Source organism: Aquipuribacter hungaricus (assembly GCF_037860755.1).
GTDB lineage: Bacteria > Actinomycetota > Actinomycetes > Actinomycetales > JBBAYJ01 > Aquipuribacter > Aquipuribacter hungaricus.
Genome location: NZ_JBBEOI010000009.1, coordinates 1 through 43,984, shown reverse-complemented (window position 1 = coordinate 43,984; position 43,984 = coordinate 1). Strand labels below are relative to the sequence as shown.

General features: G+C 74.9%; 38 protein-coding genes and 1 tRNA gene. 10 read left to right on the top strand and 29 right to left on the bottom strand.

The window, feature by feature from the left end; all coding sequences use genetic code 11:
* The 12 genes from WCS02_RS03135 to WCS02_RS03080 all read right to left on the bottom strand — a co-directional run.
* On the bottom strand, positions 1–804 hold an 804-nt coding region (locus WCS02_RS03135), incomplete at its 3' end, for a helix-turn-helix transcriptional regulator (protein ID WP_340289614.1).
* Between the two features lie 55 nt (positions 805–859).
* The gene (locus WCS02_RS03130) at positions 860–1,918 is read right to left on the bottom strand and encodes an FKBP-type peptidyl-prolyl cis-trans isomerase (protein WP_340289611.1); all 1,059 of its coding nucleotides are present in this window, start codon (positions 1,916–1,918) and stop codon (positions 860–862) included.
* Between the two features lie 59 nt (positions 1,919–1,977).
* Entirely contained in the window at positions 1,978–3,357 is a 1,380-nt protein-coding gene (gene pafA, locus WCS02_RS03125) for a Pup--protein ligase (RefSeq protein WP_340289608.1), read from the bottom strand.
* Positions 3,358–3,398: 41 nt separating this feature from the next.
* Positions 3,399–4,100, bottom strand: a complete 702-nt coding sequence (gene prcA / locus WCS02_RS03120) for a proteasome subunit alpha (RefSeq protein ID WP_340289605.1) — start codon at positions 4,098–4,100, stop codon at positions 3,399–3,401.
* Positions 4,097–4,957 carry a proteasome subunit beta gene (prcB, locus tag WCS02_RS03115; RefSeq protein WP_340289602.1) on the bottom strand — a complete coding sequence of 287 codons (861 nt, stop codon included), beginning with the start codon at positions 4,955–4,957 and terminating at the stop codon, positions 4,097–4,099. Before prcB ends, prcA begins: the two co-directional genes overlap by 4 nt.
* On the bottom strand, positions 4,954–5,151 hold the full coding sequence (locus WCS02_RS03110) for a ubiquitin-like protein Pup (protein ID WP_340289599.1): 198 nt from the start codon (positions 5,149–5,151) through the stop codon (positions 4,954–4,956). The genes prcB and WCS02_RS03110 overlap by 4 nt, the downstream gene beginning before the upstream one ends.
* Before the next feature lie 88 nt (positions 5,152–5,239).
* Positions 5,240–6,805, bottom strand: a complete 1,566-nt coding sequence (gene dop, locus WCS02_RS03105) for a depupylase/deamidase Dop (RefSeq protein WP_340289596.1) — start codon at positions 6,803–6,805, stop codon at positions 5,240–5,242.
* Positions 6,806–6,900: 95 nt separating this feature from the next.
* Positions 6,901–8,478 (bottom strand): proteasome ATPase, encoded by a 1,578-nt coding sequence (arc, locus tag WCS02_RS03100; RefSeq protein ID WP_376983731.1) that lies wholly within the window; start codon positions 8,476–8,478, stop codon positions 6,901–6,903.
* Between the two features lie 205 nt (positions 8,479–8,683).
* The gene (locus tag WCS02_RS03095) at positions 8,684–9,142 is read right to left on the bottom strand and encodes a group II truncated hemoglobin (RefSeq protein WP_340289590.1); all 459 of its coding nucleotides are present in this window, start codon (positions 9,140–9,142) and stop codon (positions 8,684–8,686) included.
* Between the two features lie 91 nt (positions 9,143–9,233).
* A complete protein-coding gene (locus WCS02_RS03090) occupies positions 9,234–10,124 on the bottom strand; it encodes a tRNA (adenine-N1)-methyltransferase (protein WP_340289620.1) in 891 nt (296 codons plus the stop codon).
* A gap of 134 nt (positions 10,125–10,258) precedes the next feature.
* Positions 10,259–11,416 (bottom strand): site-2 protease family protein, encoded by a 1,158-nt coding sequence (locus WCS02_RS03085; protein ID WP_340289587.1) that lies wholly within the window; start codon positions 11,414–11,416, stop codon positions 10,259–10,261.
* A gap of 32 nt (positions 11,417–11,448) precedes the next feature.
* Complete coding sequence (locus tag WCS02_RS03080) at positions 11,449–12,174, bottom strand: hypothetical protein (RefSeq protein WP_340289583.1); 726 nt, start codon at positions 12,172–12,174, stop codon at positions 11,449–11,451.
* 154 nt (positions 12,175–12,328) lie between these two features.
* On the opposite strand from WCS02_RS03080, the gene WCS02_RS03075 reads away from it, so the two are divergent.
* The 5 genes from WCS02_RS03075 (at position 12,329) to WCS02_RS03055 (ending at position 19,765) form a co-directional block, all read left to right on the top strand.
* Positions 12,329–13,333, top strand: a complete 1,005-nt coding sequence (locus tag WCS02_RS03075; protein WP_340289580.1) for a RecB family exonuclease — start codon at positions 12,329–12,331, stop codon at positions 13,331–13,333.
* A gap of 331 nt (positions 13,334–13,664) precedes the next feature.
* The gene (locus WCS02_RS03070; RefSeq protein WP_340289577.1) at positions 13,665–14,420 is read left to right on the top strand and encodes an ABC transporter ATP-binding protein; all 756 of its coding nucleotides are present in this window, start codon (positions 13,665–13,667) and stop codon (positions 14,418–14,420) included.
* Positions 14,420–16,927, top strand: a complete 2,508-nt coding sequence (locus tag WCS02_RS03065; RefSeq protein WP_340289574.1) for an ABC transporter permease — start codon at positions 14,420–14,422, stop codon at positions 16,925–16,927. The genes WCS02_RS03070 and WCS02_RS03065 overlap by 1 nt, the downstream gene beginning before the upstream one ends.
* Before the next feature lie 136 nt (positions 16,928–17,063).
* Positions 17,064–17,903 (top strand): alpha/beta fold hydrolase, encoded by an 840-nt coding sequence (locus WCS02_RS03060; protein WP_340289571.1) that lies wholly within the window; start codon positions 17,064–17,066, stop codon positions 17,901–17,903.
* Positions 17,900–19,765, top strand: a complete 1,866-nt coding sequence (locus WCS02_RS03055; protein WP_340289568.1) for a putative bifunctional diguanylate cyclase/phosphodiesterase — start codon at positions 17,900–17,902, stop codon at positions 19,763–19,765. The genes WCS02_RS03060 and WCS02_RS03055 overlap by 4 nt, the downstream gene beginning before the upstream one ends.
* A gap of 7 nt (positions 19,766–19,772) precedes the next feature.
* On the opposite strand, the gene WCS02_RS03050 is transcribed toward WCS02_RS03055, so the two are convergent.
* The 5 genes from WCS02_RS03050 to WCS02_RS03030 form a co-directional block, all read right to left on the bottom strand.
* On the bottom strand, positions 19,773–20,849 hold the full coding sequence (locus WCS02_RS03050; protein ID WP_340289565.1) for an ABC transporter ATP-binding protein: 1,077 nt from the start codon (positions 20,847–20,849) through the stop codon (positions 19,773–19,775).
* Positions 20,846–21,913 carry an ABC transporter ATP-binding protein gene (locus tag WCS02_RS03045; protein WP_452039058.1) on the bottom strand — a complete coding sequence of 356 codons (1,068 nt, stop codon included), beginning with the start codon at positions 21,911–21,913 and terminating at the stop codon, positions 20,846–20,848. The genes WCS02_RS03050 and WCS02_RS03045 overlap by 4 nt, the downstream gene beginning before the upstream one ends.
* Positions 21,910–22,887, bottom strand: a complete 978-nt coding sequence (locus tag WCS02_RS03040; protein ID WP_340289562.1) for an ABC transporter permease — start codon at positions 22,885–22,887, stop codon at positions 21,910–21,912. Before WCS02_RS03040 ends, WCS02_RS03045 begins: the two co-directional genes overlap by 4 nt.
* Positions 22,884–23,909, bottom strand: a complete 1,026-nt coding sequence (locus WCS02_RS03035) for an ABC transporter permease (RefSeq protein WP_340289559.1) — start codon at positions 23,907–23,909, stop codon at positions 22,884–22,886. Before WCS02_RS03035 ends, WCS02_RS03040 begins: the two co-directional genes overlap by 4 nt.
* Positions 23,910–24,012: 103 nt before the next feature.
* Positions 24,013–25,713 (bottom strand): ABC transporter substrate-binding protein, encoded by a 1,701-nt coding sequence (locus tag WCS02_RS03030; RefSeq protein ID WP_340289556.1) that lies wholly within the window; start codon positions 25,711–25,713, stop codon positions 24,013–24,015.
* Positions 25,714–25,912: 199 nt separating this feature from the next.
* On the opposite strand from WCS02_RS03030, the gene WCS02_RS03025 reads away from it, so the two are divergent.
* Complete coding sequence (locus WCS02_RS03025; RefSeq protein ID WP_340289553.1) at positions 25,913–27,718, top strand: putative bifunctional diguanylate cyclase/phosphodiesterase; 1,806 nt, start codon at positions 25,913–25,915, stop codon at positions 27,716–27,718.
* Here WCS02_RS03025 and WCS02_RS03020 read toward each other — a convergent pair.
* Positions 27,715–28,416: an HAD family hydrolase gene (locus tag WCS02_RS03020; protein ID WP_340289550.1), complete on the bottom strand. Its 702-nt coding sequence runs from the start codon at positions 28,414–28,416 to the stop codon at positions 27,715–27,717. The genes WCS02_RS03025 and WCS02_RS03020 overlap by 4 nt on opposite strands.
* Before the next feature lie 13 nt (positions 28,417–28,429).
* Positions 28,430–31,921: a methionine synthase gene (metH, locus tag WCS02_RS03015; protein WP_340289546.1), complete on the bottom strand. Its 3,492-nt coding sequence runs from the start codon at positions 31,919–31,921 to the stop codon at positions 28,430–28,432.
* A 58-nt stretch (positions 31,922–31,979) separates the two neighbouring features.
* On the opposite strand from metH, the gene WCS02_RS03010 reads away from it, so the two are divergent.
* The gene (locus tag WCS02_RS03010; protein ID WP_340289543.1) at positions 31,980–32,819 is read left to right on the top strand and encodes a PAC2 family protein; all 840 of its coding nucleotides are present in this window, start codon (positions 31,980–31,982) and stop codon (positions 32,817–32,819) included.
* A gap of 683 nt (positions 32,820–33,502) precedes the next feature.
* Here the strand turns inward: WCS02_RS03010 and mshC are convergent.
* The 6 genes from mshC to WCS02_RS02980 are packed head-to-tail and all read right to left on the bottom strand — an operon-like array spanning position 33,503 to position 38,965.
* The gene (mshC, locus tag WCS02_RS03005; protein WP_340289540.1) at positions 33,503–34,759 is read right to left on the bottom strand and encodes a cysteine--1-D-myo-inosityl 2-amino-2-deoxy-alpha-D-glucopyranoside ligase; all 1,257 of its coding nucleotides are present in this window, start codon (positions 34,757–34,759) and stop codon (positions 33,503–33,505) included.
* A 52-nt stretch (positions 34,760–34,811) separates the two neighbouring features.
* On the bottom strand, positions 34,812–35,669 hold the full coding sequence (locus WCS02_RS03000) for an SCO1664 family protein (RefSeq protein ID WP_340289537.1): 858 nt from the start codon (positions 35,667–35,669) through the stop codon (positions 34,812–34,814).
* Between the two features lie 56 nt (positions 35,670–35,725).
* Positions 35,726–36,283: a DUF3090 domain-containing protein gene (locus WCS02_RS02995; RefSeq protein ID WP_340289534.1), complete on the bottom strand. Its 558-nt coding sequence runs from the start codon at positions 36,281–36,283 to the stop codon at positions 35,726–35,728.
* Between the two features lie 9 nt (positions 36,284–36,292).
* Positions 36,293–37,036, bottom strand: a complete 744-nt coding sequence (locus WCS02_RS02990; protein WP_340289531.1) for a histidine phosphatase family protein — start codon at positions 37,034–37,036, stop codon at positions 36,293–36,295.
* 40 nt (positions 37,037–37,076) lie between these two features.
* Entirely contained in the window at positions 37,077–37,898 is an 822-nt protein-coding gene (locus WCS02_RS02985; protein ID WP_340289529.1) for an undecaprenyl-diphosphate phosphatase, read from the bottom strand.
* Positions 37,895–38,965, bottom strand: a complete 1,071-nt coding sequence (locus WCS02_RS02980; RefSeq protein ID WP_340289527.1) for an LLM class F420-dependent oxidoreductase — start codon at positions 38,963–38,965, stop codon at positions 37,895–37,897. Before WCS02_RS02980 ends, WCS02_RS02985 begins: the two co-directional genes overlap by 4 nt.
* Positions 38,966–39,000: 35 nt before the next feature.
* Here WCS02_RS02980 and WCS02_RS02975 point away from each other — a divergent pair, with 35 nt between their 5' ends.
* On the top strand, positions 39,001–39,933 hold the full coding sequence (locus WCS02_RS02975; protein WP_340289524.1) for an aldo/keto reductase: 933 nt from the start codon (positions 39,001–39,003) through the stop codon (positions 39,931–39,933).
* A 6-nt stretch (positions 39,934–39,939) separates the two neighbouring features.
* Here the strand turns inward: WCS02_RS02975 and WCS02_RS02970 are convergent, their stop codons facing one another.
* Positions 39,940–40,239, bottom strand: coding sequence for a primosomal protein (locus tag WCS02_RS02970; RefSeq protein ID WP_340289521.1), 300 nt, complete (start codon positions 40,237–40,239; stop codon positions 39,940–39,942).
* 120 nt (positions 40,240–40,359) lie between these two features.
* On the opposite strand from WCS02_RS02970, the gene WCS02_RS02965 reads away from it, so the two are divergent.
* Positions 40,360–40,566 (top strand): DUF5703 family protein, encoded by a 207-nt coding sequence (locus WCS02_RS02965; RefSeq protein ID WP_340289518.1) that lies wholly within the window; start codon positions 40,360–40,362, stop codon positions 40,564–40,566.
* 45 nt (positions 40,567–40,611) lie between these two features.
* On the opposite strand, the gene WCS02_RS02960 is transcribed toward WCS02_RS02965, so the two are convergent.
* Positions 40,612–41,919 (bottom strand): M20/M25/M40 family metallo-hydrolase, encoded by a 1,308-nt coding sequence (locus WCS02_RS02960; RefSeq protein ID WP_340289516.1) that lies wholly within the window; start codon positions 41,917–41,919, stop codon positions 40,612–40,614.
* Positions 41,920–41,949: 30 nt separating this feature from the next.
* Entirely contained in the window at positions 41,950–42,762 is an 813-nt protein-coding gene (locus tag WCS02_RS02955; protein WP_340289513.1) for a RodZ family helix-turn-helix domain-containing protein, read from the bottom strand.
* 198 nt (positions 42,763–42,960) lie between these two features.
* Here WCS02_RS02955 and WCS02_RS02950 point away from each other — a divergent pair.
* Positions 42,961–43,044: transfer RNA gene (locus WCS02_RS02950), tRNA-Leu, on the top strand.
* 27 nt (positions 43,045–43,071) lie between these two features.
* Here WCS02_RS02950 and WCS02_RS02945 read toward each other — a convergent pair.
* A partial coding sequence (locus WCS02_RS02945) for a M15 family metallopeptidase (protein WP_340289510.1) occupies positions 43,072–43,984 on the bottom strand: 913 nt, incomplete at its 5' end.

The following is a 43,984-nucleotide window of genomic DNA, read 5'->3' as shown; positions in this document are numbered from 1 at the left end:
GGGCCGCAGCCGCAGCCGCGCGGGGCGGCGGACCTCGGCGCCGTCGCGGGCGGGGGCCTCGGCGGCGCTGAGGACGTGCAGCGCGTCCAGGACGACGGACTCCTCCGGCACCGGTCCGGCGCGGCGGCCGCGGACGGTGCTCACCGCCCCCTCGATCCGGCTGAGCCGGAACACCCGGGCGGCGTCGCGGTCCAGGTCGAGCCCGACCAGGTACCAGGTCCCCGAGCGCAGCACGAGGCGCCACGGCTCCACGGTGCGGCGGACGGGCTCGGCGCCGGGGCGGCGGTAGGAGAAGCGCACCACCCGGCCCAGGCGCAGCGCGTCGTGCAGCGGCTGGAAGGCGGGCTCCACGGTGCGGACCACCGGGTCGACGAGCCCGGCCAGGTCGCGCCCGGCGCCCGCGGCCAGCAGCGGGTCGTCGGCGGCACCGACGGCCTTGAGCTTGGTGAGGGCGCGGGCGGCGGGCACGGCCAGCGCGGCCTGCTGCCAGACGTGCGCGGCGAGCCCGAGCACGGCGACCTCGGCCGGGGTGAAGGTCACCGGGGGGAGCTCGTAGGCCCCCGCGTCGATGCGGTAGGCGTCCTCGGCGTCGACGAGCACGTCGCTGGCCAGGGTGACGATCGGGACCCCGATCTCGCGGAGGTCCTCCTTGTCGCGCTCGAACATCCGCTCGAAGGCGGCCTCGTTCGGGGACGCGGCGTACTGCGGCACCGCGCGGCGCAGGTCCTCCCGCCGCATCCCACGACGGGTGGCGCGCAGCGCGATGACGAGGTTGAGCAGGCGTTCCGTCCGCTGCGCCGACACCGCGACCCCTCCTCCCGCGCGCGGCCGACAGGCGGCCGCGCGCGAGAGGCTACTGCTACTCCGAGGGTGCCGGGGCCGGTGAGGACGGCTCGGCCGGGGCCTCGGGGGCGGCCTGGGTGTCGAGCACGTCGATGACGAACACGAGGTCGGCGTCCGCCGGGATGGTGGGGGGGCTGCCCTGCTCGCCGTAGCCGAGCTCGGCGGGCACCTGCAGCACCACGCGGCTGCCGACGGCGACGCCCTCCAGGCCCTGCTGCCAGCCCGCGATGAGGTTGCCGAGCGGGAACGTGGTCGCCGCACCGCGGGACCAGGACGAGTCGAACTCGACGCCGTCGGCGGCGAGGACACCGGTGTAGTGGATGGTCACCGTGTCGCCCGCGCCGACGACGTCGCCGTCGCCCTGGAGGACGGGGGTGACGACCAGGCCCTCTGGCGGCGTGATGCCCGCGACGTCCACGCCGGTCACGTCGCCGGCCTCGTCGGTGGAGACGACGGGGGTGCCCGCGGGCGGCTCGACCGGCTCGCCGTCGGCGCGCTCGGGGACGACCTCGAGCAGGTCGAGGACGAAGATGATGGTGTCGGCGGCGGGGTCGCCCGCGGCCGGCGAGGGCGCCGCGGAGGCACCGTCGGTGGGCTGCTCGGGGGCCACGGCGACGAGGACGCGCGAGCCGAGGGTCTCCCCCACGAGGGCGTCGACCAGGGCGGGCGTGGTCTGCCCCTCGACGAGCGGCAGGCTGATCGAGGTGGCGCCGAAGCTGGTGTCCAGCGTGGAGCCGTCGGCGCCGGAGACGACGGTGTAGTCGATCGTCACGGTGTCGCCGTCCTCGATCGCCTCGCCGTCGCCCTCGCTGAGGGTCGTGCTGTCGGACTCCTCGAGGGCGAAGGGGGTGTCGAAGGTGAGGGTCGGCTCCTCGCCGAAGTCCCCCTCGACCTCGATCGCGCCCAGGTCGCCGGCGGGCTCGGCGGCGTCGCCGCCCTCTCCCCCGGAGGCGTCGTCACCGCAGGCAGCGAGGACCAGGGCGGCGGCCGCGGCGGCGGCACCGGCGCGCGCGGCACGGCGCACGGTCGGACGGGCAGGACGGAGGGGGCGCAGCAGCCCCAGGTCAGACGTCATCGCCGCTGAGCCTACGGGCTGAGCCTGGGTGCAGCCTGTACGGGCGGGGCAGCCCTGCGTCACATCCCGGCGATGAGCCTCTCGACGCGCTCGTCGACGGAGCGGAACGGGTCCTTGCACAGCACGGTCCGCTGGGCCTGGTCGTTGAGCTTGAGGTGCACCCAGTCCACGGTGAAGTCGCGGTGCTTCTCCTGCGCCGCGCGGACGAAGTCGCCGCGCAGCTTGGCGCGCGTGGTCTGCGGCGGGACCACCGTGGCCTCGAAGACCTCCAGGTCGCGGCTCACCCGCTCGACCATCCCCCGCCGGGCGAGCAGGAAGTACAGCCCCCGGTTGCGGTTGATGTCGTGGTAGGCGAGGTCGAGCCGGGCGATGCGCGGGTCGTCGAGCTCGAGCGAGTGCTTCTCCATGTACCGCTGCAGCAGCCGGTACTTGATCACCCAGTCGATCTCCCGCTCCACGAGCGACAGGTCCTCGGTCTCCACCGCGCGCAGCGCCCGCTCCCAGAGGTCGAGGACCTGCTTGAACGTCCCCTGCGACGTGCCGACCGCGTCGGCCGTGCCGCCGGCCTCGACGAACGCCTTGGCGCGCTGCAGGTACTCGCCCTGGATGTCCAGCGCGGAGGCGGTGCGCCCGCTGGCCAGGCGCACGGTGCGCCGCCCGGTGAGGTCGTGGCTGATCTCGCGGATGGCGCGGATCGGGTTCTCCAGCGTCATGTCCCGCACGGGGTGCCCGGCCTCGACCATCCGCAGCACGAGGTCGGTCGCGCCGACCTTGAGCAGCGTGGTCGTCTCCGACATGGAGGAGTCGCCGACGATGACGTGCAGGCGGCGGAAGTGCTCGGCGTCGGCGTGCGGCTCGTCGCGGGTGTTGATGATCGGCCGGCTCCGGGTGGTGGCGCTGGAGACGCCCTCCCAGATGTGGTCGGCCCGCTGCGACAGCGAGTACAGCGCCCCGCGGGGCGTGTGGGTGACCTTGCCGGCGCCGGCGACGAGCTGCCTCGACACGAGGAACGGGATGAGCGTGTCCGACAGCCGGCTGAACTCGCCGTGGCGGCTCACCAGGTAGTTCTCGTGGCAGCCGTAGGAGTTGCCGGCGGAGTCGGTGTTGTTCTTGAACAGGTAGACCTCGCCGTTGACGCCCTCCTCGCGCAGCCGCGCCTCGGCGTCGGTGGCCAGGCCCTCGAGGATCCGCTCGCCGGCCCGGTCGTGGACGACGAGGGTGCGCACGTCGTCGCACTCGGCGGTGGCGTACTCCGGGTGCGAGCCGACGTCGAGGTACAGCCGGGAGCCGTTGCGGAGGAAGACGTTGCTGGACCTGCCCCACGACACGACCTTGCGGAACAGGTAGCGGGCCACCTCGTCCGGGCTGAGCCGCCGGGTCCCCTCGAACGCGCAGGTGACGCCGTACTCCGTCTCGAGCCCGAGGATGCGTCGGTCCATGGCCCAACGCTACGCGAACGCCCCCGGGCCGCCCGCGTGGGTCAGCCGCCCTGCAGCGCGTCCCGGACCTCGTCCACGGCGGGACGGCGGAACGAGCGCCGGGCACGGCCGCGGACGAGCGTGGCAACCTCGAGCGACTCCGCGGCGACCTCGCGGGTGGCCCCGTCCGGCAGCGGCGCGGCGCCCAGGGCGGCGACCGCGAGCCGCAGCGCGCCGGCCTCGTCCAGGTCGGCCGTCCAGTGCTCGCGCAGGTGGGTGCTGATCTGCTCCGCACCGGCGCCCATGGCGACCGAGCCGTGCTCCTCGACGACGGAGCCGTCGTAGGTGAGCCGGTACAGCTGGTCGTCGGCCTGGGCGGCCCCGACCTCGGCCACGACGAGCTCGACCTCGTACGGCTTGGACTGCTCGGTGAACACCGCGCCCAGGGTCTGGGCGTAGGCGTTGGCCAGGCCGCGCGCGGTGACGTCGGAGCGGTCGTAGGAGTAGCCGCGCAGGTCGGCGTAGCGCACTCCCGCCACCCGCAGGTTCTCGAACTCGTTGTACTTGCCGACGGCGGCGAAGGCGATGCGGTCGTAGATCTCGCTCACCTTGTGCAGCGCCCGCGACGGGTTCTCCCCCGCGAAGCTGATGCCCTCGGTGTGAGCGACGACCACGACGGCGCGCCCCCGGGCGACGCCCTTGCGCGCGAAGTCGGCCCGGTCCTTCATGAGCTGCTCGGGCGAGACGTAGAACGGCTGGCTCATGCGGGCGACCCTCCGACCATGGGGACGGCACCGGTCGGGCCGTCGTCGCGACGGTGGGCGAGCAGGTCGGTGACCAGCGCCTCCACCTCGCCGTCGGCCAGCTCGCGGTAGCCGTCGGCGTCGATGACCGCGACGACCGGCCAGATCCGGCGGACGACGTCGGGCCCGCCGGTGGCGGAGTCGTCGTCGGCGGCGTCGAACAGCGCCTCGACCGCGACGGCGGTGGCGTCGGCGGTGCCGATCCCCGGACGCCAGCGCTTCTTCATCGACCCGCGGGCGAAGTAGCTGCCCGAGCCGATGCTGTGGTGGTCGGACTCGGTGTAGCGCCCCCCGGTGGCGTCGAAGCTGAAGATGCGGCCGCGGCGGGTGGCGAGGTCCCAGCCGGCGAACAGCGGCACCGCCGCCAGCCCCTGCATGGCCATGCCGAGGTTGCCGCGCACCATCGCGGCCAGGCGGGTGGCCTTGCCCTCGAGGCTGAGCGTCGTGCCCTCGAGCTTCTCGAAGTGCTCGAGCTCCACCTGGAACAGCCGGATCATCTCCAGGCCGATGCCGGCCGCGCCGGCGATGCCGATGGCGGAGTGGGCGTCGGCCGGGTGGACCTTGACGATGTCCCGGCTGGCGATGACGTTGCCCGCGGTCGCCCGCCGGTCGCCGGCCATGACGACGCCGTCACCGCAGGCCAGCGCCACGATGGTGGTGGCGTGGGGTGCGTCGACGGGCGTGCCGGGGGTCACCGCGCGGGTGAGCGGGGCCAGCGCGTCGGGCGCGTGGCGGCCGAGGAACTCCACGAAGGACGAGGTGTCGGAGGCGAGGAACGCGGCGGGCAGCCGGGCCCCCTGGCCGGGGCCGGTGGTCACTGACCGCCCTTCTGGACGAAGCCGCGGACGAACTCCTCGGAGTTGGTCTCCAGGACGTCGTCGATCTCGTCCAGGAGGGAGTCGAGGTCGGACGCCGCCGGGGCCTCGCTCGTCGTGGTCGGGACCGCCACCTCCTCGGTCTCCTCCGGTGCGTCGCTGCGCCGCTGCGGGCGCTGCTGCTCCTGACCTGCCATCGCCGTCACCTCCGTCTGTCGTGCTGCGTGTGTGCCTCGCGGTGCCGTGCTGTCGCGGTCGGCCGCCCCCGGGAGGTGCTCCTCCAGCCTACGACCCGGGCCGGGTGAGGGCCTCGACGAGGGCGCTGGCCGTCGGGTTCGCGTCGAGCAGGGCGCCGACGTGCTCCCGGGTGCCCCGCAGCGGCTCCGGCGTCGGCACCCGCTGCAGCGCCCCGCGGCCGGGGACGTCGAAGATGACGGAGTCCCAGCTCGCCGCGGCCACGGCGCTGCCGTAGCGGGACAGGCACTGGCCGCGGAACCACGCACGGGTGTCCTCGGGCGGGGAGTCGACCGCGGCGCGGACCTCCTCGTCGCTGACGAGCCGGTCGACCTCGTCGCGGGCCACGAGGCGGTGGTAGAGCCCGCGGTCGGGGCGCACGTCGGACCACTGGACGTCGATGGCGGCCAGGCGCGGGGAGTCCCAGGACAGCCCGTCGCGGTCGCGGAAGGACTCCAGCAGGCGGAGCTTGGCGACCCACTCCACGTCCCGGGCGGCGGTCATCGGGTCCTTCGCCAGCCGGTCGAGCACGTCCCACCACCGGTCGAGGACGTCCCGGGTCTCGGTGGCGGTGACGACGTCGGTGTCGTCGCGGCGGGACTTGACGTGCTTCTCGGCCGCCTCGAGGTAGCGGTGCTGGACGTCGATGGCCGTCATCTCGCGCCCGTCGAGCGTGCGGACCAGCGTCCTCAGCGTCGGGTCGTGGCTGACGGCGTGCAGCGCGCGGACCGGGTGGGCCAGGGCGAGCCCGCCGGGCAGGCTGCGGGCCTCGATCATGTCGAGCACGAGCGCGGTGGTGCCGACCTTGAGGTACGTCGCGGTCTCGAGCAGGTTGGCGTCGCCGAGGATGACGTGCAGGCGGCGGTAGCGGTCCGCGCTGGCGTGCGGCTCGTCCCGGGTGTTGACGATCGGCCGCTTGAGCGTGGTCTCCAGGCCGACCTCGACCTCGATGTAGTCCGCCCGCTGCGACAGCTGGAACCCCGGCGTCGACCCGTCGGGGCCGATCGAGACCCGGCCGGCGCCGGTGAACACCTGGCGGGTGACGAAGAAGGGGATGAGGCCGGCGACGACGTCGGCGAACGGGGTGGCCCGGCTCAGCAGGTAGTTCTCGTGCGTGCCGTAGCTGGCGCCCTTGGAGTCGGTGTTGTTCTTGTAGAGCCGGACCTCGCCGAGGCCGGGCTGCGCCCCGACCCGCTCGGCGGCCTCGCGCATGACCAGCTCCCCCGCCTTGTCCCACACCACGGCCGCGCGGGGGCCCGTCACCTCCGGCGAGGAGTACTCCGGGTGGGCGTGGTCGACGTAGAGCCGGGCGCCGTTCGTGAGGACGACGTTGGCGGTCGACGGGTCCTCGAGGTCGGGCATGGCGCCGCCGGCAGCGGCCGGGACGTCCGTCAGCTGGCTGGGGTCGGCGCTGCCCCGGGACTGCTCGCCGCCGCGCGCGTCGCGCAGCGGGGCCTCGTCCTCGTAGTCCCAGCGGGCTCGGCCGACGCGGCCGCCGGGCCGGGTGGCGAAGGCGTTGACGACCTGGCTGGACAGCAGCATGGGGTTGCTGCCCGGGCGCCCGGGCGCGGTGATGCCGTACTCGGTCTCGATCCCCATCACCCGGCGCGTCGTCACGCCCGCAGGCTACGGGGGGCGCCGGACACAACCCGCGGCGCCGTGCTGGCCCGGTCCCCCGGGGCCCTCGTCGAGGGCTCCCGGGGGCGACGGGGTCAGAGGTACTGGCCGGTCGACTGCACGTTGTCGATGAGGCGGCCCGGCTCGGTGCCCTGCTTGGACTGCACGAGCGTGCGGATGAAGACGATCCGCTCGCCCTTCTTGCCCGAGATGCGCGCCCAGTCGTCGGGGTTGGTGGTGTTGGGCAGGTCCTCGTTCTCCTTGAACTCGTCGACGACCGCCGAGAACAGGTGCTCCACCCGGATGCCGCGCTGGCCGGTGGTCAGCAGGTCCTTGATGGCCATCTTCTTGGCCCGGTCGACGATGTTCTGGATCATGGCGCCGGAGTTGAAGTCCTTGAAGTACAGGACCTCCTTGTCGCCGTTGGCGTACGTCACCTCGAGGAACTGGTTCTCCTCGGTCTCCGCGTACATCCGCTCGACGATCCGCACGATCATGTCCTCGACGCAGGCGCGGGTGTCGCCGTCGTGGGCGGCGAGGTCGTCCGCGTGCAGCGGCAGCGTCGGCACCAGGTACTTGGTGAACACGTCGCGGGCGCCCTCGGCGTCGGGCCGCTCGATCTTGATCTTCACGTCGAGGCGGCCGGGGCGGAGGATGGCGGGGTCGATCATGTCCTCGCGGTTCGACGCCCCGATGACGATGACGTTCTCGAGGCGCTCGACGCCGTCGATCTCCGCGAGCAGCTGCGGGACGATGGTGTTCTCGACGTCGCTGGACACGCCCGAGCCGCGGGTGCGGAACAGGGACTCCATCTCGTCGAAGAAGACGACGACCGGGGTGCCCTGCGACGCCTTCTCGCGCGCCCGCTGGAACACCAGGCGGATGTGACGCTCGGTCTCCCCGACGTACTTGTTGAGCAGCTCGGGGCCCTTGATGTTGAGGAAGTAGCTGCGGGCGGTGCTGCCGTCCTCGCCGCGGGTGCGGGCGACCTGCTTGGCCAGGCCGTTCGCGACGGCCTTGGCGATGAGCGTCTTCCCGCAGCCGGGCGGGCCGTACAGCAGGACGCCCTTGGGCGCCTTGAGCCCGTGCTCGACGAAGAGCTCCGGGTGCAGGAACGGCAGCTCGACCGCGTCGCGGATGGTCTCGATCTGCGAGCCGAGACCACCGATGTCGGTGTAGTCGATGTCCGGGACCTCCTCCAGGACGAGGTCCTCGACCTCGGCCTTGGGGACCCGCTCGTAGGCGAAGCCGGTGCGGGTGTCGACGGTCAGGGAGTCCCCGACGCGCAGCGGCTCGCCGAGCAGCGGGGTGGCCAGGCGGACGACCCGCTCCTCGTCGGCGTGCGCGGCGACCAGCGCACGGTCCGGCGGCATGAGCTCCTTGACCGTGACGAGCTCGCCGACGCGCTCGAACCCGGTGACGGCGACGACGTTCATCGCCTCGTTGAGCATGACCTCGCGACCGGGCTGGAGGTCCACGACCGGGACCGCCGGGGTCACGGCGACGCGCAGCTTGCGGCCCCCGGTGGTGATGTCGGCCGTGCCGTCGTCGCCGACGGCCACGAGGGTGCCGAAGGACGCGGGCGGCTGCGCGAGGCGCTCCACCTCGCCCCTGAGCGAGACGATCTGCTCGCGGGCGTCGCGGAGGGTCTCCGCGAGGCGCTCGTTCTGCATCGAGACCCTGCCGGCCTCGGCCCGCGCGCGCGTCACCTCGTCCTGCAGTCGGTCGATCCTCAGGCGTTCGCCGGACTCGTCCACGGTGGGCCTCCCGTTCCTCGAGGTGCCCGCCAACCGTAACCCGGGGGTCCGGCGCCCACCGTCCCAGGGCCTGCTGGGCAGCCCGGCGTGGCGCGACGGGAGGTGCAGCCTGACCAGGCGCTCAGGGCAGGTAGGGCGGCGCCTCGCCCCACCCCCAGCGGGGCACCGGGGCGGCCGGCGGCGGCGAGGCCCCCTCGGCGGAGTTCGCCATGGCCAGGCGCGTGCCCCACTCGACGTAGGCGACGAAGGCGGAGCGGAACTCGGGGTCCGACGGCAGCCCGGCCTCGTCGGCGCTGGCGGCCACCATCGCCGCCCACCTGGCCCGCTGGGCCTCGGTGATCCTCAGCCCGAGGTGGTGGGACAGCATGGCGGGGTACCCGCCGTGCTCCCGGGTGTAGACCGGCGGCCCGCCGAAGACCTCGCCCAGCCAGTCGGCGACGTGCTCCTGGTGGTGCGGCCCCATCCTGCGGAACACCGGCTCGAGGACCTCGTCCTGCCGCACCCGCGCGTAGAACACCTCGGTGAGCCGGCGCAGCGCGGGCGCACCGCCCGCCCACGCGTAGACCGTCGGCACGACCATGGCCCCACCTCCGCGACGACGGTAGCCCCGGCACCCGCCTGGGCGGCAGGCCTCGGGGTCGTTCTCCTGTGCGGGAGAGGGGGCCGGCGCCTCAGCGACCCCAGCCCGGGTCCTCCTCGGTGAACTGCGAGGGGGCGGGACGCCGGCGGCGGCGCGGGGCGCTGACCCCGTCGGCCATCCGGCGGGTGCTGATGAGGAAGCCGGTGTGCCCGACCATGCGGTGCTGGGGCCGGACGGCCAGCCCCTCCAGGTGCCAGCCGCGCACGAGGGACTCCCAGGCGCTCGGCTCGGTCCAGCAGCCGGCCTCCTTGGCCGCCTCGGCGGTGCGGGACAGCTGGGTCGCGGTGGCGACGTAGGCCACGAGGACACCCCCCGGCCGCAGCGCCCGGGACACGGCGTCCAGGCACTCCCAGGGCGCGAGCATGTCCAGCACGCACCGGTCGACCTGGACCGGGTCGCCGGCGGCCTCGCGCGCCTCGAGGGTCTGGACCAGGTCCCCGACGGTGAGCTGCCAGGCAGGGTGCGGGCGGCCGAAGAACGTCTCGACGTTGGTGCGGGCGATGTCGGCGAAGTCCTGCCGCCGCTCGACCGAGTGCAGGTGGCCGCCCTCGCCGACGGCGCGCAGCAGCGACATGGTGAGCGCGCCGGAGCCGACCCCCGCCTCGAGCACGCTCGCGCCGGGGTGGATGTCGCCCATGTGCACGATCTGCCCGGCGTCCTTGGGGTAGACGACGGCCGCACCGCGGGGCATGGACATGACGTAGTCGCTGAGCAGCGGCCGCAGCGCGAGGTACTCCAGGTCGGCGGTGCTCCTCACCACCGAGCCCTGCGGCCGGCCGATGAGGTCGTCGTGGGCGATGGCACCGCGGTGGGTGTGGAAGACCTTCCCCACCCCGAGCGTGATGGTGTGGAGCCGGCCCTTGGGGTCGGTGAGCTGCACCCGGTCCCCGGCGCGCAACAGGCCAGTGGAGTGCGCCTCCAGCGCCGGGAGCCCGGCCGTCGCGTCGTCCGCCACCGCGGACCCGTCGGCGACCTGGTCGGCGACCTGGTCGTGGGTGCTGTCGGGCCCCTGCGGCTCGGCGGGCGGCTCGGGCGTCGTGCCCTGGACCACGTAGCTCACCGCAGGCCCATGGCGGCGGCGAAGGCGGCCGGGGTGACCCGGCCGGTGGGGCGGCCCTGCGCGTCGACGACGACGATGCCCAGGTCGCCGGAGCGCGCCAGGCCTTCCACGGCGCCGATCGGGCCGCCCGAGGCGGGGACCACGGACACGGGTGGCAGCACGCGGGCCAGGGCGGTGGCGGGGGTGGTCGGGCGGAGGTCGAGGGGCACGGCCGCGACGCTACCGGCCGGGACGACGGCCACCGGACGGCCGGAGGCGTCGACGAGGACGACGTCGGAGCCCCCGCTGCCGGGCTGGTCGAGGTCGGCGACGCTGGCCCCCTCGTGCGCGACGGCCGCGGCCGAGGTCACCGCCCCCAGGTCGACGCGCGCCGCCCGGCGCCGGAACCGGGACGCGGCGACGGAGGCCGAGGCCCCCCGCCACAGGAACAGCGCCACGAGCCCGACCCAGACCACGGTCGCCGTCGACGGGCGGTCCCCCTGCAGCAGCGGCGGCACCAGGACCCAGGCGAGCAGCCCGACCGCCACCACGCGCCCCGACCAGCCCGCGACCAGGCCGCCGGTGTCCTGGTCGCCCGTGGCCTTCCACACCACGGCCTCGAGCACGCGGCCGCCGTCCAGCGGGAGGCCGGGCACGAGGTTGAACACGCCGACGAGCAGGTTGCTCACCGCGGTGCCCAGCAGGAGGAAGGACACGACCGCCTCCAGCGTCCCCGTGGCGGGCACGAGGACCAGCCGCCGCACCGCCTCGGCGAGGACGGCGAGCAGGAGGTTGGCCAGCGGCCCGACCACGGACACCACGGCCGAGGCCGACGGGGTGCGCGGGCGGCCCAGGGCGGTGTGCCCGCCCCACAGGTCGACGACGATCTCGCTCACGTGCAGCCCGAACAGCCGCGCGGCCACCGCGTGCGCCGCCTCGTGCAGGAGCACCGAGACGGCGAGCAGGACCGCCAGCACGAACGCCACGGCGTAGACCGCCGGCCCGGCCAGCCCGGTGGCCCGGCTGGTGGCACCGGCGAAGAGGACGGTGATGGCGGCGGCGATGAGCAGCCACGACGGGGACAGCAGCACCGGGACGCCCGCGACCGTCGCGAGCCGGAGCCGCCGGGGGCCGCGTCGCGCGGGTGGGGCCGTCCGTGCGTCCGGGCTGCTCACCTGGTGAGGGTACGTGGGGTGCCTGCGGGGGCTCAGGGCAGCCTGAGGGTGTCCCAGACCTGCTCGAGCGCAGCCGCAGCAGTCTCCTCGTCGGCCTGGGTGGAGATGAAGCTGATGACGGCGTCCCCGTCGACGAGGAGCCGGACCGCCAGGTACCGACCGCCGCCCGTCGGGTCTGGGGCCCGGAACCCGGCGGCCGGTCGGCCGTCCACCGTGAAGTCCTCGCGGTCCTCGGGAGTCAGCCCGCCGCCGCCGGCAGCACCGGCGATGCCGCCCGCCAGGATGTCCTCCGGGCGCGCGCCGTCGAACTGCGCCCCCGACAGCCGTGAGTCCGTCACGACGAGCGAGCCGTCCTGCAGGCCGTGGACGGTCACACCGACACCGTCGGTCACCTCACCCATGGCCTGGGTCGCGAAGCCGGGCGGGAGCGCGTACACCGGGCCGCTGCCGTCGTCGACGAGCTGCCACCCGTCCGGCACCGTCCCGGACGGGGACGCGGCCGTGCCGCTCGGGGCGGCGGCGGCTGCGCTGACCGTCGCCTCCGTCGCGGGAGGGTCTGTCGGAGGGGTAGCGCCCTTGTCGGGCTCGACGGACGCCTCGGGGGCGGCTGGACTGGTCGAGGAAGCAGGTTCGGCCCTCGGCACCTGGACGTCCCCGTCCCCGGAGCAACCCGCCAACGCGAAGGTGCCGACGAGCGCGAGCGTCATGACGACGGTCCCGACGGGTGCTCCGACGGACGGGCTGGTGGTGCGGGTCATGCGACGGTCCCCTCGTTCGTGTGCGGGGCGTCGATCGTCACACCGCCCCTGGGGCCGCCGAGGCTCCGCCGGGCAGGCCCACCCAGGTGGCCCTGTGCCGGGTCTGCTGCGGTCCGCCGACGTTCTGTCGCAGGGCCGACCTACCGTGCTCCCCATGACCGGGACGACCACCGCAGTCCCCCTGGCGGCCCCCGTGGTGCGCCAGGGCAGCCTGTCGCCGACGCGCGCGGCGGACTTCAAGCTCTGCCCGCTCATGTACCGGTTCCGCCAGGTCGACCGGCTCCCGCAGCAGCCGTCGTCGGCCGCGGTGCGGGGCACGGTGGTCCACCGCGCCCTGGAGCAGCTCTTCGACGTGCCGGCGGAGCGGCGCACGCTGGAGCACGCGCGCTCGCTGCTCGCGCCGGCCCTGGCGGAGGTGGTCGCCGCCCGGCCAGAGGTGGCTTCCCTGTTCGCCGCTCCTGCTGCCCCTGACGCCCCCGGGGGTGTCGTCGCGCAGGACGCGGTGCCCTCGGCAGCCGCTGCACCCGACGGACCGGACACCGTCCCCGCACCGGTCGCCGCCACCCCGCAGGGCGAGGACGAGGCCCGGTGGCTGGCCGAGGCCGAGCGGCTGGTGGGCCGCTGGTTCGAGCTGGAGGACCCGACCCGGCTCGAGCCCGACGGGCGCGAGGTGTTCGTGGAGCACCAGGTGAGCGAGGAGCTGGTGCTGCGCGGCATCGTCGACCGGGTCGACGTCGCGCCGGACGGGCGGATCCGGATCGTGGACTACAAGACGGGGCGGGCGCCGAGCGAGGCGTTCGAGCAGCGCGCCCTGTTCCAGATGAAGTTCTACGCGCTGCTGCTGTGGCGCACCCGCGGCCGGGTCCCCTCCCGGGTGCAGCTGGTCTACGTGGGCGGCCAGGGCCAGACCCTGCCGCTGGACGTCGACGAGGCGCAGCTGCTCGCCTTCGAGCGCACCCTGCTGCAGCTGTGGCGGGCGATCCGCACGGCAGCGGAGACCGGGGACTGGCGGCCCAACCCCGGGCGGGTGTGCCGGTGGTGCGACCACGCCGCGCTCTGCCCCACGACCGGCGGGACCCCTCCCCCGCTGCCGGAGGACGCGCTCGACCGGGTCATGCGGCCGGTGCAGCCCGACCTCCCCGGCGACGACGAGGGCTGACAGGACGCCGCTCACCGGTCCCCCCGGACGGCCGGCAGGACGACGGCCGGGACGGCGCGCAGCCCGGGACCCGGGGTCGGCGTCAGGGTGCTCCCTGGTGCCGCCCGGCGCCAGGACCGGGGGGAACCCCTATGGTCCGGCGCCCCCGCCGCCCGCTTCGCTGGTGCCCTCCCCCCGGACGCCCCGGGGTCCCCCTGCAGAGACGGACATCCCCGTGAGCGAGACCACGCGCAGCGCCCTCCACCAGCCTCCCGCCCAGCCCACCGGTCCCGGCGGCCCGCACGCCGTGACCGGTGCCCGCACGGCGACGGTCGTCCAGGACGATGGCCGCATGAGCCCTGACTCCGGACGCCACCTCCGTGACGCCGTCGCCACCGCCCGCGGCCTGACCAAGGTCTACGGCCGCGGCGAGGCCGCCGTGCACGCCCTCGCCGGGGTCGACATCGACTTCGCGCGCGGGGAGTTCACGGCGATCATGGGGCCGTCCGGCTCGGGCAAGTCCACGCTCATGCACTGCATGGCCGCCCTGGACACCCCCACCTCCGGCCAGGTCGTCGTGGACGGCGTCGACGTCTCGACGCTCGGCGACAAGGCGCTCACCCGGCTGCGGCGCGACCGCATCGGCTTCGTCTTCCAGTCGTTCAACCTCGTCCCGACCCTGAGCGCCGCCGAGAACATCACGCTGCCGATGGACATCGCCGGGCGGAAGGTCGACAAGGACTGGTACGACACGGTGGTCGGCATCCTCGGGCTCGGCCCCCGGCTCAGCCACCGCCCCAACGAGCTGTCCGGCGGCCAGCAGCAGCGGGTCGCCTCCGCCCGCGCGCTGGTGGGCCGGCCCGCGATCGTGTTCGCCGACGAGCCCACCGGCAACCTCGACTCCCGCTCGTCCGCGGAGGTGCTGGGGTTCCTGCGCCGCAGCGTCGACGAGTTCGGCCAGAGCATCGTCATGGTCACCCACGAGCCGTCCGCCGCCGCCTACGCCGACCGCGTCGTCTTCATGGCCGACGGGTCGTTCGTCGACGAGATGCGCCGCCCCACCGCCGAGTCCGTCCTGGACCGGATGAAGACCATGGGCGACCTCTGATGCTCAGGGTCACCCTGGCCAACGTGCGCGGGCACCTGGTGCGGCTCCTTCTCACCGGCCTGGCGGTCATGCTCGGCACCGCCTTCGTCGCCGGCTCGTTCGTGCTCACCGACTCCATCGACGAGACGTTCTCCGCCATCTTCGCCACGTCGGACTCCACCGACGCCGTGGTCCGCCTCACCGAGGACACCGAGCTGGGCGGGCTCAACCTGGCGCTCGCCGACGAGCTCGAGCAGGCCGACGGCGTCGAGCGCGCCATCCCGGCGCTGCAGGGCAACGCCGTCATGCAGGGCGCGGACGGCACCGCCGTCCGCTCCGGCGGCGCCCCGGCGTTCGGCTTCGCGTGGGACCCCGACGACCCCTCGGTGCGCCTGGTCGACGGGCGCGCGCCCGAGGCCGCCGACGAGCTGGTCGTGGAGTCGACGACCCTGGAGCGCTCGGGCCTGGCCCTGGGCGACGAGACGGTCGTCGTCGTCAACGGCACGCCGGTCGACGTCACCCTGGTCGGCGAGGCCACGAACGACACCCCGACCGCCGGCGCCGCGATCGTGCTCCTGGAGCCCGAGCTCGCGCGCCAGCAGTTCGCGCCCACCGGGCAGGTGCAGTCCTTCACGGTCACGGGCGAGGACGGGACCTCGCAGCAGGAGGTCGTCGACGCCGTGGCGCCGCTCGTGCCGGGGGGCGCCGAGGCCGTCACCGGTCAGGCCCAGGCCGACGAGACCCAGGACGCGCTGTCGGAGGCGCTCGGGTTCGTCACCGCGTTCCTGCTCGTCTTCGCCGGCGTCGCGCTGTTCGTCGGCGCCTTCATCATCTTCAACACCTTCTCCATGCTCGTCGCCCAGCGGACCCGGGAGCTCGCTCTGCTCCGCGCCGTCGGCGCCTCCCGCAACCAGGTGACGCTGTCGGTGCTCGGCGAGTCCCTGCTCGTCGGCCTGGTCGGCTCGGTGGCCGGCCTCGGCATCGGGATCGCCCTGGCGGCCGGGCTCCAGCAGCTCATCAGCACGCTGTTCGGCCTGGACCTCGCCGGTCTGCCGGTCAACGCCCGGACCGTGGTGGCGACGCTGCTCGTCGGGGTGGTCGTCACCGCGCTCGCCGCGGTGCTGCCCGCCCGCCGCGCCTCGTCCGTCGCCCCGGTCGCCGCCATGCGCGACGACCAGGCCCTGCCCCGGTCCGCGGTCCGCGCCCGGGCCCTCGCCGGGCTCGCCCTGGCGGCGGTCGGCGCCGCGGCCATGGCGCTCGTGCTCACCGACACCGTCACCGAGCAGCCGCTCGCCGTGCTCGGGACGGGCGTGCTCGCGGTGTTCCTCGGTGTCGCCGTCGCCAGCCCCGCGGTCTCCAAGCCCGTCGTGTGGCTGCTCACCGCGCCGTTCGCCCGCGGGCCGGTCGGCCGGCTCGCCCAGCGCAACGGCCTGCGCAACCCCCGCCGCACCGCGGCCACCGCGAGCGCCCTCATGGTCGGACTGGCGCTGGTCGGCGCCGTGTCGGTGCTCGCGTCGTCCGCCTCCTCCAGCGTCGCGGACATCGTCGAGGACGAGTTCCTCGGCGACCTCGTCATCAGCGACGGCGGCGCCCCGACGGTCCCCCTGACCATCACGCAGCAGGTCGCCGGCATCGACGGGGTCGAGGCCGTGCTCCCGCTGCCGTCCACGCCCGGCACCGTGGACGGCGAGGACGGCAACGTGCTGGCCGTCGACCCCGGGACCCTGCCCGGTCTCGTCGACGTCACCGTGGTCGACGGCTCGCTGGAGGAGCTGGGCGACGGGGTGTGGCTGTCGGAGTCCGACACCGAGGCGTGGGACGTGGCGGTCGGCGACACCGTCGAGGTCCAGGTGGCCACCGGCGCGGCGGCCGGCCGCGAGGTGCTCGCGGTGTTCGAGGACAGCCAGATCCTCGCCGGCGACGTCGTCGTGTCCCAGGACGTCTACGACGCCTCGACCGCCGCGCTCGCCGGACAGGGGCAGGGTCTGCAGCTGCTGCTCGTCGACGTCGCCGACGACGCGGACCTCGCCGCGGTGCGCGCCGACGTCACGGACGTGGCGGCGGAGTACCTCACGCTGTCGGTGCTGGACTCCGAGGAGTTCACGTCCTCGCAGACCGAGCAGATCAACACGGTGCTCGGCCTGCTGTACGCCCTGCTCGGGCTGTCGCTGGTCATCGCCACCCTCGGCGTGGTCAACACCCTCGCGCTGTCGGTCGTCGAGCGGACCCGCGAGATCGGGCTGCTGCGGGCGATCGGCCTCACCCGCGGCCAGCTGCGCCGCGTGGTCACCGTCGAGTCGGTCGCCACCACGGTGTTCGGCGCGATGCTCGGCGTGGTGCTCGGCCTGGCCTTCGGCATCGCGCTGCAGCAGGCGCTGCAGGACGACGGTCTGTCCGTGCTCTCCGTGCCGTGGGAGACGGTGCTCGTCGTGCTCGTCGGCTCCGCCGTGGTGGGGGTCGTCGCCGCGCTCCTGCCGGCCTGGCGCGCCACCCGCATCGACGTGCTGCGGGCGATCACGACCGAGTGAGCCGCCCGGTGTGACGGACGGGGGCGGTGCCTGACAGGCATCGCCCCCGTCCCGCGCCCGCGTGGTGTTGACCTGGGGATGACAGCGCGCGACGCTTCACGACCACACGTGACGGTGAGGCGACGGGGGGCTCGCGATGGTCCAGGACGGGGTGCGGCAGCTGGCCGGGCCGGTCGCCGCGCGCTTCCACGTGACGAGCACCGGTCCGGACGACGCGCCGGTGCTGCTGCTCGCGCACGGCTTCGCCTGCGACCAAGGGATGTGGCGCGACGTCGTCCCGCTGCTGCGCCAGGACCACCGGGTCGTCATGTACGACGTCATGGGGGCCGGCCGGTCGGACACCTCCGCCTACGACCCCGAGCGGTACGCCGGCCTCGACGGCTACGCCGACGACCTGCTCGCCATCTGCGAGGAGCAGGACCTGCAGGACGTCACCGTCGTCGCCCACAGCGTGAGCACGATGGTGGCGGTGCTGGCTGCCCTGCGGCAGCCGCAGCGCTTCCGGCAGCTGTTCCTGCTCGCCACCACGCCGTACCTGCTCGACGACCCGGTCGACGGCTACGAGGGCGGCTTCGCGCCCGGGGACCTCGCGGAGATCTCGCAGGCGCTGGACACCAACTACTTCGCCTGGGCGCACGCCATGGCGCCGGTGTTCATGGGGAACCCCGACCGGCCGGAGCTCGGCGAGCAGCTGGCGGAAGCCTTCTGCCGCGCCGACCCGGACATCTCGCGCCAGCTCATCCGCACGATGTTCGCGACCGACTACCGCCCCCTGCTCGGCGAGGTGCGCACCCCGGTCGTCCTGCTGCAGTCGCGCCAGGACGCGATGGTCCCCGAGTCCGTCGGACCGTACGTCCACGAGCGGTTCGCCTCGTCCACCCTGGTCGAGCTGGAGGCGGTGGGGCACTGCCCGCACGTCAGCGCCCCGGTGGAGACCGCCAGGGCCGTGCGCAGGCACCTGCTCGCCGCCGGGTGACCGGGCCGGCCGGCGGGGCGGGACCCGGCGGGGCGCTGCCGGACTTCCGGTCGCTCTGGGAGGGGGCCCCCAGCGGCAACCTCCTGCTCGACGCGCACGGCCGGGTCGCCGCGGTCAACGCCACCGTCCTGGCGTGGACGGGTGCGGCGCGAGAGGACCTCGTCGGGCGCCGGTTCGTCTCGCTGCTCCCGGTCGGCGACCGCGTCCTCTGGAGCACGCACCACCTGCCCCAGCTCGACCTGACCGGGCGCGTCAGCGAGGCGTCCGTGCAGCTGCTCGGTGCCGCGGGGCAGCGGCGAGCGACCCTGCTGAGCGCCACCCGGGTCGCCGGCGGCGGCAGCGACCACGCCGTCCACGTCGTCCTCGTGGACGCCCAGGAGCGGCGCCGCTACGAGCTCGACCTGGTGGCCGCCCGGCGGGAGGCGCAGGACTCCGAGGCGCGGCTGAGCAGCGCCCAGCAGGGTCTGCGCGCCCTGGTGCACCACGACGGGCTGACCGGCCTGCTCAACCGCGCCGGGCTGGTCGACGCGCTCCAGGCGGGCCTGCGGGAACCGCCCCCGGCGGGCCGGGGCCTGACGACGGTGCTCTTCGTCGACCTCGACGGCTTCAAGACCGTCAACGACGACCTCGGCCACGGCAGCGGGGACCAGCTGCTCTGCGAGGTCGCCGACCGGCTGCGCGCGGTGGCCGGCCCCGGTGCCGCGGTCGCCCGGTTCGCCGGCGACGAGTTCGTCGTCGTCCGCCCGGCGGGGCCGGAGGAGGCCGAGGACCTCGCGGCCGAGCTGCTCCGGGTGCTCGCGCAGCCGGTGGCGCTGCAGGGCGTCGAGGTCATGGTCGAGGCGAGCGTCGGCGTCGCGCAGCCCCACCCGCCCGTGGTGGCCCCGGAGGACGTCGAGGTGACGGCGGACCGGCTGCTCCGACGGGCCGACACGGCGATGTACCGGGCCAAGCAGCTCGGCGGCGGGCGGGCCGAGGTCCACCGCCCCGGCAGCCCCGACCCCTCGCAGGACCGCCTCGCGGTGCTCGAGCAGCTGCGGGCCGCCCTGCGCGAGGGCCAGCTGCGGGTGCACTACCAGCCGCGCGTGCACCTGCGCAGCGGCGACGTCACCGGGGTCGAGGCGCTCGTGCGCTGGGAGCACCCCGGGCGCGGCCTGCTGTCGCCGGCGGCGTTCGTCGACGCCGCCGAGACCTCCGGCGTCATCCGCGAGCTGGGTGCCTGGGTGCTGGCGGAGGCCGCCACGCAGGCCGTCGCCTGGGACCGCGAGCCCGGCGGCCGGCTCGCCGGGCTGCAGGTGTCGGTCAACCTGTCCACCCGGCAGCTCGCCGACGACGACCTGGTGGCCCGGGTCACCGAGGTGCTGGAGCGCACCGGCCTGGCGCCGTCGCGGCTCGTGCTCGAGATCACCGAGACCGCCCTCATGCACCGCCCGGGTGCCGCGCTGCGGGCCCTGCGCGAACTCAAGGCGCTCGGGGTCCTGCTCGCGGTGGACGACTTCGGCACCGGCTACTCCAGCCTCACGTACCTCAAGCAGTTCCCCGTCGACGAGCTGAAGATCGACCGGTCGTTCGTGTCCGGCATGCACACCGACCCCGCCGACCACGCCATCGTCGCCGGCTGCGTCCACCTCGCCCACGCCCTCGGCCTCGTCGTCGTGGCCGAAGGGCTGGAGACCCCCGAGCAGGTGGTCGCCCTGCGCGCGATGGGCTGCGACCAGGCGCAGGGGTTCCTGCTCGGGCGACCGGGCACCCCGGAGGCGCTGGCCCTCGCGCGGGCGGAGGCCCCGGACATCGACCTCACCGCAGCCGGCCGGACTCCCGCCCCGTCGCAGCGCCGGGAGCCCGGGGTGCGGCGGGGCCGGTGACCGGCGCCTAGGCGGCCCGCGTGATCGTGCCGGCCTTGATCTCCTCGGCGTAGTGGCAGGCCACCGTGTGCCCGGGGGCGACCTCCCGCAGCGCCGGCCGCTCGGTGGTGCAGCGGCCGGGCTGGACGAACGGGCAGCGGGTGGAGAACCGGCACCCGCTGGGCGGGTCGGCCGGGCTCGGCAGGTCCCCGCGCAGGAGGATCCGCTCCCGGGTGGCCTCGACCACCGGGTCCGGCACCGGGATCGCCGACATGAGCGCCAGCGTGTACGGGTGCATCGGGTCGGCGTACAGGGTGTCGCTGTCGGCCTCCTCGACGAGCCCGCCGAGGTACATCACCCCGACGACGTCGGAGACGTGGCGGACCACGGCCAGGTCGTGGGCGATGACCATGTAGGTGAGGCCGAGGGAGTCCTGCAGCTCCTCCAGCAGGTTGACCACCTGCGCCTGCACCGACACGTCCAGCGCGGACACCGGCTCGTCGGCGACGACGAGCTCCGGCCGCAGCGCCACCGCGCGGGCGATGCCGATCCGCTGCCGCTGCCCGCCGGAGAACTCGTGGGGGAACCGGCCTGCCGCCGACGCGGGCAGGCCGACGGCGTGCAGCAGCTCCTTCACCCGGGCGGCGTACCCGCCGGGACCGGCCGCGACCCGGTGGGCCCGCAGCGGCTCCGACAGCGCGGCCTCGACCGACTGGCGCGGGTCGAGGGAGCTCATCGGGTCCTGGAAGACCATCTGCATCCGGGACCGGGAGCGGCGCAGCTCCTCCCCGCCCAGGGTGGCGATGTCGGTGCCGTCGAACCACACCTCGCCGCGCGTGGGGCGCAGCAGCCGGAGCACGGCGCGCCCGAGGGTGCTCTTGCCGCACCCGGACTCCCCCACCAGGCCGTACGTGCTGCCGCGTCGGACGTCGAGGGACACCCCGTCGACGGCCTTGACGTGGCCCACCACCCGGTCCCGCACGATCCCCTTCGTGATGGGGAAGTGCACGGCCACGTCGCGGACGGACAGCAGCACGTCCCCCGGTGCCCGGCTCTGTCGCTCCCCCGGTCGGTCCGCTGCGTCCTGGCCGGTCACGGTGCTCATCGCAGGTCCTCCCCGGTGGCGGTCGCCCGGTCGTCGTCGCCCACGGGGTGCAGGCACCGCACGCCGTGGCCGGCGACGGTCTCCATCGGCGGGGCGTCGCCGAGGCAGTCGGCCTGCGACCGGGTGCACCGCGGCTCGAACGCGCACCCCGTCGACCACGGCCTGGTCAGCGTGGGCGAGCCGGGGATCGGCCGCAGCGGCACGCTGCGCGGGGAGTCCAGGCGCGGCACCGAGGCGAGCAGGCCGGTCGTGTACGGGTGCTGCGGCCGGGCGAACAGGTCCAGGCGCCCGGCGGACTCCACGAGCCGGCCGCCGTACATCACGTGCACCTCGTCGCACATGCCGGCGACGACGCCCAGGTCGTGGGTGATGAGGACGAGCGCGGTGCCGGTCTCGGCGACCAGGCCGCGCAGCAGGTCGAGGATCTGCGCCTGGATCGTCACGTCCAGCGCCGTGGTCGGCTCGTCGGCCACGAGCAGGCGGGGGTCGCACGCCAGCGCGATGGCGATGAGCGCCCGCTGCCGCATGCCGCCCGAGAGCTGGTGGGGGTAGTCCTTGAGCCGGCGCTGCGCCTCGGGGATGCCGACCCGCCGCAGCAGGTCGACGGCCTCGTCGCGCGCCTCGACCTTGCCCATGTCGCGGTGGCGGCGCAGCACCTCGGTGACCTGCACCCCGATCGGCACCACGGGGTTGAGCGAGCTCATCGGGTCCTGGAAGACCATGGCCATCTCGGCCCCGCGGAGCGAGCGCCGCCGCTCGTCGGGCATGCCGAGCAGCTCGTCGCCGTCGAAGCGCACGCTCCCGCCGACGTCGACGCCCCGCCTCGGCAGCAGGCCCATGATCGCCAGGGACGTCACCGACTTGCCCGAGCCGGACTCCCCCACCAGGCCGACGCTGCGCCCGGCGGGCACGTCGAAGGTCACGCTGTCCACGGCGACGACGGGGGCACGCCCCTTGCGGGTGAACCGCACCGACAGGTCGCGGACCTGCAGCAGCGGCGCCCCGTCGACGGAGCGGCGGCGGCCGGCGGTGCCTGTCGCGGGCGCCGGGCCGGCCCCGCTCACCGGCGGTACTTCGGGTCGAGGGCCTCGCGCATGGACTCCCCGAGCAGGGTGAAGCCGAGCGCGGCGAGGACGATGGCGATGCCGGGGAAGAACGCCAGGTGCGGCGCCGAGGCGAGGAAGCGCTGGGTCTCCGCGAGCATGCGTCCCCACTCCGGGATGGCCGGGTCCTCGCCGGACAGGCCGAGGAACGCCAGCGCGGCCGCGTCGACGATGGCGGTCGCCAGGGTCAGCGTCCCCTGGACGATGACGGGCGACAGGCTGTTGGGCAGCACGTGCGAGACGACGACGTCGCGGTCGCGGACGCCGAGCGAGCGGACCGCCACGACGTAGTCGCTGCCCCGCTGGGCGAGCATGGCGCCGCGCAGCAGCCGGACGAAGACGGGCACGTTGACCACCGCGATCGCCACCATGACGGCGAACAGCGTCCGCCCGAGCACCGCCGCGATGCCGATGGCGAACAGCAGGCTGGGGATCGACAGCATGATGTCGGTGGTGCGCATGACCAGCGCGTCCACCCAGCCGCCGAACGCGCCGGCGAGCAGGCCGACGGCGATGCCGACGCCGGCCCCCAGGAGGGTGGCGACCACACCGACGAGCAGGGACTGCCGCGCCCCGTAGATGACGCGGCTGAGCTCGTCGCGGCCGAGAGAGTCCAGGCCGAACCAGTGCTCGGCGGACGGGCCGGGGATGTTCGTCGGGGTGACCGCGCCGACCCGCTCGTTCGGGCCGAACGGCGCGAGGAACGGCGCGAAGACCGCGACGAGGACGAAGCCGAGGACGAGCAGGGCCCCGACCAGGGCGAGCGGGTCGCGGACCACGCGGCGGACGGCCTCGCGGCCCAGCGACGTGCCGGCCTCGCCGGGCGGCAGGTCGGAGGGCAGGTCGGAGGGGGCCCGGGTGCCCAGCGCCTCGACGCTGCCGGGGGTGGCCTCGGGGATGCCGGGGGCCTCGGGGCGCAGCGGCTCGGTGGTCACGCGCGCCCCCCGGCCATGGTGGACGCCCTGACCCGGGGGTCGATGAGCCCGTAGGAGATGTCGACGAGCAGGTTGACCACCACTATCAGCACGGCGATGACGAGGATGAAGCCCTGGACCACGGCGTAGTCCCGGTTGGTGATGGCGTCGACGAGGAACGAGCCGATGCCCGGGAAGGCGAAGACCGTCTCGGTGAGCACCGCCCCCGACAGCAGCAGCCCGACCTGCAGGCCGATGACGGTGACCACGGGCAGCAGCGCGTTGCGGAGGACGTGCCGGCCGGTGATCGTGCGGCGCGCCAGGCCCTTGGCGTCGGCGGTGCGGACGTAGTCCTCGTTGACGACGTCGAGCACGCTCGCCCGGGTGATGCGGGCGATGATCGCCAGCGGGATGGTCGCCAGCGCGACCGCCGGGAGCACCAGGTGGAGGAACGCGTCCCACGAGGCGTCGGGCCGGCCGACGAGGAAGCCGTCCAGGACGTAGAAGCCGGTCGGGTGCTCGGTGAACAGGCGCGGGTCCTGCCGGCCGGACGCGGGCAGCACGGCCAGCTGAACGGCGAAGACGTACTTGAGGATGAAGCCGAGGAAGAAGACGGGGATGGTCACGCCGAGCAGCGAGGCGAGCACCGCCGAGGAGTCGACCCACGTGAGGTGCCGGCGGGCGGCCACGTAGCCCAGTGGCACACCGAGCCCGACGGCGATGACCAGCGCGAAGAGGCTGAGCTCCACCGTGGCCGGGAAGAGCCGGAGGAGCTCGTCCGTCACGGGGGTGCGCGTGGTGGTCGACACCCCCAGGTCGCCCTGCAGGACGCGGCCCATGTAGGTGGCGTACTGCTGGAGGACCGGCTGGTCGAAGCCGTAGAGCCGGTTGATCTCGGCGACGGCGTCGGGGGTCGCGCGCTCCCCGAGCAGCGCCTGCGCGGGGCCGCCCGGCAGGGCCCTCACCCACGCGAAGAGCAGCAGGCTGAGCCCGAGCAGGATCGGCACGAGCAGCAGCAGCCGCCGGACGACGAAGCGGAGCACCAGGGGTCTCCTCGAGGGACGGTGGACAGGGCAGGGGGCGTGACGTGCGCGCGCGGGTGGCGGTCGGGGCGACCGCCACCCGCGCGGGGGTGCTGCTAGCGGGTCACTCCTGCTCGGTGACCGTCACCAGGTTGAACGACTCGTTCTGCACGGGGCTGGGCTCGAAGCCCTCGATGCCCGGGCGGAACGCGAGCGCCGGCTCCGTGGAGGCGTAGGGCAGACCGGGCAGCTCGTCCATGATCTGCCGGTTCGCCTCCTGGTAGAGCCCGGTGCGGGCGTCGAGGTCCGTCTCGGCCTCGGCCTCGTCGAGCAGGGTGCGCAGCTCGGGGTTGTCGAAGCCCCACTCGGGCGACTGCGCCTGGAAGAACGTCCCGACGAAGTTGTCCGGGTCGCCGAAGTCGCCGGTCCAGCCCAGCAGGTACATCGGCGCGCCGCCGCTGAGCGCGGCGTCGAGGAAGTCCGGGTTCCACGGCACCCCGGTCGGGTTGACCGTGAAGCCGACGGCCTCGAGGTCGGCCGCCATGAGCTGGAAGTTCGCGGCGGGGTCCGGCATGTAGGGCCGGGAGACCTCGGTCGGGTACCAGAACTCGAGCGTGAGGTCCGTGACGCCGGACTCGGCGATGAGCTCCTTGGCCCGCTCCGGGTCGTACTCGTACTCCGTGACGTCCTCGGCGTAGCCGAAGACCGCCTCGGGCATGAACTGCGTCGGGACGGTCGCACCCTCGGGGTAGTTCGTCGACAGGATGTTCTCGCGGTCGATGGCGTGCGCGATGGCCTGGCGGATCTGCAGGTTGTCCAGCGGCGGGGCCGACTGGTTGAGGCCCACGTAGGCGACGTTGAACGCCGGGCGGCGCAGGATCGTGAAGCCGGCCTCCTCGAGCGCGTCGACGTCGGCGGGGTCGACGAGGTCGTAGCCGTCGATGTCGCCGGCCTCGAGCGCCTGGCGGCGGGCGGGCCCGTCGGCGATCGGGACGAAGACGAGGTTCTGGACCTGGGCGACGTCACCCCAGTAGTCGTCGTTGCGCTCCAGGACCAGCTGGTTGCCGCGCTCCCAGGACACGAAGCGGAACGGGCCGGTCCCGGTCGGGTGCTCGGTGCCGTAGGTGCCCGTGAACTGGGGCTCCTCGCCGCTGCCGGTGATCTCGTCGGCGCCGAACTCCTCCAGGGCCGCGGGGCTGGCGATGGAGAAGGCGGGCAGCGACAGCGCGGACAGGAACGTCGACGACGGCCGGGTCAGCGTGATGGTCGCGGTGGCCTCGTCGGTCGCCTCGCACGCGGAGTACAGGCTCTCGGGGAGGGTCTCGTCCTCGTTCTGGGCGTAGCCGCCCATCACGGTCTGCCAGTAGTACGACACGTTGCCGGACTGCTGGATGCCGGTGAAGTTGTACCAGCGGTCGAAGTTGGTGCAGACGGCCTCGGCGTCGAGCGCCTCGCCGTCGTGGAACGTCACGCCGTCACGGAGGCTGAACGTCCACTGCAGGCCGTCCTCGCTGACCTCCCACTCCTCGGCGAGCGCCGGGACGATCTCCGTGCCGCCCTCCTCGGTGGTGACCAGGCCCTCGAAGATGGAGCGGACGACGCGCAGCGACTCGCCGTCGCTCACGTAGGCGCCGTCGATGATCACGGGGTCGGCCGAGGCGCCGAAGACCAGGGTGGCGTCGCTCGCGCCCTCGGCGCCGCCGGAGGCCTCGGCGCCGGAGCCCTGCGTCGCGCCGTCGTCGCTGCCGCCGCAGGCGACCAGCGCGAGGGCGGCGGCGGCGCCGAGCGCCACCACCTTGGCCCCGCGTACAGATGTGGACCGCATGGATGTGCTCCCAGGGGCTCGCGAGACCCGTCGGGGACGGGTCTGGTGTCGGATCGTCCGAACCTAGGACCTGCTGACGCACGGTCCTTGCACCCCGGAGTCACGGTTGGGTCACGAATGACGGCGCCCGTGGCGGGTAGGGCCATGCTTCTCACCACCGGGCGGGTGCCGTCCCCGCCCCCGGCCCGAGCGGGGCGCGATGGAGCGAGCAGGCCCGGACATCCTGGCCGACGTGCTCGCGTCGCTGCCGGCGCACACCGCCGTGCTCGGCCCGGACGGCCGCCTGCTGGTGGTCAACGACGCCTGGACGCGGTTCTGCGCCGACAACGGCGGCGCCGAGGAGCGCTGCGGGCCCGGCAGCAGCTACCTGGAGGTGTGCGAAGCCACCACTGGCGAGATGCGCGAGGAGTCCCTGGAGGTCGCCGCCGGCGTCCGCAGGGTGCTCTCGGGCGAGGCCGCGGGCTTCATCATGGACTACGAGTGCTCGTCCCCGACCCAGGAGCGCTGGTTCCAGGTGAGCGTGGTCCCGCTGCGGGGCGCCCCGACCCCGGACGGCAGGCCGCCGGGCGCGGTGGTGGTCCACAGCGACATCACCGCGCGCAAGCTCGACGAGGCGGCGCTGCTGCACGAGGCCACGCACGACCCGCTCATCGGCCTCGTCGACCGGGCGCTGCTCGTGGCCGAGCTGCGCCGGGAGCTGCAGCGCGCGTCCGGCGACGGCAGCCAGGTGTCGGTGCTGTTCCTCGACCTCGACGGCTTCAAGGCGGTCAACGACTCCCTCGGCCACCGCGCCGGCGACGAGCTGCTGCGGGCGACGGCCGGGCGGCTGCGGGCGGTGCTGCGCCCGGGCGACCACCTGGCGCGGATGGGCGGGGACGAGTTCGTCGCGGTGCTCCCCCGGACCGGCCCGGCCACGGCGCGCCGCCTGGCCCGGCGACTGGCCACGGCGGCACGCGCCCCCGTCGACCTGGACGGCATGCCGGTGACGGTGAGCGCGAGCATCGGCATCGCCGCCACCGACGCCGGGACGCCGGCCAAGGCCGTGGCGGGCGCTGCGGACCCGGGCACCTCGCAGGCCGACGACCTGCTCGCGGCGGCGGACCAGGCGATGTACCGCGCCAAGCAGCGCGGGCGGTCCCGCACCGAGGTGTTCGCCGGCGACCTGCGCGCCCGCGCCGAGGAGCGGACCGAGGTCGAGGGCCAGCTCGGGGCGGCGCTGCAGCTGGACGAGCTCCAGCTCTTCCGGCAGCCGGTGATGAGCCTCGACGACGGTGCTGACGGGCCCTCCGCGCCGGAGGGGTCCTCCGCGCGCGACGGGTCGGACCGGCCGGACGGGGCGGGCGGACCCGGTGGGCGCCGCCCCGTCGAGGACGGCGAGGCGCTGCTGCGCTGGTTCGCCCCCGACGGCCGGCTCCGCTCCCCCGACAGCTTCCTCGACCTCACCGCGCACGCCCCGGTCGCCCGCGCGGTCACCCGCGCCGTGCTGCTGTCCGCGGCCACGGCCGCCGCCGCGGCGGGCTGCCGGGTGTCGGTCAACATAGGGCTGCCCGACCTGCGCGACCCGGGCCTGGTCGACGTGGTGCTGGCCGCGTGCGCGCAGGCAGGGCTGCCGCCCGCGTCGCTGACCGTCGAGGTGAGCGAGCAGGCCGTCATGGTCGAGCCGGACCGGGCGCACCGGGTGCTGGGCGCGCTGCGCGGGCACGGCGTCCGCACCGCGCTGGACGACGTGGGCCGGGGCCGGCTGCCGCTGGCGCTGCTCGTCTCGCTGCCGCTGGACGAGGTCAAGCTCGACCGGTCGGTGACCCGGAGCCTGCACCGCCAGGCGAGCCGCGCCGTGGCCCACGGCCTGTCGGTCGTCGCGGCGGACCTGGGCCTGCGGTTCGTGGCGTGCGGGGTGCAGACCGAGGCGGACCGGGGCGCGGTCACCGACCTCGGGGTCCGGCTGGGCCAGGGCTGGGCGCTCGGCCCGCCGGAGCCGTGGACGGTGGTCCGGGCCGCCCGCTAGCGCGCGGGCAGCAGGTCGACGACCGAGCCGGCCGCGAGCCGGCCCAGCATCGCGACGTCGAGGCCCTCGAACCCCGCGAGCCGGCTGCGGCCGGCCTTGGGCGGGACGGTGACGTGCAGGGGCATCGCGAGCACGCGGCAGCCGGCGGCCTCGGCGGAGGCGACGCCGGGCAGGGAGTCCTCGATGGCGACGCAGCGGGCAGGGTCCACCCCGAGCCGGGCGGCCGCGGTGAGGTAGGGCTCGGGGTGCGGCTTGCCGTGCTCGACCTGGTCGCCGGTGACGACGGTGCCGAACGTGCCCGGCGGCAGCGACTCCAGGAACGCGTCGGACAGCGACGTCCACGACATCGTCACCAGGGCGGTGGGGATGCCGGCGTCCACGCAGGCCATGAGCAGCTCGCGCGCGCCGGGGCGGAACGGGGCGTCCCCGCGGACGCGCACGACCATGCGCTCGAGCAGGGCGTCGACCACCTGCTGGGGGGTGAGGTCGATGCCGCTGCGCCGCACGAGGATCTCGCCGCTGACCAGCAGGGGGTTGCCGACCAGGGCGAGCCCGTCCTCGTGGGTCCAGGTGCCGCCGTGCTCGGCGACGAGGTCGGTCTCCGCGGCGATCCAGTACGGCTCGGTGTCCACGAGGGTGCCGTCCATGTCCCAGAGGACGGCGGCCGGCGGGCTGACGGGCGGGCGTGCGGGGCTCATGCGGGTGGGGTCCTCAGGTCGCGTTGAAGTACTTGGCCTCGTGGTGGTGCACCACGATGGCGTCGGTCGACTGCTCGGGGTGCAGCTGCAGCTCCTCCGACAGCTCGACGCCGATCCGGCCCGGCTCGAGCAGGCGGACGAGGTCGCGCCGGTGCTCCAGGTCGGGGCAGGCGGGGTAGCCGAAGGAGTAGCGGGAGCCGCGGTAGCCCTGGCGCAGGATGCCGTCGAGGTCCGGTGCGTCCTCCGCGTCGAGCGCGAGCTCCTCGCGGATCCGGGCGTGCCAGCGCTCCGCGAGCGCCTCGGTCAGCTGGACCGACAGCCCGTGCAGCTCCAGGTAGTCCCGGTAGGCGTCGCGGGCGAACAGCTCGGCGGTCACCTCCGCGACCCGCGAGCCCATGGTCACCAGCTGGACGCCGAGCACGTCGGGCCGTCCGGCCGCCTGCACCTGCTCGCGGCTCTTGTGGAAGTCGGCCAGGCACAGCCGGCGGTCGCGGCGCTGGCGCGGGAAGGTCCACCGCGCGACGACCTCCTCGCTGTCCGGCCCGGCGAGCACGCACAGGTCGTCGCCCTCGGACCAGACCGGCAGGTAGCCGTAGACGACCGCGGCCTCGAGCACGCCGTCGGTGCGGACCCGGTCCAGCCACTCGCGCAGCCGCGGCCGGCCCTCGGTCTCGACCAGGTCCTCGTAGGAGGGCCCGTCGCCGCGGGAGCCGCGCAGCCCCCACTGCCCGAGGAACGTCGCGCGCTCGTCGAGGTAGCCGACGTACTCCTGCAGCGGGATCCCCTTGACCACGCGCGTCCCCCAGAACGGCGGGACCGGCACGGGGGCGTCGGGGTCGACGTCGCTGCGGCCGGTCGCGCCCTCCTCGGCGACGGGGTGCTCCTGCTTGACCGGGCGGACCCGGCGGGCGCGCGGGGCCGGCAGCGCGTCCCGCTCCCCCCGCTTGACCTGCATGATCGCGTCCATCAGGCGCAGGCCCTCGAACGCGTCGCGGGCGTAGCGGACCTCACCCCGGTAGATCTCTGCCAGGTCGCCCTCGACGTAGGCGCGGGTGAGCGCGGCCCCGCCGAGCAGCACGGGCAGGTCGGCGGCGACCCCGCGGGAGTTCATCTCCTCGAGGTTCTCGCGCATGACCACGGTGCTCTTGACGAGCAGGCCGGACATGCCGACGGCGTCGGCGCGGTGCTCGCCGGCGGCGCGGAGGATCTCCGAGACCGGCTGCTTGATGCCGAGGTTGACGACCGTGTAGCCGTTGTTGGTGAGGATGATGTCGACGAGGTTCTTGCCGATGTCGTGGACGTCGCCCTTGACCGTGGCCAGGACGATCGTCCCGCGGCCCTCGTCGTCGGTCTTCTCGATGTGCGGCTCCAGGTGCGCCACCGCCGTCTTCATCACCTCGGCGGAGGTGAGGACGAAGGGCAGCTGCATCTCGCCGCGGCCGAAGAGCTCGCCGACGACCTTCATCCCGGCCAGCAGCGAGTCGTTGATGATCTCCAGCGCGGTGCGCCCGGACGCGATGGCCTCGTCGAGGTCGCCCTCCAGGCCGTGGCGCTCGCCGTCGACGATGCGCCGGCTCAGCCGCTCCCCCAGCGGCAGCGCCAGCAGCTCCGCCTGCCGCTCGGCCTTGACGCCCGCGGTGTCGACGCCGGAGAACACCTCGAGCACGCGCTCGAGCGGGTCGTAGCCGGGCCGGCGGCGGTCGTGGACCAGGTCCATCGCCGCCTCGAGCTGCTCGGCGGGGATCCGGCTCAGCGGGACGATCCGCGCGGCGTGGACGATCGCGGAGTCCAGGCCCGCCTTGACCGCCTCGTGCAGGAACACGGAGTTGAGCACCACCCGCGTGGCCGGGCTCAGCCCGAAGCTCACGTTGGACACCCCGAGCGTGGTCTGGACCAGCGGGTGACGCTGCTTGAGCACGCGGATCGCCTCGAGCGTCTCGATGGCGTCGCGCCGCGTCTCCTCCTGCCCGGTCCCGATGGGGAAGGTGAGGGTGTCGACGAGGATGTCCTCCTCGCGCATCCCCCACCGGCCGGTCAGGTCGTCGATGAGGCGCTCGGCGATGGCGACCTTGTGCTCGGCGGTGCGGGCCTGGCCGGTCTCGTCGATGGTCAGCGCGACGACCGCGGCGCCGTGCTCCATGACGGCGGGCATGACCCGGGCGTAGCGGCTGCCGGGCCCGTCGCCGTCCTCGAAGTTCACGCTGTTGACGATGCTGCGCCCGCCCGCGAGCTCCAGGCCGCGCTCGACGACCTCGGGCTCGGTGGAGTCGATGACCAGCGGCAGCGTCGAGGCCGTGGCGAGCCGGCCGACGACCTCCTCGACGTCCGTGACGCCGTCGCGGCCGACGTAGTCCACGCAGACGTCGAGCAGGTGGGCGCCGTCGCGGGTCTGGCCCCGGGCGATGTCGACCAGGTCGTCCCAGCGGGCGCCGAGCATGGCCTCCTTGAAGGCCTTGGAGCCGTTGGCGTTGGTGCGCTCGCCGATCGACAGGTACGACACGTCCTGGCGGAACGGCACGTGCGTGTAGAGGCTCGCGACGCCCGGCTCGGGGCGGGGGCGGCGCGCGGCGGGCCGGCGGCCCCCGACCCGGTCGACGACGGCCGCGACGTGCTCAGGCGTGGTGCCGCAGCAGCCGCCGACGAGCGCGAAGCCGAGCTCGGTGGTGAACGCCTCGTGGGCGTCGGCCAGCTCCCCGGGGCCCAGCGGGTAGTGCGCGCCGCCGCCGGACAGGACGGGCAGGCCGGCGTTGGGCATCACGGACAGGCCCATGTCGGCATGGCGGGACAGGTGGCGCAGGTGCTCGCCCATCTCGGCCGGGCCGGTCGCGCAGTTGAGCCCGACGCCGTCGACCCGCAGCCCGCGCAGCACCGTGAGCGCGGCGGGGGTCTCGGTGCCCAGCAGCATCGTGCCGGTGGTCTCCACGGTGACCTGCACGTACACGGGCAGCGTCACGCCGGCGGAGGCCATGGCGCGGCGGGCGCCGACGACCGCGGCGCGCGCCTGCAGCAGGTCCTGGACGGTCTCCACGAGCAGCAGGTCGACACCGCCGGCGAGCATCCCGGCGACCTGCTCCTGGTAGCCGTCGCGCAGCGAGGCGTACGGGGCGTGGCCGAGGCTCGGCAGCTTGGTCCCGGGACCGATGGAGCCGATCACCCAGCGCGGCCGGGTCGGGGTGCTCCACGCGTCGGCGGCCTCGCGGGCCACCCGTGCGCCGGCCTCGGCCAGCTCGCGCACCCGGTGCTGGATGTCGTACTCGCCGAGGTTGCCGACGTTGGCGCCGAAGGTGTTGGTCTCGACCAGGTCGGCGCCGGCCTCCAGGTAGGCGTCGTGCACCGAGCGGACGATGTCCGGGCGGGTGACGTTGAGGACCTCGTTGCACCCCTCGAGGCCCTGCATGTCCTCCAGGGAGGGGTCCGCGGCCTGGAGCATGGTGCCCATCGCGCCGTCCGCCACGACCACCCGGGTCGCCAGGGCCTCCAGCAGTGCTGCCGCGCGCGAGGTCATGTCGGGCGAGTCTAGGTGCGTACGCTGAGCGACCGGTCAGGACGGGTGGAGGAGACGCATGACGGACGGCACGGGACCCGGCGGTCCGGAGGGCTCGGCACTGCTGGTCGCGGCCTTCCGGGGCTGGAACGACGCGGCGGACTCCGCGAGCGACGCGGTGGCCCACCTGGTCGAGGCCTGGGGTGCCGAGGTCGTCCACGAGATGGATCCCGAGCCGTACTACGACTTCCAGGTCAACCGCCCCGAGGCCGTCGTCGGCGACGGCGGCGCGCGCGAGCTGGTGTGGCCGGGGACGCGCGTGCTGCGCGCCGAGGTCGGCGGTCGCGTCGTCCTGCTCGTCGACGGGACCGAGCCGTCGATGCGGTGGCGCGGCTTCTGCGCGGAGCTGCTCCAGGTGGCCCGCGAGCACTCGGTCGCCCGCGTCGTCACCCTCGCCGCGCTGCTCACCGACGTCCCGCACACCCGCCCGATCCCCGTGAGCGTCACCACCCAGGACCCCGCCCGCGCCGAGGCGTGGGGCCTGGAGGTGTCGACGTACGAGGGCCCGACCGGCATCGTCGGCGTGCTCCAGCACGAGGCCACGGCCGCCGGCGTCCCGGGCGTGTCGCTGTGGGCCGCGGTGCCGCACTACGTCGCCCAGCCGCCCAACCCCAAGTCGACCCTGGCCCTGCTCGGCCGCCTCGAGGACGTCACCGGTCTCGTCAGCCCCGTCGGCGAGCTGCGCGAGGAGGCCGACGCCTGGCAGCGCGGCGTCGACGAGCTCGCCGGCGAGGACGAGGAGATCGCGGAGTACGTCCAGCAGCTGGAGCAGGCCCGCGACACCGCCGACCTGCCCGAGGCCAGCGGCGAGGCCATCGCCCGGGAGTTCGAGAAGTACCTGCGCCGCCGCGACCGCTGAGGGGTCGGGCGCGGGTACGTGCGAGCGAGCCCGAGATCGTCGGCGCCGCTCGCACCCGACGGGCCTGGACCTGCGAGCGAGCCCGAGATCGTCGGCCCGGTTCGCGCCCAGCGGGCCTGGACGTGCGAGCGAGCCCGAGATCGTCGGCCGGGTCACGAGCGGGTTGCCGGATCCGGGGAGCGGCGGCCACAACGACTCACTGAGAGCCGCAGGGACGCCCGGACCGGCCAGAACACCACCACAACGACTCACTCAGAGCCGCAGGGACGCCCGGACCGGCCAGAACACCACCACAACGACTCACTCAGAGCCGCAGGGACGCCCGGACCGGCCAGAACACCACCACAACGACTCACTCAGAGCCGCAGGGACGCCCGGACCGGCCAGAACACCACCACAACGACTCACTCAGAGCCGCAGGGACGCCCGGACCGGCCAGAACACCACCACAACGACTCACTCAGAGCCACTGGTACAGCTCCGGCGGCGTGCGCCGATCCCCAGCGCTCTCCCTCGAACCCGGTCGAGCCGCGGCGCCCCGCCAACCCGCCGAGCACAACAGTCCGCCCTCGCCGGCCGGAAGACACCCTGAGTCCCGACTTGTGTGCCGGTCGGGACTCACGGGAAGCCGACGGGCCCCGAGATCAACCCGGACCAGCGCGAGGTCCCCAGCCGCCCCCGACCTACAGCCGCACCCCCAGCAGCGCGTCCAGCGTCCGCGACACCAGACCGGGCGCACCCGCCTCGAGCGGCTCCTCGGCGGCCTCCTGCCGTGCGCACCATGCGTCGATCGCGGCCAGCGCGGCGGGGGCGTCGAGGTCCTCGGCCAGGGCGGCGCGCACCGCGTCCAGCGTCGAGCCTGCCTCGACGCCGCCCTCGCGGGACACCGCGGACCGGTAGCGCTCGGCCCGTGCGGCGGCGGCGGCGACCTCGTCCTCGGACCAGGACCAGTCGCTGCGGTAGTGGTGGGACAGCAGCGCGAGCCGGACGACCGACGCCGGGACGCCACGTGCGACGAGGCGGTGGACGAACTCGAGGTTGCCGAGCGACTTGCTCATCTTCACCCCGTCGAGGGCGACCATGCCGGTGTGGACGTACGTCCGCGCGTAGGGGCGGAGGCCGAGCGCGTGGCTGTGGGCGGCGCCCATCTCGTGGTGCGGGAACACCAGGTCGGAGCCGCCGCCCTGGACGGCGAAGCCGTGCCCGAGCTCCTCCAGGGCGATGGCCACGCACTCCACGTGCCAGCCCGGACGGCCGTCGGGCAGCCCGTCGACCGGCCACGACGGTTCGCCCGCACGGCGGCCGCGCCACAGCAGCGGGTCCAGGGCGTCGCGCTTGCCGGGGCGGTCGGGGTCGCCGCCGCGCTCGGCGGCGAGGTGGAGCATGGTGGCGCGGTCCAGGCCGGACACCCCGCCCAGGTCGTCGACCGAGGCCACGTCGAAGTAGACGTCTGAGGTGGTGGCGCCGTCGCCGGAGTCCGCGTCGAGCCGGTAGGCCGCACCCGCCGCCTCCAGCCGGAGGACGAGCTCGCCGACCTGGGGCACGACCTCGGTGACGCCGACGAAGGCGTGAGGCGGGATGACGGCGAGCGCGCCCATGTCGTCGCGGAACACGTCGGTCTGCTGCTCGGCGAGGTCCTGCCAGCGCACCCCGGTCGCGGTCGCGCGCTCGAGCAGCGGGTCGTCGACGTCGGTGACGTTCTGCACGTACCGGACCTCGTGGCCGGCGTCGAGCCACGCCCGGTGGAGCAGGTCGAAGGCGACGTAGGTGCTCGCGTGGCCCAGGTGCGCGGCGTCGTACGGCGTGATCCCGCAGACGTACAGACCGGCGGGACCGTCGACGGGGACGTCGACGACCTCCCCCGCGACCGTGTCGTGCAGGCGCACGGGACCGCCCCGGCCGGGCAGGGACGGCAGGGACGGCTCCGGCCACGACTTCACGCCGGGCAGCCTACGGGGGCCGCGGGACGCCCCCGGGCACCCGGTGCCTGCCTCAGAGGGCGGGCCAGGGGATGGCCGGCCAGCGCCCGGACGGGTCGGGCATCTCGCCCTCCTCGAGCAGCTCGAGCACGCGCTCGCGGGTGCGGGCCACCTCGTCGGTGCGGAGCAGCGGGTCCAGGCGCGCGGCCAGCGGCCCGTCCGGTGCCAGCTCCTCGTCGAGCGCGCCGAGCGCGTCCCGCTCCTCGAGCGTGAGCGGCTCGCCGGCCCAGCCCCAGAGCACCGTCCGGAGCTTGTCGTCGGCGTTGAAGGTCAGGCCGTGGTCGACGCCGCGGACCGAGCCGTCCGTCCCGCGCAGCACGTGCCCGCCCTTGCGGTCGGCGTTGTTGCAGACCGCGTCGAGCAGGGCCATGCGGCGCAGCTCGGGCTCGTCGCGGTGCACCAGCAGCACCGGCTCGCCCCGCTCGCCCTCGGCCTGGAGCACGACGAGCCAGCCCTCGGCCAGGTCGGCGGGCTCCACCACGTCGACGAGCGGCCCGTCCTCGGCCTCGTCGACCCACAGCTGGACGCTGCCCTCGCCGAACGGGCCGGTGGGTCGGGCGACCGTGAGCGGGACGGTCTGCCAGCCGAGCGCCTCGCAGACGACGCGGGCGGCGACCTCGCGGTCGGCCAGCGTGCCGTGCGGGAAGTCCCACAGCGGCCGTTCCCCGCGCACGGGCTTGTAGACGGCCCGGGCGGCGTGCCCGTCCAGCTCCAGGCGGACGAGCAGCGTGGCGTTGGAGGCCTGCACCAGACGCCCGAGCACGGACAGCTCGCCCCGCACGAGGAGCTCCGCCAGCTGCGCCGGGTCGGACGGCACGGGCAGGTCCGGCACCTCGGGGTCTGGCGACGGACCCACGGCCTGGCTGCTCATGGCTCCCCCGCCCCTGCTCGGTCGTGCGGCCCGTCGTCCCGGCCGTCGTGCTGCTGTCAGCGCCTGTACCCGTTGGCGCGCGGGCACACGTGCCCGGACGGGTCGAGCGGGTCGCCGCAGAACGGGCACGGCGGCCGGCCGGCCTGGACGACGGCCTGGGCGCGGACGACGAAGGCGCGCGCGGAGGCCCCGTCGAGGCTGACGCGGAGCATGCCGAGCGACGGGTCGGCCTCGACGGCCTCCGCAGGGTCGCTGACGCCCTCGGTCTCGGTGGCCTCGAGCGCCTCGACGACCACCCGGTCACGGTCGGAGTCCCAGGCCAGGCTCATGACGCCGACCCGGAAGTCCTCCTCGATCGGCGTGCTCAGCGGGGCGGTGTCGACGCTGCCCTCGGGCGCCAGCGCGGGGACGGGCGCGGTCCCGCCGGAGCGGCTGACGACCAGGTCGAGCAGCTCCTCGATCCGCTGCGCGAGCACCTGGACCTGGGCCTTCTCCACCGCGACGGAGGTCACCCTGCCGCGGTCGCTGGCCTGCAGGAAGAACGTCCGCTGACCGGGTTCGCCGACCGTGCCGACGACGAACCGTCGGGGTGGGTCGTAGTCGTAGACGGGCACCCCAGCACCCTAGCCGCGACCGTCGGGGGCGGCTCCCGCTCCCCCGCCCACGACGGCGTCGGAGCTGTCAGCCGTGCGCGAACGCCCGCGCCTCTTCGCCGGCGCGAAGCCGGCCAGGTCCCCGCCGGTGTCGTTGAGGCGGAGCAGGAACGGGCGCGTGGCGGTGTACCTGATCGCGGTCACCGAGGCCGGGTCGGCGACGATGCGCTGGAAGGTGTCCAGGTGCGAGCCGACGGCGTCGGCGACCAGGGCCTTGATGACGTCGCCGTGGGTGCAGGCCAGCCACACCGCGTCGTCGCCGACCTCGCGCCGGAGCCGGGCGTCGTGCTCGCGCAGGGCCTCGACCGCGCGGGCCTGCACCTCGCGCAGCGCCTCCCCGCCGGGGAACTGGGCGGCGGAGGGGTGCTGCTGGACGACCGCCCACTCCTTCTCCTTGACCAGCTCCTTGATGGGCCGGCCGGTCCAGCTGCCGTAGTCGCACTCGCTGAGCCGCTCGTCGACGACGAGCCCGGGCCGGCGCGCGAGCCGGCCGCGGGGCCCGTCGACGGCGCGGACGGCCTCGGCGGTGTCGAGGCAGCGCTGGACCGGGCTCGACACCACCGCGGCCAGCGGGACCGCGGCCAGGCGCCGGGCGACGGCCTCGACCTGCGCTCGGCCGACGTCGTCGAGCAGGACCCCGGGGGCGCGCCCCGCGAGCACCCCGGCGGTGTTGGCGGTGCTCCGACCATGACGCAGCAGCAGGACCGTGGGCACGGACGGAGCGTACGGGCGGCGGGCCCGGCCCACGCGCCGGTCAGGGCTGGAGCGTCCCGGTGAGCAGCAGGGCGTAGATGATCGCGGCAAGGACGAGCCGGTAGACGACGAAGACCCCGAAGCCGCGCCGGGACACGTAGCCCAGGAACCACCGGATGACGCCGAGGGCGACGACGAACGCGATGGCGGTGGCGAGCAGGGTCGGCCCCCACGCGACGGGGCCGTCGCTGCCGATCTCCCGCAGCTCGTACAGCCCCGAGGCGAAGACCGCGGGGATGGCGAGCAGGAAGGAGTACCGGGCGGCGGCCTCGCGGGTGTAGCCCAGCAGCAGCCCGGCGGTGATGGTCCCCCCGGAGCGGCTCACGCCCGGGATGAGGGCCAGCGCCTGCGCCCCGCCGAACAGCAGGCCGTCGCGCCAGGTGAGGTCCGACAGCGGCTTGGCGTCCCGGGCCACCCGGTCGGCGATGCCCAGCAGCAGGGCGAAGACCCACAGCATGGTGGCGACGACCCACAGGTTCCGGAGGTCGTCGCGGATGACGTCCTGGAAGACGAAGCCGAGCACCCCGATGGGGATCGAGCCGACGATGATGAGCCAGCCCATCCGGACGTCCGGGTCGTCCTGGGGGCGGCGGCGCAGCAGCGCCTGCACCCACGCGGTGACGATCCGCACGATGTCGCGGGCGAAGTACACGACGACCGCGGTCTCCGTGCCCAGCTGGGTGACGGCGGTGAACGAGGCGCCGGGGTCGGTGCCCATCAGCTCGCCGACCACGCGCAGGTGGGCGCTGGAGGAGATGGGGAGGAACTCGGTGAGGCCCTGGACGAGACCGAGGAACGCCCCCTCGAGGTAGCCGACGCTCATGCGGCGCGCCCCGACGCCTCGAGCGCCTCCGCGGCCTGCCGCAGCATGGCCACGCGACCGGCGAGGTCGGGGGCGAAGGGGGTGACCGTGAGCGTGGTGACGCCGGCGTCCGCCAGCGCCTGCATCCGACCGGCGATGCGCGGCACCGGCCCGAGCAGGCTGGTCCGGTCGACGAACTCGGTCGGCACGGCGGCCGCCGCGTCGCGCGGCCGCCGGTCGAGGTACGCGTCCTGCACCTGGTCTGCCGCCTCCTCGTAGCCCATGCGCCGGGCGAGCGCGTGGTAGAAGTTCTGCTGACGGCTGCCCATGCCGCCGACGTAGAGGGCCGCGTAGGCCTTGACCGGCTCCGCGGCGGCCGCCACGACCTGCTCCTCGGGCCCGTCCGGGGTGACGACGAGCGGCAGGGTGGCGCAGACGTCGAAGCCGTCCAGGCCGTCGACCCCGGCCCGGGCGCGCCCGGCGCGCAGCCGCTCCAGCGAGGCGCCGACGTGCTCGGCGGAGACGAACAGGCCGAGCCAGCCGTCGGCGACCTCGCCGGTGAGCTCGAGGTTCTTGGGCCCCAGCGAGGCCAGGTAGAGCGGCAGCCGTTCGCGGACGGGCACCACCGTGAGCCGCAGGGCCTTGCCCGGCCCGTCCGGCAGCGGCAGGACGTGGTGCTGCCCGGCGTAGGCGACGGGCTGTCGCGACAGCGCGAGCCGCACGACGTCGACGTACTCCCGGGTCCGGGCGAGCGGGGCGTCGAAGCGGACGCCGTGCCAGCCCTCGGACACCTGCGGCCCGGACACGCCGAGCCCGAGCCGGAACCGGCCCTGCGACAGGGTGTCGAGCGTCGCGGCGGTCATCGCCGTCATCGCCGGGGTCCGGGCAGGGATCTGCATGATCGCGCTGCCCACGTCCACGCGGCTGGTCTGCGCGGCCACCCACGCCAGGACGGTCGGGGCGTCGGAGCCGTAGGCCTCCGCGACCCACACCACGGCGTAGCCGAGGCGGTCGGCCTCCCGGGCGAGCTCGAGGTTCTCCGCGTCGGTCCCCGACCCCCAGTAGCCGAGGTTCAGTCCGAGTCGCACCCGGCGAGACTAGGGCACCCCCCTAGGCTGCCCGGGTGGAGCGACGCGCCGTGGGGAGCAGCGGCCTGGAGGTGTCGGCGCTGGGTGTCGGCACCCTGCACTGGGGCGCGGACACCGACGTGCACGAGGCCGGCGAGATCCTCGAGGTGCTGCTGGAGGACGGCGGCACGACCGTGGACACGACCGCCGGCATCGGCGCGGGCGAGGAGGTGCTCGGCGGCCTGCTGGGCACGACCGTCCCCCGGGAGCAGCTGGTCGTCGTCGCCAAGGCCGGCGTCGAGGGCGAGCTCGCCTCCCCCCGCGTCGACGTGTCCCGCGGCGGGCTGATGTCGTCGCTGGACCGGACGCTGCGCCGGCTCGGGACCGACCACGTGGACCTCTGGCTCGTGCAGGCCTGGGACCCGGCCGTCCCGCTCACGGAGACCCTGAGCGCGCTGGAGTGGGCGCAGCGCACCGGCCGCGCCCGGTACACCGGCGTGAGCAACTACTCCGGCTGGCAGACAGCGCGCGCCGCGACGCTGGCCCCCGACCTGGTCGCGACCAGCGTGGAGTGGTCGCTCGTCGCGCGCAGCCCGGAGCGCGAGGTGCAGCCCGCCGCGGCGGCGCTCGGGCTCGGGGTGCTCGCCTGGAGCCCGCTGGGGCGAGGGGTGCTCACGGGCAAGTACCGCTCCGGCACCCCGGCCGACTCCCGCGCCGCGGCCGCCCACCTCAGCAGCTTCGTCGCCCCGCACCTGGGCGCCGCCGCCCGCCGGGTCGTCGAGGCCGTGGTCACCGCGGCGGACGGGCTCGGCTGCTCGCCGCAGGCCCTCGCGCTGGCCTGGCTGCTGGACAAGGACGTGCTGTCCTGCGCGCTGACCGGGCCGCGCACGGCCGCCCAGCTGCGCGGGGCGCTCGGGGCGCTGGACGTCGTGCTGCCGGACGAGATCGTCGCGGTGCTCGACGAGGTGTCCGACGAGATGCTCGGCTAGGACGCCTCAGAGGGTCGGCGCCGGGTCCGCGTCGGTCTCGTCCTCGTCCGCCTCGTCCTCGTCCTCGTCCGCCTCGTCCTCGTCGTACTCGTCGTCGTCCTCGTCCTCGTCGGTGAGGTCGAACGGCGTGACCTCGTCGAAGGCGTCGAACAGGGCGTCGTCGTAGGCGACGAAGGCGGCCGCCAGCTCGTCGTAGGCGTCGACGACGGTGGGGTCGAGCTCGGAGCGGCGCGAGGCGGCCGCCTCGAAGTGGCGCTGCAGGGCGCTGACGAACCGGTCGAGTGCGGCGCGCGGGTCGGAGGCCATGGCACGACCGTAGCGCCGCGGACCCCCGCGCGGGCAGTCGGACGTGTCCCGCCCGGACGGCGTCCCGGCACGCGGCCCCGGGTCGGTCGACGGGACCTCCGGCGGGCACAATCGTCGGTGATGACGACCCCGACCCGAGCCGCCGCCGAGTTCGAGTACCGAGTCCTGAGCGTCGGCCGCGACGCCGACAAGGCCGAGCTGCGCCAGCAGCTGACCGACGCCGCCGAGTACGGCAAGTGGGAGCTCGCCCGCACCCGGATCTACCGGGGAGGGCACCGCAAGGTGTGGCTGCGCCGCCGGATCATCCGGGTCGCCCGCACCATCTGACGCACGCCCCTGGCGCGCCCGCCCGACGCGCTGGGAACGCTCTGCTCAGCAGGTCCGCAGGAACCGGCCGAGCGTCCGCGCGCCGAACTCCAGCGACTCCACCGGCACCCGCTCGTCGGTGCCGTGGAACAGCGCCGCGAACTCGAACCCCGCCGGGAGCCGCAGCGGCGCGAAGCCGAAGCCGCGGATGCCGAGCCGGTCGAAGTGCTTGTTGTCGGTGCCGCCGGACAGGCAGTAGGGCAGCACCGCCGAGCCCGGGTCCTCCGCCTGCAGCGCGGCCGTCATGGCCTCGACCAGGGCGCCGTCGGCGTCGGTCTCCAGCGCCCGGTCCTCGTGGACGACCTGCACCTGGACGCCCTCGCCGGCCAGCGCGGTGACGGTCTCCACGACGAGGTCGCGGTCGCCCGGCAGGAACCGGCAGTCCACGAGCGCGGTGGCGCGGGCGGGGACCACGTTGTGCTTGTAGCCGGCCTCGAGCACCGTCGGGGTGGACGTGTTCTGCGTCGTGGCGCGGACCCAGCGGGCGGTCGTGCCGAGCGCGGCCTCGAGCGCCTCGTTGTCGGTGACGTCGAGGGAGTCGCCGGTGAGCGCGCGCCAGCCGTCCTGGAATGCCTGGACCGAGGCCGGCAGCGAGGTCGGCCAGCGGTGGGCGCCGATCCGGGCGACGGCCGCGGCGAGCCGGGTGACGGCGTTCTCGTCGTGCACCTGCGAGCCGTGCCCGGGGCGGCCCGTGGCGACCAGGCGCAGCCAGAGGATCCCCTTCTCGGCGGTCTGCAGCAGGTACGCGCGGCGGCCGGCGGCGTCGACGGAGAAGCCGCCGACCTCGCTGACGGCCTCGCTCACCCCGTCGAACAGCTCGCGCCGGGTCTCGACGAGGTGGCGCGCGCCGAGCATCCCGCCGGCCTCCTCGTCGGCGAGGAAGGCCAGGACGACGTCACGGGCGGGCTTCTGGCCCGCACGGCCCATGGCGAGGACGTTCGCCAGGATCATCGCGTCCATGTCCTTCATGTCGACGGCACCGCGACCCCACAGCTCGCCGTCGACGACCTCGCCGGAGAACGGGTGGACCGCCCAGTCCGCCGCGACGGCGGGGACGACGTCGAGGTGGCCGTGCAGGAGCAGCGCGTCGCGGGACGGGTCCTCGCCGGACCAGCGGGCCACCACGCTCGCGCGCCCGGGCTCGCTCTCGACGACCTCGGGCTCCAGGCCGGCGTCGGTGAGCAGGGCCGCGACGTGCTCGGCGGCCTTGCGCTCCCCCGGGCCGGAGCCGTCCCCGTAGTTCGACGTGTCGATCCGGAGCAGGTCGGCGCAGATGCCGGTGACGAGGTCCTCGGCGGGCGCGGCAGACGTCATGCGCCGCACCCTACGTGCGCCCGGCGGCTGTCAGCGGGTGCGGTCGGTCACTGTGCGGCGCAGGTCGTCGCGGGCGTCGGCGACAGCCAGCGCCGCGTCGTACAGACCCGGCTCCTCGTACCCGCTCGTGCGCAGCGCCACCTCGGCGTCGACGGCGTCCCGCAGCCGGAGCACCCCGTCGGACAGGCCGGTGAGGTCGGCACGCCGGGGCGGGCGCTGCTCCCCCTCGGCCGCGGCCCAGACCCGTCGGTCGAGATCGTCGAACCGGCGGGAGCCGTCCTGCCAGCGGGTGGACAGCGTGCCGGGGTCCAGCGAGCGGTCCTGCACCGCGGGGACGACGCGCTCGTCGAGCCAGCGCGCCTCACCGGTGAGCTCGTGCCACAGCGCCGCCCACTCCAGCTCGGCCGCCTTGGCGCGGCGCAGGGCGACGATGGCCGCGAGCAGGCCCAGCAGCAGGAGGACCAGGAGCGTCCACACCCACCACGGCACGCCGCCCACCGCGTCGGCCGCGTCGTCGACGATGCCGGTTGGCTCCGAGGCGACCGGGGACGGCGCGGCGGACGGCAGGGGCGCCGCCACCCCGTCGGTCGGTGCAGCCTCTCCCCCGGGCAGCCCGGGGACCGCGGGGACGGCCGGCAGCTGGGTGGGGATGCCGTCGGGCAGCTGCGTCGGGACACCGTCCGGCAGCTGCGTCGGGACACCGTCGGGCAGCTGCGTCGGGACGCCGTCGGGGAGCACGGTCGGCACCTGGGTCGGCGTGCCGCCCGGGAGCGCGTCGCAGCCACCCGCGGTGGCCATGACGACGACCGTCATCGAGGCGACGAGCAGGAGCTTGGGCGTCATGGTCAGACCTCCGGACGACGGTGTGCCGGGTCAACCTGCCACGACAGCGGCGCCGGTGCAGGCACGACCCGCGACGCGACGGTGCCCGCGACCGGCCCGGACCCGTCCCGCGGGCCACCGGAGGCGCGGGGACGACCCCGTCACCGTGCTATCTTTCCGGTCGCTCGCCCTGGTGCACCACGCCTCGGCGGACCACTCGTCCGGGTGGCGGAAATGGCAGACGCGCTAGCTTGAGGTGCTAGTCCCCGAAAGGGGGTGGGGGTTCAAGTCCCCCCTCGGACACACACGGGCCCCGGGCCCCGCTCCCCCTCAGCTGCCGTCGTCGCTGAGATGCATCCAGTCCTTGGCGCTGGACCAGCGGCCGCCCCAGCCCCACCCGGCCTCGTCCGCGGCGCGGACCGCGGCAGAGCCCGCCGTGAGCATCCCCGGCAGCTCCCGCGACCGGTCCGTGTAGGCGGTCGCGAGCTCCGGCAGCACGACCCGGTCGTCGCCCGAGCCCCGGTCGTACGGGTTGTGGAACGGGTTGACGTCCAGCGCCAGGCCGTAGGCGTGCCGGGACCAGCGGCCGCCGCCGACGGACTGACGGCAGACGAAGGCGCTCGTGACGTTGCCGTCGCCCGTCGGAGCGGCGTCGAGCTCGTCGGCCCGGATGACCCGGACCTCCTCCAGCGGGAAGCCCTCGGCGTGCATGGCCCCGAAGACGGCGAGCACCGCGTCGACGCCGTCCTCGTGGACGACGACCTCGCCGGTGTGGAGCCGGCCGTCAAAACCGTGGTGCTGGACGGTGAGGTAGCGGAGGTCGTCGGCGGCGACCGGGCACCCGGGCTGCCACGTCGAGCGGGCGAGCACGTCCGCGGGGACGGGCCCGACGGTCGGGGCGAAGGTGCCGTCGGCGGGCGGGGGCAGCAGGTCGGGGGTGAGGATCCGGCGGTCGAGCAGCTCTGCCGGGGTGTCCTGGGGCGCGACCGGGCCGGCCCCCGCGGCCGCGAGCGCCCGGGTGCCTAGCCACGCCGGTGCCGGGGTGGCCGACGGGTCGGGCGCGCCGTCGTCGACGGTGCCGGGGCCGGCAGGTGCCGGGACGGACGGCACCGCGGGCTCCCCGTCCTCCGACGGGACGCCCGGCTCGGACGGCGGGGACGGCGGGGACGGCTCGGGCGACCGGGCACCGTCGGTCGCCGTCGGGTCCGCGGACCAGGTCGGCGACGGCGGCCACGGGTCCTCG

Excerpts from the sequence above, each read along its gene's own strand:
- WCS02_RS03070 (WP_340289577.1), top strand. The coding sequence starts at position 13,665 with ATGAGCCCTGACTCCGGACGCCACCTCCGTGACGCCGTCGCCACCGCC.
- WCS02_RS02955 (WP_340289513.1), bottom strand. The coding sequence starts at position 42,762 with ATGACGCCCAAGCTCCTGCTCGTCGCCTCGATGACGGTCGTCGTCATG.
- WCS02_RS03060 (WP_340289571.1), top strand. The coding sequence starts at position 17,064 with ATGGTCCAGGACGGGGTGCGGCAGCTGGCCGGGCCGGTCGCCGCGCGC.
- WCS02_RS02960 (WP_340289516.1), bottom strand. The coding sequence starts at position 41,919 with ATGACGTCTGCCGCGCCCGCCGAGGACCTCGTCACCGGCATCTGCGCC.
- WCS02_RS03025 (WP_340289553.1), top strand. The coding sequence starts at position 25,913 with ATGGAGCGAGCAGGCCCGGACATCCTGGCCGACGTGCTCGCGTCGCTG.
- metH (WP_340289546.1), bottom strand. The coding sequence starts at position 31,921 with ATGACCTCGCGCGCGGCAGCACTGCTGGAGGCCCTGGCGACCCGGGTG.
- WCS02_RS03010 (WP_340289543.1), top strand. The coding sequence starts at position 31,980 with ATGACGGACGGCACGGGACCCGGCGGTCCGGAGGGCTCGGCACTGCTG.
- WCS02_RS03000 (WP_340289537.1), bottom strand. The coding sequence starts at position 35,669 with ATGAGCAGCCAGGCCGTGGGTCCGTCGCCAGACCCCGAGGTGCCGGAC.
- WCS02_RS03020 (WP_340289550.1), bottom strand. The coding sequence starts at position 28,416 with ATGAGCCCCGCACGCCCGCCCGTCAGCCCGCCGGCCGCCGTCCTCTGG.
- WCS02_RS03095 (WP_340289590.1), bottom strand. The coding sequence starts at position 9,142 with ATGGTCGTGCCGACGGTCTACGCGTGGGCGGGCGGTGCGCCCGCGCTG.
- WCS02_RS03065 (WP_340289574.1), top strand. The coding sequence starts at position 14,420 with ATGCTCAGGGTCACCCTGGCCAACGTGCGCGGGCACCTGGTGCGGCTC.
- WCS02_RS03075 (WP_340289580.1), top strand. The coding sequence starts at position 12,329 with ATGACCGGGACGACCACCGCAGTCCCCCTGGCGGCCCCCGTGGTGCGC.
- WCS02_RS03130 (WP_340289611.1), bottom strand. The coding sequence starts at position 1,918 with ATGACGTCTGACCTGGGGCTGCTGCGCCCCCTCCGTCCTGCCCGTCCG.
- WCS02_RS03080 (WP_340289583.1), bottom strand. The coding sequence starts at position 12,174 with ATGACCCGCACCACCAGCCCGTCCGTCGGAGCACCCGTCGGGACCGTC.
- WCS02_RS02970 (WP_340289521.1), bottom strand. The coding sequence starts at position 40,239 with ATGGCCTCCGACCCGCGCGCCGCACTCGACCGGTTCGTCAGCGCCCTG.
- arc (WP_376983731.1), bottom strand. The coding sequence starts at position 8,478 with ATGCAGAACGAGCGCCTCGCGGAGACCCTCCGCGACGCCCGCGAGCAG.
- pafA (WP_340289608.1), bottom strand. The coding sequence starts at position 3,357 with ATGGACCGACGCATCCTCGGGCTCGAGACGGAGTACGGCGTCACCTGC.
- WCS02_RS03110 (WP_340289599.1), bottom strand. The coding sequence starts at position 5,151 with ATGGCAGGTCAGGAGCAGCAGCGCCCGCAGCGGCGCAGCGACGCACCG.
- WCS02_RS03030 (WP_340289556.1), bottom strand. The coding sequence starts at position 25,713 with ATGCGGTCCACATCTGTACGCGGGGCCAAGGTGGTGGCGCTCGGCGCC.
- prcA (WP_340289605.1), bottom strand. The coding sequence starts at position 4,100 with ATGAGCCAGCCGTTCTACGTCTCGCCCGAGCAGCTCATGAAGGACCGG.
- WCS02_RS02985 (WP_340289529.1), bottom strand. The coding sequence starts at position 37,898 with ATGAGCGTCGGCTACCTCGAGGGGGCGTTCCTCGGTCTCGTCCAGGGC.
- WCS02_RS02965 (WP_340289518.1), top strand. The coding sequence starts at position 40,360 with ATGACGACCCCGACCCGAGCCGCCGCCGAGTTCGAGTACCGAGTCCTG.
- WCS02_RS03050 (WP_340289565.1), bottom strand. The coding sequence starts at position 20,849 with ATGAGCACCGTGACCGGCCAGGACGCAGCGGACCGACCGGGGGAGCGA.